The organism is Nocardia sp. NPDC056100, from assembly GCF_042266325.1.
Taxonomy (GTDB): domain Bacteria; phylum Actinomycetota; class Actinomycetes; order Mycobacteriales; family Mycobacteriaceae; genus Nocardia.
The window spans coordinates 1-55,805 of the sequence record NZ_JBHJVY010000002.1 but is presented as its reverse complement, the minus strand read 5'-3'; the positions used below and the strand labels follow the sequence as shown (position 1 = coordinate 55,805).

Here is a 55,805-nt window from a genome sequence, read left to right as displayed (position 1 = left end):
TCCGGCAGCGTGACGGGCTGGCGGTACGCCCTCTCGGGCCTGCGGAACCTGGTGCGGACCCGCGAGGCGACGCGCGGTGAGGTGCTCGGCTTCCTCGCCAAAGCGGCGGTGGGCCATACCTTTCCACACAGGTCGGCATTGAAGGTCGAGGTGACGGGCCTGCGAAACGGTCTGCCCGCGGTGGTCGAGCGTCGTACTCCGGTCAGCGGACCGGGCACCTATCTGTTCACCGATATGGCCGCCGCGACGGGAACGGCTTGCGCCGCGTTCATGGTGGTGGCCCTCGACGACGAATCCGTGAGCCGCGCGGGTGTTTTCACGCCTGAGGAGTGGGCGGAGCCGGAGCGCTTCTACAAGGCCCTCGAACGTGTCGGTACTCCGCGCGACGAGATTTTCGCGATCTCGCACTAGGGGGGTTTGGCTATGGCTATCACAACAGCGCTCTACGCACTCGCCGATCTGTTCATGATCGTCGCCGGATTCACCTACGGGTGGAAGTTCATTCGGAACTACGGCAACTACCTGCTCGGCCTCGAATGGATCATCGTCGCGAGCTCCGGCACCAACTTCCTGATTTTCGGGCTGGTCGGCGCCACCGAGACCAGCCCGATGTACCACATCGCGTTCTTCTTCGACGCGTTCTCCCGATCGGCCGGAATCACCGTGATTCTCGTGCTGGGTTTGCTGCAGGCGACTCACGGATTCAAACCGTCGCTCGCCACCGATGTGGGCGTTTTCGGGCTGGCCATCGCGGGTGGGCTGGTCATGTCGCTCTTCGCCGACGATCTCGGCGTGGCCGGTGCCGTCTTCTATGTCGTGATGAATGCGCTGACCACACTTTTCCTGTTCTATTTCGCCTGGCGCCTCTGGCACATCGGCGAGCGAGGTCACGCTGTTGCCGTGGCGGGAGTTTCGGTGGCGGCCGCCGCGATTGCCGGGATTTACGATTTCTACCGCATACCCGGCGACGACGACCACCACACGATCTTCTACATCCTGGCCCTCAGCACGTGGGCCTGCCAGATGGTCGTGTACTACTACGGTTTTCGTGCACTACAGAAAGGCACCGACCGGGTTCAGGCTTCTGTGGCGAAGCTCGCCAGGTAGACCGATACCAGTCGGCGCGCCTGCGCGATCGTGTCGTCGTCGCCGGTCGGAGTCTTCCGAAAGGCGACGTCGAAGAGCCGGTCACCGGCCTCGAACGCCAGCTCGACGGCAAGCATGGGAGTATCGGATCGGATCAGCTCCCGGTCCACCAGATACCGCCACAACCGCGCCGCCTGCGTTACGTCGAAGGTGCTCGCCAACTCACCGAGCGTCGAATTGCGCCCGGCGTACCAGAGCGCGGCGAAACTCGGATGCTCGCGAAAATAGGCGAGATACAGGTCGATGACGGCATCGCAGACGCCCGCCAACGTGCCCGGGGCGGATTCGAGCACCGCGCCGATGCGGGCGTCGAGTTCACGCAGATGCTGTTGCGCGAGTTCGGCTTCGACTTGACTGCGGTCACCGAAGTAGTGGTAGACCGAGGCAAGTGGGATGCCGGCGCGCTCACCCATGGCCTTGAGTGTGGCTGCGGCATAACCCTGTTCGGCGAGTAGAGCCTCGGCGGCATCGAGAATCGCCTGTACCCGCTCCACACCGCGGCGTTGCACCGGAGCGGGACGAGTGGACGCCCGTGAAGTCGGCCGATTTTCGAACACGATTCGAGATCGTAACAGCGCCGACACCTGGCCCGGGACTCGGACCGTGTGCCGCACCGCTAGGCGTCCGCGCGATTCAGCGCACGACTACCGAGCCGATGGGCGATCTCCAGCGCGAGTTCGACGGCCAACCTCCGCTCGCCGGGCCGGTGACCGAGCAAGTCGGTGGCGCGGGCCACTCGTTGCAGCACCGTGTTGCGGTGGGTGTGCAGCCGCGCCGCAGAGCGCGGAGCGTTCTCGCCTTCCTCCAGGAACACTCGCAGCGTTTCGCGCAGCCGCGCGGCCGTTGCCGTGTCCCGCGCCAGCGGACCCAAGGTGTCGGCAACGAATTCAGCTGCGCGAGAAGGGTTTTGCACAGCCAGCGCAGTGACCGCGAGATCGCGATAAAAGGTTACCGGGGCAGCGTCGATCTGCCCGGCGAGTAGGTTGTGCATCCCCAGCGCAGCCTCGTGCGAGCGCCGGAACCCCTCGATACCCGAACGCGGCGGGCCGACCGCCACCCGGATCGCCGGATGAGCCGCGCGCAGCGCCCCACGCAACACCTCGACGGCGGGCAGGGTGTCACCACTCATCCACGCCCAGAGCACCGAGCTACCCGCGGCGAGGGTCAGCGGCGGCCGCTGACCGGCCGCCCGGGTCAGCATGGTGGCCGTCGACTCGAGCGCGCCCTGCACCTCACCGCCCGGAGGCGACCACAGCACCACCGCGATATGCATTCGTTCCAGGTCGTATCCAAGTCGCTCACCAGCCCGGTGGCCGTCGATCGGCGCGCCGTCGAGGATCAGGCGGATGGTCTCCGCGCGCCGCGCCAGCGCCCCGCCGAGAACCTCTTCCCGCTCCCGCTGCGCCTCCGAGATGACCTGCGCGACAACATGATCGACGTAGGCGAACATGCGTTGCGCGGACAGCTCGAGCAGCGGCACCAGCAGCGGACCGGTGCCCGCGATACGCGTGGCATGGGCCAGATAGTGCCGCCACGCGATGTTCTGGCCACGCCGATAGGACTGGAAGATCACGGCCAGGTCCAGCCCGCGCCGCGCGACCGTTCGGGCCACATCCAGCGCTTCGGGCGGCACATCGACCTCGGCGGGCTGGGCTTCCCGTCGTGCGAAGGCGCTCAGCAGCCGGGCCGCGTTGGCCCGGTTGCTGGCCGACATGTCCGCGACCAAGGCCGCGTCCGTCCCGACCAGGGGCGTCAGCTCGATCTCCGCGGCGTCCATCTCGGCGACCAGTTGGTCGAGATCGCCGAGCATGGTCTCGGCCACCCGGCCCATGAGCTCGGTCAGTTCGGGCGCGGGAGCGGGACTGTTCATTCCCCCAGTGTGCCGCAGCACATATTCGGAGGAAAAGTGCAGACGTACGGACATACCCGAGCGGCGGACACCTACCTAGGGTGAACCAGATCACAGCCCGCTCGCGGCCAGGAGAACTCCCGTGACAAACGAATCCAGCCATACCAACGACGTCGACGTCCTGATCATCGGTGCCGGAATATCCGGCATCAGCGCCGCCTACCACCTGGCGACCCGTCGCCCCGACACCACCTTCACTATCCTCGAGGCCCGCGACTCGGTCGGTGGCACCTGGAGCCTGTTCCGGTATCCAGGCATTCGATCGGACTCGGACATGCCCACCTACGGCTTCGGCTTCAAGCCGTGGCCGCATCGCCGGTCGATCGCCGACGGGCAGCTGATCCTGGACTACCTGCGGGACACGGTTACCGAAAACAGCCTGTCGGAACACATTCGACTCGGATACCGCGTACTCGAGGCGCGTTTCTCGACCTCGACCGGTCGCTGGAGCGTGCTGGCCGAGCGCACCGGCGGCGAGCAGACGCGATTGAGCGCGCGGTTTCTGTACCTGGGCACCGGGATGTACGACCACCAGGTTGGTTACACCCCCGAATTCGCGGGCATCGACGATTTCGAGGGCACGATCGTGCATCCGCAGCAGTGGCCGGACACCTTGGACTACACCGACCGGCGGGTCGTCGTCATCGGCAGCGGCGCGACCGCGGTCACGCTGATTCCCGCGATGGCGGGCACCGCCGCCCATGTCACCATGCTGCAGCGCTCACCGAGCTACGTCGTCTCGATGCCCGTCGAGGATGCCATCGCAAACGCGCTGAACAAGGCGCTCGGCCACGAGCGCGCGGCCGGGCTGATCCGGCGCAAGAACATCGCGACGACACGCGCGATCTACAAGGCGTGCAAGCGCTTTCCACGCCTCACCCGCCGCCTGCTGATCGGCGGGGTGCGGTGGCAGTTGCCCGCGCATTTCGATGTCGACACGCATTTCACGCCCCGCTACGCCCCGTGGGACCAGCGGTTGTGCGTGGTGCCCGGCGGTGATCTTTTCCGAGCCATTTCGAGTGGTCGCGCCTCGGTCGTCACCGATCGGATCGCGCGGTTCACCCGGACCGGGATCGAACTCCGGTCCGGTCAGCACCTGACCGCCGACATCGTCATAACCGCAACGGGTTTCGCCATGTCACCGCTGGGCAGAGTTCTCCTCGAGGTCGACGGCCGACCGATCGACCTGCCCTCCACGACTGTCTACAAGTCAATGATGCTGTCGGAGGTGCCGAACCTGGCGTTCGTGGTCGGCTACACCAATATCTCCTGGACGCTCAAGGCGGATTTGGTCAGCGAGCATTTCTGTCGTCTGCTGGATTACATGGACGCCAACGGTTTTCACACCGTCGCGCCGGTCGCCGCCGATCCGGAGATGACGCGCGTACCACTGGTGGGCGATCTGAACTCCGGCTATGTCCAACGCGGTATCGAGGACTTCCCGCACGCGGGCTCGACCGGACCGTGGACGGTGGAGATGGCCTACGAGCACGACGCCCGGCGCCTGCGCGAAGGACCGGTTCCCGACGCGGCTCTCCGCTTCACATCCGGTACATCCGCCGTGTCCACTGCCCCCGCGCTCGCGATCGGGACGGATGGGCGACCATGAGGAACATCAGCTTCACCAGTCACGGAACCCGCTGCGAAGCCTGGCATTTCACCGGTGTAGCAGCCGAGCCCGGACGGCCGTGCGTGGTCATGGCGCACGGCTTCGGGGGCACCCGGGACACCGGACTGCTGGGTTACGCCGGACCCTTCGCCGCGGCCGGATACGACGTGCTGGTCTTCGACTATCGCAGCTGGGGCGACTCCGAAGGCACTCCGCGCCAGAATGTTTCGTGTCGGCGACAGCGCGAGGACTATCACGCCGCCATCGACGCGGCCCGGCGACTGCCCGGTGTCGATCCCGAGCGCATCGCGTTGTGGGGAACCTCCTATTCCGGCGGTCACGCCGTCGCGGTCGCGGCCCAGGACCGGCGAATCGCGGCGGTCACGGCCATCACACCGGCCATGGACGGGGCCGCCACACTCGCGCACGTCGTGCGCCGCGCCGGTCCCGGCACACTGGCTCGATTGGCCGGGCACGGTGCGATCGATCTCACCCGCGCCGCCCTCGGCCTCGCACCGCATCACCTGCCGATCGTCGGCCCGCCCGGATCTGCGGCCATGATGACCAGCCCCGGCGCGCTGGAAGCCGTTGTCCCGGTGGCGGGGCCGACCTGGCGCAACGAGGTGTGCGCTCGCGCGGCGCTGGCGGTCGGGCTGAACCGGCCCACAACTTTCGCGGGGCGGCTGCCGTGCCCGATCCTGTTCCAGATCGGCACCCGCGACAGCGTCGCGCCGCCGTCCGCGGCACGCCGGGCCGCCGCGAAGGCCGGGCGGCTGGCCACGATTCGCGAATATCCTGTAGACCATTTCGACGTCTACGACGGTCCGTGGCAGCGCCGGGCAGTGACCGACCAGCTGCACTTTCTCGCCCGCGTGCTGCGCTGATCTCCCGTCGGCTCTTCCACGATCGATCGCCAAGGCATACACTCGCCCGTAAAGTCGAATTCGATTCGAGTTTCACTTCAGGAGTTCCCATGACATCGCACGAAGTACACGAAGAAACCGCCGAAGTAGTCGTCGTCGGCGCCGGAATCGCGGGTTTGACCGCGGCGACCACGCTGGTGAGCGATACCGAGGTGGTCGTGCTCGAGGCGAGCGATCGCGCGGGCGGTCGGGTCGACACCGTCCGGCAGGGCGACTACTGGATCAACGTCGGCACCCAGTTCACCGAGGGCACGGGTCCACTGATCGACGCTCTCGACCGGCACGGCATCGAAAGAGGCTCGCTCGCGGGCAAAAGCGTCGCGCTATACCTCAACGGCGGGCTGGTGGACACCGCCAATCCCCTCGCCCTCATGTTCCGGACGCGGATGTCCTTTACCGACCGGATCGCCATGGCCGTCATCGGTGCACGCATCTTCGCGGTCGCGCCGTTCCTGGAATCCCAGAGCCGCCTGGCCCGAAAGGTTCGCGCCAAGCTCGACACCATGCCGGCGGCGTATCTACTGAAGGGCATTCGGTCCGAGCTGGCCGCGCAGATCGTCGGGTCCTGGTCGGCGCAGTGGATGGGTTGCGAGGTGCGCGAAACCGCCGCCACCCAGTTCGTGACATCGGTGGGCATCGCATTGACCGACCCGGAGAAGGTCCCGAATTTCTCACTGCCGGTTGGCGGCAATCAGACCTTGACCGATGTGCTGGCAGCCGATCTCGGCGACCGAATTCGGTTGAATTCCGTGGTGCGCTCGGTCCGGCAGGACGGTGAAGGCGTGGTCGTCGACTACCTCGACGGCGATCGCCCAGCACGGGTTCGGGCCCGGCGCGCGATCGTGACCGCACCCGCCGACATCGCGCAGCGAATCATCCCGGACCTCCCCCAGCCGTACCGGAACGCCTTCGCTGACATCGCCTACGGCCGCTACCTGGTCGTCGGATTCTTCACTGACGAGGTCGGCCCGCAACGCTGGGATAGGTACTTCGGAGTCTCGACCCCACAGCTGTCCTTCCAGGCGATGTTCAACCACGCCGCGGCCATGCGCACCGGCGACGACCGCAAACCCGGTGGCGCACTTGCCTGTTTCGCGGGCGGCGCACACGCAGACGCCCTGTTCGCCTTGTCCGACGAGGAAGTCGTCTCCCGCTTCACAAACGACCTGCTCTCGCTGTTCCCCGAACTCGACGGCAAGCTCGGCGAGGGCATCGTGCGCCGCCACCATCGGGTAGTGCCCTTCTGGGCAGCCGGGCGAAAGGCATCCCTACCCGCGCTGCGCGCCCCACTCGGGAACATCTACCTCGCCGGCGACTACCAGCTCGAACTACCTTCCCTCGCCGACGCCGCCGAATCCGGCGAGCAGGCAGGCAAAGCCGTCCGCGCGAGCCTGCACGGGCCGCTTGAGCCTAAGTAACGGGGCTCAGCATTGGCCGCGCTGCAGTTGGTGGGTGCACGAGTCAGGCACCCGCGCGCCGGGACCAATGTTGATCGTCATGGATCAACGGTAACTCTGTACCTAGGTACCGAAGGCAAGCCCTGAATGGCGCACTTCGAACGCACGCCATTCGGCATGTGCGTGCGTCCGAACATGCTCGCTGGTGACTTCGGATTCCTCGCACGACCATCTGGTGGGCTTCGTGGCTGCACATGCGATGTGCCTGTGAAATTGGACCTCGGGACGGCCAGCATCCCTTTGCCCGATACTCGGCACAGCTCCGGAATATCCCAGCGCCCCTTCGTTCGGCGGGTTCACGCCACGCCCTTCTCTGACATCCGCATTCCAGATCGCGAAGTGGAACTCAGTACCCGGGCGTCGTTGATACCGTTGTGGCATAGGGATTTTGGGTTGTGCCCGATGTTGTGTCGACTCGATCCTCGGGACGACGATGGGGAATCTCATGAAGCGCAGCAGAGCTGGCGAAGGAGATGGGCCGCGCAAGACTCGGCGCGTCGAAGACGAAGCGCCGGAAGACGACGCACCAGCGGGCGAACCACTGGCAGAACCGGCGCCGCCGCAACCGCTGCAGGTCGGTGTCCTGGCTGTGGATCCGGAACCCGCCCTTGCTCCCATCGACGCGCTCCACGCGGAGGACCCACCTGCTGCGGTGCTGGAAGAGGCCCACCCTCCGCTCGAGGACGGGCAAGCGCCTGCCCCCGTTCCGGACGGCGCAGCGCCCGCGCCCGCACAGGTGCAAGACCCGCCGCCGGATCCGGAGGGCGAGGTGGCAGCGGCACCGGCCGCCGTGGCAAACCTGCAGGATAACGACTATCCGCAGCTCAACATGCCGCATGCCGGATCGGAGCGGGCAACGGAAGTCGACTTTGTGCGGTATGCGGAGGGCGAGCGAATACTGGTCGTAGATCCAACCGGAACCAAGCCCGTCTACTTCGAAGGCGCCATCTTCGACGCGGAGGACGAGGAGTACCTCGGTTTCCAAAGGCCGAGGCAGGTGCTCGCGGATATGCGGCAGTGGGCCACCCCGTATCAGGCCGACACCTATTACTACGGGCGTCCGGCCGATGTCGACAACATCCTGCTCCTCAACGTCGCGACGCTGATCACCGGGCTCAGGCAGGATCTGCAGGGTCTCGCCGGCCGAATCAGAACGGCGAGAGATCAACAGCAGGGCCTGGACACCGTGGCGACGGTTGGCCAGGCTGAGGCGGGCCTGCTGACCCGCATCACGAGCCTGGTCGAGGGGATCGACAAAGCGTCGGTGCTCAAACCCATTGAAGTAACCGTCGAAGGCGACGGGCATGCGATTTCCGATGGAAACCACCGTGTAATCGCGTCTATGTACCGCGGCTTGCTGAGGATCCCGGCCCGCGTGGCAACCGACTGAATTGTCTTGGACTCCGGCAGGAGGGAGGCCGGGCGACCGACTCGACCCGAGACTGCAAACAAGGGGCTCTTTTCGACGACCTGATCGCCCAAGATGAGTTCAGGCTCGCCCCATGGCCGGGCCGCCAGTTCCGCTGACTTGCCCTAGTTGAGATGCTCTGTATTCGGCAGTTCAGCGCACACGACAAGCCCGGGATCATCACGGCCAGTTGAACTTCCATCGCATCGCACTGGCCGGTACCGCCCGCGCCGCAAACAGCGGAAGCGGCCGCCTGCGGTTATGGTCTGCCGAGCTCGATCCACCGCTCCTCCAGCAGATCCATACACTCGTGGATCCCGGGACCTGGGTCGGACAAGTTCTCGCGCACGGTCGCGATCGCGTGCACCTTCCGACCGCTCTGGAGCAATTCATCGAAGCGCGATCGCAATTCGGTTGGCATGCGCTGCCACAGGGTGTGTTCCATCGTCGGACTCTCCTCATCGACTGCCGTCTCGATCATCGTGCGGCAACCTCCGCGACGGTACCGACGAGCATGCCGCGCAGACCATTCTGATGGTGTCCGCGCGCCACGCGGCGTTACCGTGTGTTCGATGTGGGTCGAACCCGCGCTCTCAGTCGGCCTGGCCTGGCGAAACTACGGCTCGGAGAATTCTGTCCCGCGCCCGGTGCGCGCCCCGCACAGTCCGTCAAAGGAGGGCGCCACCGGAAACCTCGATGCGCTGGGCGGTCATCCAGCGCAGGCCCCGCGACGCCAGCGTAGCGATGGCGTCGCCGATCTCCTCGGGTTCGCCGACGCGGCCCAGCGCGGTCCGCCCGCCCAGCCCGTGGCGCATCTGGGCGTCATCGCGCATAGCGCCGCCGTTGAAGTCGGTGGCGGTCGGCCCCGGGGCAATGGAGTTGACCCGGATGCCGCGGGGGCCGAGTTCTGCGGCCAGAGTGCGGGTCAGGGCCTCGACGGCGGCCTTCGAAGCGGAGTAGACCGAGGTCGCGGGACTGGTGTGGCGAGTCAACGACGACGAGACGTTGATGACGTGGGCATCCTGTGCCAGCAGCGGCATCAGCGACTGGATGAGAAAGAACGTGCCCCGCACGTTCGTGTCGAACACCGTGTCGAAGTCGTCGGCCGTGACAGCTTCCAGCGGGCCGAAGACACCCACCCCCGCGTTGTTGACCACGATGTCGAGCCGCGAAGCCCCCCAGCGCTCGAGCGGTCCGCTCAGCTCGGACGTGAAGGCTCCGAAAGAGGTGACGTCGCGGATGTCGAGACGCACGACAGCGGCAGCCCCGCCCGCGGCGTGCACCTGCCGCGCCGTCTCCTCGGCCCCGGCCGCATCACCGCGATGGGTAACCACGACCCGCATCCCGCACGCCGCCAGGGCAAGAGCCGTACTCCTCCCCAGGCCACGGTTCGCACCGGTCACCAAGGCGATCCTGTCGACTGTCATCGGTTTGCTCCCTCATCGCACGGCATCCAAGAGACGGCAGGCGCCGCAATCAGATGCGAGTCATTCGACTCGCCTTTCCATCGCAGCGTAGGCATGCCGAAGGAGGCGAGTCAAGTGACTCGCCTCGGAGCTGGGGCATACTGCACGCATGGCAGCCGAGCTCTCCACCCATCACCGCCGCCTCGCCCAGCAAAAGCGGGAGGCGATCATCTCCGCAGCCACGGACCTATTCCTGAACCACGGTTACGACGGCACATCCCTGGCCCGCATTGCCGAACAGGCGACAGTCTCGAAGTCCACCCTTTTCAAGCAATTCCCCACCAAGGCAGCCCTTTTCGAGGCCATCGTCACCGAGTCCTGGCAGCGCGACGCCGCAGGCACTGTCACCCGACCTCAGACCGGAGACCTGCGCTCCGGCCTGACCTCCATCGGTCACCGCTACGCCGACCTAATCGGCCGGCCCGGCATGACAGCCCTGTTCCGCATCGTCATCGCCGAGCTGCCTCGCTTCCCCGAACTGGGACGGATGCAGTTCCAGCTCGGCAAGCTGCCCTACTTCACCTCGGTCCAGCACTACCTCGAGTCCGAACACGAGGCCGGTAACGCCGACGTCCCGGACGCCGAGAGCGCCGCCAACCAGTTCCTCGGGATGATCGCCAACTACGTCCTGTGGCCCCGCATGCTGCTGACCGACTGGAACCCCACAGCCTCCGACATCCACAACGCCGTCGACCAGGCCGTCGAGACCATGCTCGCCCGCTACACGACCGATCGACCAGCCTGATCCGACACCGGAATTCGTACGCTGGCGCCGGTGCTAGAGGCCCCGAGCCGGTTACCGGTAGCCACTGCCCTTTGATGACGAACGCACGCTCGTCGGCAGTAGCGTACGTTCCGCGGCCTCGAATCGCCACGGCCAGTTGATCTTCCGCTGCACCGCGCTGGCCGGTTCGGGCAGCCCGCAGCCAGAGGCGGACGTTCGGCGAATCGGTTCTCGTTGGGTGTTGTCGGGTAGTGCTGGCACGATCGTTGCCGTGACCGAGCCCGACCTGCGCGCCTTGATGCGAGCGCACGTTCCCGAACAATTCCACCCCGAGATCGAGCTCACTGTCCGTGAAGGATTACGGCTGCGCCATGCTCGCGAGGAGGACACGATCATCGGCTATTTCGGTGGCCTGCCACAGTTGCCGGACGGATTCGCCTGGCCCGGAGCCGATCACGGACACTACGAGCACGTCGCCACCATCGATCTCGCCACCCTACCGAAACTGGATCTGAATCTGCCTGCCTCCGGAAAGATCTCGGTCTTCGGAGATACCAATGGCTGGGCCGGGGCTTGCCTGTTCTTCCCCGACGACGTCGCCCTGCATGAGGCGCCCTTGCCGCCGGACCTCGCCGAACGCAACGGCCTCATCAGTCGTGTCGACATGGGCTACGCGGTGGTCGACACCATTCCCGATGCACAGTGGTTCGAGGAGAACCTCCTCGATGGCAACGACCACGACGATGAGGTGTACGAGGGATTCGAAGCGTTCGCCGAGGCATTCTTCACCCATTCCTGGGCCTGGCACCAACTCGGTGGCTGGGCCAACGAGATCCAAGGACAACGCGACCGCGGCCTGCTGCCAGGCACAGCCGCCGCACAACACTTCTACTCTGACTTCGAGCCGTCGGGTCCGCTGCTACTCGTCCAGTTCGACACCGATCCCGACATCAACATGGGATGGGGAGACTTCGGCACGCTTTACTGCTTCATCACCCCACAGGATCTGGCCGCTCACGACTTCACCAAAGTCAGTGTCCACTGGGAAAGCTACTGAGCAGCCGAGTCCGTCACCGAAGGCTCAACCTCGGCGCTACAGCCCATCTCACTCAATTCGGCAATATGGCGCGTTCGGCCGGCGCCATATCGGCTCGGCCCGTTGACCTTCGCCCCGCCTGCGCTGACCGGTTCGGTCAGCGAGCGATGCCGAGATGACGCACACTCATCACCCGACTCGGGCACATGAGGTACACGAGACCACGTCTGTGCAGCGCGCGGTCACCATAGCTGCGCGGGTCCACCGTTACACGGGATGACCTGAACCACTCCCGTGAGGGCTCTGCCGTCGAGGGTTTGGCCGTCCAGACACATGGCTCCGTCGAGGCCATTGTGGAGAGTGTTGCCGGGGCCGGTGAACCACTCCTGCACGAGACCGCCGTTGCACGGGATGACTTGAGCGACTCCGTTCAGGGAGATGCCATCCATTGTCTGCGCGTCGAGGCACAGACCTGGGTTGAGGCCGTTTCGCAGACTGTTGGCAGATCCGTTGATCCACTGCTGCGCGGGGCCGCTATTGCAGGTAATGACCTGAGCGACCCCCGTGAGCGTGACGCCGTCCATCGTCTGCGCATCCAGACACGTGCCCTGAACGAGCCCGTTGACCAGCGTCGTGCTCGCCGCCGACGCCGACGGCGCGCAGATCACCATTGCCGTGACGGCCAGCGCGGCTCCTACCCCCAGCCAACGCACCGGCTGCCGACTTCCCCGCTGCACCGACTGACCCACATGAGTAACAAGCGACCTGTTCATATCGTTCCCTCCGCATCGCAACCAACAAATGGAGCGACTTCCGTTGTAGCCGAACATCTTCCGTCCGATGCGGAGCAAAGTATCCAGGGCAAATTTCAAGATCCTTAACAACCTCATGCGCTCGGCTGCACGGCATTTGAAGCAACTGGCCGTATCTGCTCCGCTCAGCGCGGGAACCCTCACCGAGCACGATCATCGACAGTTCAGTGCGGTCGGCAGGGCTGAGATCGCCTCGGCGCGTTGATGTTCGGCGCTGCCGCGTGACTCCTGCGAACCGCGCGCCAACGCGGCAGATGAGTGCGCTGGGGAGGTTCACCGACCAGCCGTCGGGTGATCGAGTGCGGAGGACTCGAAGCCTGTGGCTCGGGCTGGGCGATCAGGATGGTCCCGCTTGCGGCTCGGGCGGGAGCCGTTCGTTATCGGGAGGGTAGATCGGCTCGGCGCGATCGCCGAACAAGTAGTCGTGAAAGGCCTGCAGGTAGGTATCCAGCTCCTGCTGATCGAAAAACCATATGTGGGTGCGGACGAACCATTCCTTCGGTGTAGGCCGTCGCGCGATCACGTAGTCAAGAGCTTCGCGCACCATATCCCGGTAAGAAGGGTCGGCGGCGATGTGCTCGCGCAGTTTCGGTGCGTAACACCACATCTCGTCACCGAACTCGACGGAGTGCATGTAGATGAGCGGCCACAGTCGTCGGTCGATGTGCGGGATTTCGTCATGCCATCGAGTCATCGATGTTGCTTCTGCCGCGAGCTTCCGATCATGGACGGAATTCTGCCTGATCTTTCGAGCGCGACCCATGGGCGGCTTGGCCGCTTCTGCCCGCGCGCCAGGCGGCAATACCGCTCGCCGACCACAGGAGGAGGCAGTGCTGCGCCGCGGCCCTGGTTCTTGCTAGTAGCTGACAGAGTGCTGACTGCCGTTGTTAGCCACCCATACGGCCGATCATGCGATCGAGTCGATAGTTCGGAACGCAGATCTGCGGCGAGTGATTCAGGGCACACACGAGGCAGCTCGTCTACCAGACCATAGAAGCATTGCCCCATCCCACGAACACTTATTACAGTGAGACTGCAATAAGCTCTGAACAGAAGGCGATCACCATGAATTTCCCGATCATCAACCTCGGCTCCGCGACGCTCGATCTTGCCGCCACGGTCACACAGCTGGCAGCGAACTTCACCTACCTGATGCAGTCCTGGGGCTCGATGTGAGGCCGAATCGATATCGCGAGTCGTCCACTTCGGCGACCCGTTCCATGACAGCCTTCATAGCTAGAAAATAGCTATGACTTTGGTGACTGGGGTGACCATGCACGACACCGAACAGCGATCCACAGCGGCCGAGATGTGGGGCAAGTTCCGGGCGCTGGGTGGCCCGCAGCATCTGCTCGATGGGGCGGCACCCGCGATCGGCTTCCTACTCGGGTACGCCGCGGCCAATGCCAAGATCGGGGTGCTGGTCGCGCTCGGGGTCGCCGGACTGATCTCGCTCTACCGGCTGGTGAAGGGGGACTCGGTCAAGGTCGTGTCGGCCTCGCTTGCCGTGGTCGTGGTGTTCTCGCTGTTCGTGGGGATCACGGGCGAGGGCCGCGGGTTCTATCTGCCCGACCTCATCGTCTGCGCGGTCGCCACGCTGGCCTTCGGTCTCAGCATGCTCACCGGCCGCCCGCTCAGCCATTGGGCATGCCGCAAGCTCGGGTTGGAACGTGCCTTCGAACACGACCCCGCCGACCGAGTCCGGCTGCACCGCAAGGTGTCTGCGGTCTGGTTCGCGTTCTGGGCTGTGCATCTGCTGATCATGGTGCCGCTGTATGTGGCGAACAAGGTCGTGGTGCTGGGCACCGTGGCCCTGGTGCTCGGAAAACCCGCGCTGGTGGTCATGCTCGCGGTCACGTGGCTGTGGGTGCGCCACCGCCCGCGCGACCGAGTTCTGTCACCTCCGGGCGCGATGACGGACGATCGGGTGATCTCGTGACCTCCGAAGCGGCGCACGCGCCGGCCGTTCCGGTCGACTACCGCTTCACCCTCGCCAATGAGCGCACCTTCCTGGCGTGGATCCGCACGGCGCTGGGGTTGCTGGCCGGTGGTGTCGCGGTGCACACGCTCGTGCAGCCGTTTCACCACGCCGGTGTGCGACGGGCGCTGGCGACCAGTTGCATAGCGCTCGCGATCGTCGTCTCGCTCGGTGCCCTCCGGCATTGGAAGGGGATCCGGGACGCGATGAATCGCGGTGCGCCACTGCGTGAGACGCGCATGGTGCCCATCCTGGCCTTCGGCATCGCGGCGGTATCGGTATTCGCCGCAGTAGCGGTGTTGTGACCGTGACCGCACCCACCTTCGCCGAGGAGCGGACCGCGCTGTCGTGGCGGCGGACCGCGGTGGCGGCGATGGGCACCGCGGCCCTGTTCGTCCATCAGACGGTCGCCACCAGCTGGCACGGTGCGAGCGCGGCACCGCTGGGCGCGGCCGTCACCCTGATGGCCTTGACGCTCATCGCAATCCAGCGCAGCCGGGCGCTCACGGGCGGCAGCGACAGCGACGGCGCACGGCACGTAGCCCTCGCCACAGCGGCGGTCACGGGAGTGGGACTCGTCGCCCTCGTGATCGCCCTGACCTACCCGTCGATTCGATAGGCCCGTTGCCCAGTAGACCCGTTGGCCCAGTACGGAAGTGACGATCGCCGGGAAGCTCTCGGCGGGACAGGAGACACGTAGTGAGCACCTCGACCGACCCGAGTCAGTACATCCTCGACCAGCAGCAACGCGCGAGCGCGGAGCTACCCTTCGCCGACACCACCGATCAGCAGGACGCCGATCGCGGATTCCTGGCCGCGCTCGAACCCGGGGTCGTACAGGACGCCGACGGGAATGTGGTGTGGGACAACGACTCCTACGCGTTCCTCAACGGGTCGTGCCCGGCATCGGTGCACCCGAGCCTGTGGCGACAGTCCGGGCTCAACATCCGCCAGGGCCTCTACGAGGTCACCGAGGGGATCTATCAGATCCGAGGACTCGACCTGTCGAACATGACCCTGATCGAAGGCACGACCGGGGTGATCGTCATCGACCCGCTCATCTCCGCCGAGACCGCCGCAGCCGGACTCGACCTCTACCGCGCGCACCGCGGCGACAAGCCGGTGACCGGATTGATCTACACCCATTCCCATGTCGATCATTTCGGTGGGGCTCTGGGTGTGACCACACAGGAGGACGTGGACGCGGGCCGCTGCCCGGTCATCGCGCCCGCCGGATTCCTCGAACACGCTGTCGCCGAAAACGTCTACGCCGGAACCGCTATGGCGCGCCGCGCCGCCTACATGTACGGCGCGGCCCTGCCCCGCGGCCCCAAAGGACAGGTCGGCGCGGGCCTGGGTCAGACGACCTCCACCGGCACCGTCACTCTCATCGCTCCGACACTCGACATCACCGCCACCGGCCAGCAGGAGACGGTCGACGGCGTGCGCATCGTCTTCCAGATCACCCCCGGCACCGAAGCGCCCTCGGAGATGAATTTCTACTTCCCCGACCACCGGGCACTGTGCATGGCCGAGAACGCCACTCACACACTGCACAATCTGCTGACCCTGCGCGGCGCGCTGGTGCGCGACCCACACGTGTGGTCGCAGTATCTGACCGAGTCGATCAACCTGTTCGGCTACGACTCCGATGTCGTGTTCGCCTCACACCACTGGCCGACCTGGGGCACCGAACGGTTGGTGGAATACCTTGCCCAGCAGCGAGATCTGTACGCATACCTGCACGATCAGACACTGCGCAAACTCAATCAGGGTTATGTCGGTTCCGAGATCGCCGAGACCATCGAACTACCGCCCGCTATCGCCGGGGCATGGCATACGCACGGCTACTACGGGTCGGTCAGCCACAACGTGAAAGCCATCTACCAGCGCTATATGGGCTGGTTCGACGGCAACCCCGCGCACCTGTGGGAGCATCCGCCGGTCGAATCCGCCACGCGGCATGTGGAATTCATGGGCGGCGCCGAGGACGTGCTGCGCAAAGCACGTATCGCGTTCGACAACGGCGACTACCGCTGGGTCGCCCAGGTGGTCAACTACGTCGTCTTCGCCGACCCGACCAACCAGGCGGCGAAAACCTTGCTGGCCAGCACCTACGACCAGCTCGGCTACGGCGCGGAGAACGCCACCTGGCGCAACTTCTTCCTCATGGGCGCCTACGAGCTGCGCAACGGCAGTGTCGGCACTCCCACCAAAGCCAGCTCACCGACCATGATGGCCGCGCTGACCGTCGAGCAGGTCTTCGACGCTCTGTCGCTGCGCCTGGACGGGCCGAAGGCGTGGCACGAAAAGGCGCTCAGCGACTGGACTTTCACCGACGAGAACCGCACCCGCCGCCTGGAACTACGCAACGGGGTACTCATCCACTTCGACCACCCGGGAGGCGACAAGCTGCCGCCCGCCGAGGTGACCTTCACCCTCACTCGCGCCACTCTCATCGGTGTCCTGCTCGGCGGCCGAGACCTCGGCGACGCCGTGCGGTCCGGTGCGATCACCATCGCCGGCGACGCCCAGAGCTTCGTCAAACTGGCGGGCCTGTTCGATCAACCCGATCCGGGTTTCGCCATCGTCACCCCGGAGTAGCCCCGCAATGACGCTTCATCCCGCCTCAGGCCTTGGGAGCCGATGGCGCGGTGGCCGGATCCTGGCAGTACAGGGCCGGCCCCGTGCACGGCGAGAGAATGGTCGAGAAGTATTGGAACGCAGACCAAGCCAGGATCGGACCACCGACGGTGATCAGGCCACCGACCGCACCGATCGGCCCCAAGGTGCCCATACCCACCAGGCAGCCGATCGCCGCACCCGGCAGCAGGCCGGTGAGCAGGGTGGCGACACCGACCGCGGTCGCACCGACGGCCGCGCCGAGCAGGCATCCCGCGCCGCCGCCGACGATCGCACCCAGCACCGCGCTGGTCACGCTGCCGATGCCCGCCCGCTGACCCAGTGCGAGCAACGCCTGCTGGTCACGGATATTGAAGGATTCGGCCACAGAGTCCAACTTCGAGGCCGGCACCACGTCCGCGGGCCGCACCCCATCGATCACCGCGACACCGTTCGCGCGGGCCGGTGTGAGAGTGGCGGTGTCACCGTCGATGCGCAGATCGATCGGGTACGCGGTCGCGTCCATCCGGTACGACAACGGAATCGAGGCCGCCACGGCACCGCCGGCATCCGTGATCAGCAGTTGACCGTCTGCGGCCGACAACCGGGCTCCGGGCGCGCTCAGCACAGCGGAATCCCCGGCCCTGTTCACCGTGTAGTGGATCGCTGCCGCGTCGACCGAATCCGGTGTGGCAGTGGCAGATCCGGCGCCCAGGCCGACAGCGGCGATGACCGGCAATGCGACAACGGTGAGAGTCCGAGACCTCATGCGATGACCTTCCTGTGTGCTGCCGGTCACCTTCGTTCCGACCGGCTGCGACTATGGTGCGCATCACATCGACGCCGGTCCGCAATCTGCAGCAAAGAGAAAAACGACGCCAGTGATATGCGGGAATTGAGATGCGAGAACCACACAACCAGCTAGACGAACTCGATTACCTGCTGATCACCGCGCTGCAAGTCGCGCCCCGAGCGGACTGGCAGGCTATCGGCGACGCTCTCGGCATCGACGCCACCACCGCCGCGCGGCGCTGGAGCCGCCTCGAACAAGCGGGCAACGCCTGGATGGCTTGTCGCGCGACGCGACTCGAGGACCGCGGTGTGCAGGCGGCCTTGATCGAGGTCGACTGCGCACCCCACCGCGTCCACGAGATCGCCCGGATCATCGGCAACGACTCACATGTGCTCAACCTCGAACACGTCTCCGGTCGCCGCAGCATGCTGGTGACCGCGATCGTGGCAGACCTGGCACAACTGGCCCGCTACCGAGACCTACGACTGGCCCGAATCCCCGGGGTGGTCGGCCTCAGCGCAGACATTCTGGTGGTCGTCCACTCCTCCCCCGGTCAATGGCGGTTGGACCGAGTCGACGAATCCAAGCTGAAACGGGCGAACCAGCCGGATCGGACCCGACCCGATCACCTGCCGACCCGCGCTATCCAGCCGCGCGATATGGAGTTGGCGCGCGCGATTTCCGACGATCCCCGCGCCTCGCTGTCCCGCCTCGCCGCGCGCACCGGGCTGTCCACGCCCACCGTGCGACGACGACTGGCGGCCATCGAAGCGGACGGCGCGCTCACCTACCGGATCGAAGTCGCGCGCGTGGTATCAGGCTGGCCGATCGGCGCCCACCTATGGTGCGCGACCGGCCCAGCAGACACCGCACGGACAGCACGAGAACTCGCACAGCTCAGGGAAACTCGCCTCTGCGCCGAACTGACCGGCACCCACAACCTACTGCTGCAGGTGTGGCTGCGCTCGGTCGCCGACCTCGCCGACTTCGAAAAACGCCTCGCCGACCGATTCCCCGCACTCACCATCGCCGACCGCGCCGTCACCATGTGGCCGGTCAAACTCGGCGGCCACCTGCTCGACCCCCAGGGCCGCCACTTGCGCGGTGTACCCCTGCGGCTCTGGGAAGACACCGAATTCAACGCACACGAACTCGACACGGTCACACGCTTGGCCAGCCGATCACTCGGCTGACCGATCCCAACACACATGACGACTCGAATTACGACCATCGAACCTCGGAGGGATCTCGCTCCCGCCAGCCCTTGTGAGGAGGTAACACCAGCCTTGGCCCTGTACAGGATCCATTCCGAAGTCCCGGCCGACGACGCCGTCAAGACCTGGGACAACACCACTGACCCCCGCACGCTGGTCAGCGCGGTCTTCACCTTCCGGGTCCCCGTGGACACCGAGCTGTTCGATTCCGGACTCGGTGGACTGCTCGGTGTCACCGAACCATTAGCCGCGGCATTGGCCGCCACCGACCTCACTGGTTACCGGCTGGTCCCGGCCACCGGCGAACCGTCGGCGTATGCCGCAGGCGCCAGCTCGTGGGACATTCCCACCCTCTACGTGCTCGACGTCTTCGGCACACCCAACGTTGACGACTTCGCCATCCGCCGTGGACTCGTCGTATCCGAACGTGCCGCTGACTTTCTGTGCAAGCGCGATCCAGCATTTGCTGAAAGGGCGGTGGGAGGTCGACCCGGACGGTAGAAACCTCCGCCGTAGCGTCTCCGACTGAGCTTCCTCAACGTGATATTCGTGGCTGTTGGGGTACAACCCCAACACCACGACGCGACTGGCCAAGCAGGGTGGAGCATCTGCGATCGGGGCAGGCGGGTGGATCGGCGGCCGCACGTACGTCGGCACCAAACTCATTGGTCGAGCATCAGCGGCGCACTTCTGGGACGACCGGAGTAATCAAGTGCCTTAATTCTGGCCGTTTCGAACCGCGCCTGCACCTCCCTCGACATCCACTCGGATGGTCGATTCGAGGGAGGTGCGACCGGAGACCTAAACCAGCAGCACCCGGCCCTGCCGCTCGCGGTGTCGAGCCGTTAGGCCTGCACCGAGGTCCATTGTTCGACGGGTGTGCGCCCGGGTATCGGCTTGCCGATAAGTGCCAGCGGCACAAAGAAGTTCACCTGACCGATGACCATCGCCAATGTGGCCAGGGCCGTGTGGTCGTAGTGCTCGGCGGCGTGGGCGTACAGCTGTTCGGGAACCCGCTCCCCCTGCGCCGCCGGTTGCAGAACCGCCTCGACCAAGGCGAGCGCGACTCGCTCGGGTTCGGTGAAGTACGGAGCATCACGCCACGTCGCGACCGCGGCGATGCGTTCTTCGGTGTCGCCGGCTGAACGCAGCGTGCCCGTGTGCAGGATGGCCAGGTAGGTACTGCCGACGATTTGACCGGCTCGCAGCTGGACCAAACCGATCGTGGTGCGCGGGATCGCTCCGTTGCCGGTGGCCTTGAACAGCGCGGCGCCGACCTCACCGAGCGCGGGGACGAGCTGTTGCGGGTTGGGCAGTCGCGAGCCGATTTCCGGGGACGTTGTGGTTGTCATGATGAATTTCCTTCTCTTGTAGTGAATTTCGGGAGTCAGCAGTACCGGAGGCGCTCATCCGCGTATGTCGCGCGCACGGCGGATCCGCGGGAGATCGCTTGCGGCAGCCAGGCGCGGGCGGCGAAGGTCGAGGCCGCGAAGAGCACCGGCATCGCCCATCTGTCGGGGCCGTCACCGGCCGCCAGATGTGAGACGGCGGCGCCGCCGTAGACGAAAACCAGTCCGGCGTAAGCCCATTCCTTCGCCGGGGAATGCCCCGGGGTCAAGATGGTGGCCAATGCGGCGGTTTTCGCGGCACCGAGGATGGTGGCGAAGTACATCGGATAGCCCAAGTGGTCGAAAGTCTCACGGACATAAGGGATTCGGGCCAAGTCCCAGTAGGCGCCGACCGCGGTTTCGGCCAGCACGGCGGTCACTGGGACCCAGCGCGCGAGCCGTACTCCGCGTGAACGCGCCAATGAGGAAATGAGAGTGGGCATGGAGTGCTCCTGGAGTGTGGAAGGGATATCAGGCAGACACGGCGATGCGGGCGGCGGTCGCAGCGCGGTGCAACGCGGCGGCCAGGCGAGCGTTCTCCGGGGCGTTGAACGCGAATGCCGCACGGCGGCGGGTATATCCGTAGGTCAGTCCGCTGTGCGGGTCGGCGAATCCGTCCGAACCGGCCGAACCGGTGTGGCCGAACGCGTGCGCGCCGAGAAACGGATACAGCAGAGCTTTGGCCTCGAACCCCAGCGCGTAGGGGGCGCGATCACCGCGCACCAGATCAGCACCGCTGGAGTGGATGGCCGAGATGATGGCGATGGTGTCCAGTGACAGCAAGGGCTCCCGGTCATCGATACCGGTGATGGCCGCGGCGTACATCGCCGCGATGCCGTGGGCGCTGCCGACACCACCGACCGACCCCTGGCCCAGTCGGCGTACCGCGGTGTCGTTCGGCAAGGCCATCACATCGGCGGCGGTGAAACCGCGAGCGTTCAGGTTGTAGGAGATCCCCGCGACGCTGTGCGAACTGGGGGAATTCGCGGCGAACGCGGCATCCATCTCCGGGGTCGCCCGCCACGGCAGGATCGGCCGGTAACGATGGTCGAACTCAGCCGGCAGCCCGAGATAGATGTCGAGATCGTAGGGAATTCGGATGCGCTGCTCGAACAGTTGCTGGATTCCGGTGCCGGTGATCGCGCGCACTACCTCCCCCACGATGGCGTGGGTGACGAAACCGCCGTAGCCGTGCACGGTGCCCGGTTCGAAATACGGTCGTTGCCCGATCAACCGCTCGGCGATGACGCGTTCATCGGCGAGTTCGGCGACGGTGAATCCGCCGTCGACGCCGACGATCCCGGAGCGATGAACCAGTACGTCCCGCACCGTGATGCGCTCTTTGCCCGCGGCGGCGAAGCGCGGCCAATAGTGTGCGACCGGCTGGTCGACATCGAGTGCACCGTCCTGAATCAGCAGAGCCGCCACCAGTGCCCCGGCACCCTTGGTCGTGGAATGCAGCCCGGTCAGGGTGGTGCCCGAAATCTCCTGTCCCGCCCACAGATCCACCACTTTGCGGCCGCAGACGAAGGCAGCGAGTTGCGCGCCCGATTCGCCATCCTCTTCGGCGACCACGGCAGCGAACTCCGCGCGCACGTCCTCGAATCCGGCGGCGACGGTGCCGCCGACCTCGATCGTGTTCACAATGACTTCCTCTCGACAAGCAGTACCCGCGGACTCGCACCGATCCGGTGCTCATCGGCTGCGACAGCCGCGGAATGTGTTCTGCTGCCTTGACGTACGGCACGAACAGAACGTGACTCTCGGCCTAGATCCCTGCCGACGATGCGGTGCGAGGTCACATTTTCCAGCGCCGCGTCGTCAGGGAGGTGGGACACGATCGAGGAGGAACCGTGCGCGATGTACAGCTGCTGGCCGAACAGTTCGAGGAAGACCGCACTCATCTGCGAGCGGTCGCCTATCGAATGCTGGGATCGGCGACCGACGCCGAAGACGCGGTGCAGGAAGCATGGCTGCGCTTGGCGCGCACCGACACCGCCGCGATCGACAACCTCGGCGGCTGGCTCACCACCGTCGTCGGACGGGTCTGCCTGGACATGCTGCGCTCGCGCAAGACCCGCAACGAGGAACCGCTCGACACCGACCGGCTGCCCGATCCGGTGATCACGAGCGACACCACACCCGATCCCGAACACGAAGCGCTACTTGCTGATTCGGTAGGTACGGCACTACTTGTCGTGCTCGAATCACTGAGCCCGGCCGAGCGACTCGCGTTCGTTCTGCATGACATGTTCGCCCTGCCGTATGAACAGATCGCCCCCATCGTCGACCGCACGCCGCAGACCGCCAAGAAACTGGCCAGCCAAGCCCGCCGCCGCGTCCAGGGCGCCACACCCGGCCCGGACGCGGACCTACCGCGGGGGCGCCGGGTCGTCGACGCTTTCCTCACCGCCGCACGCGGCGGCGATTTCGATGAACTCCTGCGCCTGCTCGACCCGGACGTGGTGCTGCGCGCCGACGCCGGCGAGGCGATGCGAGTGATTCGCGGCGTAGCCGCGGTCAGCGCACAAGCGGAAACCTTCCAGCGCATGGCAACGCTGTGCGTGGTCCATCCCGTGCTGGTCAACGGTCACGCCGGACTCGTCAACACCCTGAACGGCAACCTTTTCTCGATTATCGGTTTCACCATCACCGACGATCGCATCGTCGGCATCGATATTCTGTCCGACCGCGAGCGACTCAGCGCGATGGATCTCAGCGCCATTCTCGGATGACACTCGACATTGATAGCCCCGTTGCCAGGCGGCTTACCGCGCGGACGAACTCGAGGCGCCGGTTCGACGACACACCTGCATACGGCTAGCCGTAGAGCCGCGTGAAGTCCTGCCCCGGATCGACATTGGGGACCGTGTAATCCGACGAGCTCCCCTGGACAGGGGCCACCTCGACCGTCGGCTCGGGTTCGGGAGGCAGCGTGCGCCACTTGGCGCGTGGATCATCGTCCTTCGTGTGATCATCGCTCGTCGACATGATGCTCCCCCTCAACCGTGTCGTCGCTCGTCGGCGACGAAATCTCCTGCTGCCGTGCAGTTTACGCCATGCGCAATGCGAGGACATCGAGTGACAACAGCCATGAACCCTGGAACCTGGTACCGCAGAAGCGGTACCAGCCCCAATATCGTTTTCGGGTTACGACCAATGCCCGGGCTGAACCACGTCCATCCAGTGAGTCGGCCAGGTGGCGAGAGCGACGATCGACAGTACGACCAGGTGCACCGGCGCCGCGACGCTCTCCTTGGGTCCGTGGTGGTTGATGATGTGGGTGACCACGGCGCCGGTCAGCACGAGTATCAGTACCGTGGCGCCGAGGAATCGCGCCTGGTGGTACGGAATCACCAGCAGCAGCGCACACACGCCCTCGATCGCGCCGACGACGAAGCGGAACCACGCGGGCCAACCCCAGTCCGCGAACTTGATCGAGTACGCGGGCCCGAAAAACGTAGGCCCAGGCCAAAACTTGGTCACCGCTCCCATCATGAACTCGAGGGCGAGGAACCAGAGCAAGCCGGTCGCGACCCATCCGGGCCAGGTATGCGCAATAGTCATACCGCCATGACCACCCCGAAAGCCGAAGTGTGACACGTCCCGCGACGGCACCGGACGCACCGTGAATTCCGTTGTCACGGTTGCAGCAATCCCACTGGATTGCCGTCCGCGTCGGCCAGCGTGGCGATCAACCGGCCGCCGCCGACATCACGCGGCTCGGTCCGCACCACGGCGCCCGCGGCCACCATGGCAGCGATCTGCTTGTCGATGTCCTCGACATGCCAGTAGCCGATCGGGCCGGTCATCCCCTGCTTCGCGCCATTGGGATCGAGGGCGATGTCCTGTCCGGCAGCCCGGTAACCCACGTAATAGGGAGTGTCCGTGGTGGGTTCGCCGAGCAGCGCTCCGTAGAACGCCCTCGCCTTGACCAGATCGGTGACGGGGTAGACGATGGTCTGCAGTCCTGCGGTCATGATTCGCTCCCTGGTTCGCGGTGCTGTTCGGGTTGTTCGCTCCGTTCATCTACCTGACCGGCGAAATCGGGAGAGTGTGACAGATGGACGAGATTTTTCTCGCGCGACGCTTCGAGGAGTACCGAACGCACCTGCTCGCGGTCGCCTACCGGATACTCGGGTCCGGCAGCGAGGCCGACGACGCGTTACAGGAAGCCTGGTTGCGGTTGAGTCGCTCGGATGCCGAGGAGATCGAAAACCTTGGCGCCTGGTTGACCACGGTGGTGGCACGGGTCTGCCTGACGATGCTGCACTCGCGCAAGACTCGTCGTGAGGAGCCTCTGGACGACCACGAGCCCGAAGAGCTCGTGGCCGGCCCGGAACACGAAGCGGTGCTTGGTGATTCGATCGGGCTGGCGTTGCTCGTGGTGCTGGACGAGCTTTCGCCGCCGGAGCGGCTCTCCTTCGTGTTGCACGACATGTTCGCCGTCCCGTTCGACGAGATAGCCCCGATCGTCGGCAAAACTCCCACCGCGGCAAGACAATTGGCCAGTCGCGCGCGCCGAAAAGTGCAAGGCGCACGAGCTGTCGCAGATCGCGATCGCCAACGCGAGGTGGTGCACGCCTTCCTGGCCGCTTCGCGCGGCGGCGATTTCGCGGCGCTGCTCACCCTGCTCGATCCGGAGGTGGTACTGCGGGTCGACGCCGCCGCGGTGGCCACCGGCGCTTCGACCGCGTTCGGTGCACGCGCCGTCGCCGAAACCTTCTCCGGCCGAGCCAAAGCCGCCGAACTCGCGCTCGTCGACGGTCGCGCCGGACTGGTCTGGGTGGTCGGTGGCACACCGCGGGTGGTCTTCGATTTCACCGTGTCCAACGGCCGCATCGTCGCCATCGACCTACTCGCAGACACAAACACCATCGACTTGATGGAGCTGCAGCTCCAGCCGTGATCCCCCGCGTCGTCACACTTCGACCGCCGCGCCGGTCATGGGAGATGACGGCGCGGCCATCCCGGTCGCGCCGCAGACGCAGGGAGAACTGTCATGCCGATGAACAAAGCCCGCCGGATCGGATACTGGGCCACCACTGTGGTGCTGGGCTTCGTATGGATATCGGGCGGCGTCGCCGACCTGATCCACCGCGGCGGCACCGAGGGCGGCATGGTCGCTCTCGGCTACCCCACCTACGTGATGACGATCCTGGGCTTCTGGAAGATCATGGGCGCACTGGCCATTCTGGCCCCCGGATTCCGTTTGGTGAAGGAATGGGCCTATGCCGGAACGTTTTTCGAGCTGACCGGTGCTTTCGCCTCCCATCTCGCCATGGGATCACCGGTGAACCACCTGATCTACACCGGCGCCTTCGCCCTGTGCGCGGTAGCCTCGTGGGCCCTTCGCCCCGCCGACCGCATGCTCGACATTCCTGGACTACGCCGCCTGCGCCCCAACGATGATCACGCATCAGTGCCCACATCGGGTGAGTTCGTCGGGGTCGGGACCGAGCAGGAAGGGCCCACGGCGTCGAGGTTCAGTCTGGAGAACTGACGTCTAGGTCGCGTTGGCCGCAGCGGACCGCCTGAGCCGCAGGCATCGACGGATATTCAGCGCATGAAGAGCCGGATTACTCTGGCCACCGTCGTGCGAAAGATCAACGGAATGAACACAATACGATGTCTGAACTCTGGAGGTCGAGGTGTTCTAGCGGGCGGCTTCCAGGAGTAGTTCGCCGAGTTCGGCGGGCATGGTGATCATGCAATCGTGCCCGGTCGGTAACTCCCGGACCCGTGCGGGAGCACCGTTGGGCTGGATCGCCGCGATCGGGCGGCGGGCGATGCCCTGCGGTTTCGCGCCGACGCAGTGGATGTGCGTGCGCGCCACGGCATCTGCCGCGGGGTTGTCGAGGTGGACCGGTTGTTGCAGGCAGCGCACGGGATGATCGGACAGCATCGTGCGCAGCCATGTGATGTCGGCCGGGTCGGTGACTCCGAACAGGCCCAGCGGCGCCGGGAGTTCGGGCAGCGGCGGGATGCGCCAGCTGATGCCGGTGTCGGCGGCGGCATCGATCAGCTGCTGGGTGATGGGTTGGACATCGACGGCGGTCTCGCCGTCGCGCGGGACCATCGCGTCGAGATAGACCAGGTGCGCGATCCGTTGCGGAATCTCGTTGGCCACCACCGAGATGACCAGGCCCGCATAGCTGTGTCCCACCAGGATGATGTCGGAGAGGTCCTCGTCCTTGATCAGCTCGACGATGTCCGCGACGTGGATGTCCAGGCCCACCCCGGGTGCGAGCAGATGCGCCTTGTCGCCGTAGCCGCTCAGCGAGGGCGCGTACACGCGATGCTCGGCCGCCTCCAGTAGCGGGACCACTCGATCCCAGCATCGGCCACTGTGCCACGCGCCGTGGACCAGCAGAAATACAGACATGTTCACCCCTTGTCGGTCGGTGCCGAGGCGCCCCAGCCGAGCTGGTTACTTTTGATCCCTCGGTACACTTCAGGAACCACAGCCAGTGTGGTGCGCTCGATCCGAATCGGGCAATACGGCACATTCATGTGCCTCGGTTCCCAGGAGGTAACCATGAACGTCGAGCCCGGCGAGCTTCCGCCGAGTGCGGCCGACGCGTGCCGGACACGAGAAGTCCTCGACATCGTGGGCGACAAATGGTCGCTGCTGGTCGTACGCCACCTCAGCCAGGGATCGCGCCGCTTCAGCGAACTCAAACGCGATATCGACGGCATCAGTCAACGCATGCTCACCGTCACCTTGCGCGCCCTCGAACGCGACGGCATCCTGACCCGCACCGTGCGCAATGTCATGCCGCCCCACGTCAGCTACGCACTCACCCCGATGGGGATGAGCCTGCGCACCGCGACATTGCCGCTGCTGGAGTGGAGCATCACGCACGTGCCCGACATCGATACCGCCCGTGCACAATTCGACACCCGCACCCAACCCGACACCTAGCCTCACGGCGGATACCTGGATGAAGAACACGTCCTTCGCAACCTCGTTCTATCAGGGATTCCACGAACACTGGGCCGAAGACATCCACGACCGCGGCGTGGTGAGCGGCGTCACGCACAGCTTGGGCAATACGTTCTCCAACACCGGCCACGACATGGCCGATCTCGGCGGCAGCACCTGGAACGCAACGAAGAGCGCGACAACCAGCCTGTGGCACAAGGCATTCGGATGAGCGTGAACGATCAGACGTGGAGCGTGCCACAGGTCGAGTCGATCAAGGGGCTCGGGACCTCGTGGTATCGCCGCGGACCGAGTTACTGGGCCAGGCGGGTACTCGCCTCGGTTCTGTGGGCAATCGTCCTGTGCATCGGAGCCCTCCTCGTCGGCGGCCTGGTCATGGCAATCAACAAGGACGCGAACTCGATTGGGCGGATCATCCTGTGGGTCGTGGTGGTCGTGGTGGTCGCAGCCAGCCACTACCTCGGCTTCCGTGACATGAACCCCACACGAGAGCAAAGCCCTCCTCGGGATCGGCATCCCGGTGTCACTGGCACCGGGCTGGGTGCCGGGGTTGCCGCGTTCGGTGGTTCCGCGCTGGGGGCCGGGCTGCTGGCGATCGGCATGTTCGTCGGGGTGGGCTGGTTCACGGCCATGTTCGTGTTCTCGCTGGCTCGCTACACCTCCGCCCCCGAACACCAAGCCGCACAGAAGATGCGGGAATGGTATTCACAGCACCCGGCGATCCCCGACAGCCAGCGACCACGCCAATTCCGGCGCAAAGCGCTCGGCGCAACGGCCTGACGACGTGACCTGACCGCTGTCCGTTGGCGGGAACCCGAGGCGGGCGACAGCGAGAAGCGTGCATCTTGCAGGCAAAGGACAGTGCAGCGGAGCGGAGTCGACCGCCCCGCTGCGTGTGTCAGCGCACCTGATGGCTGCTAACCGTCAGCGATGTAGACGTTGCTTCGCGACCTACGATGTCCTGACCGGACCGCTGGCAAAATGCGGCGAGACGATCTGTTGCAAAGTTCTTCGTGGCGACCCCGATTTTGGCGACTCTCAACGACGAGGTCTTGTCGTTGAAGTCATCCGTCCCAACTGATGTGGGATCCGTGCGACGTGCGTCTAGTGGCCAATATCTTGCGTGGATTTGATGAGTAGGTCTGCGGCTGTGGCGATTTGGGCGTCGGTGATGGCGAGTGTGTCAGTCTCGTTGATGATGGTGAGTCCGCTGACCCAGGGGTCGATGCGGGTTGCGAGATCCACGACGCCTTTGGTTTGGATCGGACTTTGTTTGATGCGCGCGTCGCTGATCCAGATCTGGGTGCTGTGCCCCGGCAGGGGCACGAGGTTCATCTCTTTGACGTAGGCGGGTAGCCCGCTCTGGTCTTCATCAGGTTTCGTTCGCCGCAACGAGGCGTGCGCCGTGATGTGTTTGGCAGGCTGGGAGAACACACAGGTAGCACCGCCATCGGCGTCTGGCGTGATGGCAGAGTCCGCCGTACCGCGGATGTACGACAGAGTGACGCCGTCGATGAGGAAGGCCGTGCGAAAGAAGTCCAGCAACGGCGCGCAAAAATCCTTCTGCGTATGTACCGCAAGGGTATTGGTGCCCGAGGTTGTTCCACACGCCGTGGTCGCCGCGGCGACGATCAGCATCGATGCGGCGAGCAGGCGTCGAGCGTGGTGCTGATCAGGGTGGCGGCGGGTCATCGAACGTGGCTCCTGCCTGTCTGGATGGTGGCGCGTTCGGCCTGCCGCAACCTGGCCGGTCCGAACGACGCTGAAACCAGCGTGAGTACGTGATGTATCGATGTAGTAGCAGCCACCGAGTTGCCTTACCGCCGATGACGTTTGCCCCGCCGCGTCTGTACCGTCTCGCCATTCTGGACAAATGGTGTGCCGCAGCCCCGAGGGCTGCGTTTATGCTCAGAGCATATGGCCAGTTCAGCGATATTCACCGTAGACAGAGTTCTCGGCGAGGAACCCTTCGCTGAGCTGGGGATGCTGGGGCAGGTGGTTACTCGGGGCGAAATCACTGTGGCAGCCGGAGATGTCGGCCGACTGCGATTCGATATCGGCAGCCAGGCAGGAGACTGGTCGGCCGGGTGGCAGCTCGGCGTTTACGGGCCAGACGGTCGCTGCAGGCATGTGATGTCCACGGGGTATCCGGTCCATTCGATCGATTTCCATCCGACATTGCCACTCATCGCGATCGGCGTCGGGGATTATGACGGCGGCTATTTGTTTAAAGGTGAACTCCTGCTGCTCAATCCCGAGTCGGGGCACCTTACCCGCGCACTCCATGACGAACGCGAGGTTCGGAAGGTGCAATGGCACGGAGAGCACATGCTCCGGATGACCCTCGGGCCGGTCAGCGACCGTGACATCGAGCAGCCGTGGACCCGAGGAATCGACGTGACAATAGAACGCAGCGACTGGTCTGCGGTCTCCGAACACTCGATCGATCGGGCCGAACTGACCGGGCCGGAGATCGACTGCGAGCAAGTGACCAGGCTGGCGAAAGTCGATCAGACCTCGCGCCGCCAAGTGTGGGACATGGCTCGGCTGGCCGACGGCCGCGTGCTGGCAGCCTTGGGTGGCGTTCAACTGGAGTCGTGGCTGCCTTCCGGCGAGCGCGAGTGGGTGCTCACCTCTGAGTCGGTCGGCAGGCAGATCGCAGTGTGCGCCGATCAGCAATCGGCATGGACCAATACCGCATCGGATCAGGTCTGGACCAGCTCAGGGTTGATCGACCCTTCCTCCTCAGTGGCCAGGGTCTCGCTGGCTGACGGACAAGTCATCGAAACGCTGGCCCCGGGCTTCCCGGTGATCGCCACGCTGGATACCAAAAGGTGGCTCGCTCTACGCAATTCGACGTACGCGGCGAATCCCACCGAGGTGGTCCTGATTGGACCGGACAATCAAAACGTCCAGTCGGTGACGCTCGGCCGCCTCGACGCTCTCAACTACTCATTCCAGGTCCGCCACGCATCCACGCTCCACTTCGTCAGCGGTTCCGGCGACAGTATCTGGAACGGCACCACCCAAGTCGTGTCGGTCGACGCGACATCGGGGACCGTGACGTCCCTGTTCCCGCTGGCATGGGGGGACCAGCCCGACGGCTACGCATGCAGCGCCGGTCCCGCTATCGAGGTGCGCGACGCCATGATTCATGCAGGCGCTATTTCGAGCAATCGTGCAGCGCTGCCAGGGAACCGGTTCGTGGTCCGGCGACACCTAGACGATGGCACACCCGAGTGGGTCTTCACCGCCGACCACCCGATTACCGCGCTCGACGGCAACGACGAGACGGTATTCATCACGCTCCACTCCGGCGAACTGCTCGCTCTCGACGCCGCGACCGGAGAACTGCGATGGCGTCAACCACTAGCGATACGTGAAATACCTGTGGTGCCAATGTCATTGGTCGTCGAGCCGAGCCGCCTGCTGATCGGAACTCTCGATGGCCGAATCCTGGACTGCTCCGTCCGGGCATGGGATGCCGAATAGCGAGCCTCGCCTAGCAGGGCCCGCTTCGGGGTTGCTCTCCATTCGGAGATTCGGCGGTGCGGAAGGCTCATCAGCCACGGCGACCGGCCGCTACTGCGAATTAGACTGTCTTGCACCAGAATTCAGCGATTCATTCGCCTACAACACGCAAGGTCAGCACGGTCCGTCAAGGATCTTCGACGAGATCGGTAGGAGGTAGTCGTAGATGCTGGGGACTCGGCCGCCGCCGTCGAGGAAGAGCTTGAACTGGACCGGGCCCGTGGCGGTGACGACGAGGCAGTAGTGGGTCGCATGCGCAGCCGACACGTTGAACGAGTAGACGTTGTCGGCGCTTTGCAACTCATCGACCGAAAGGTCGGCCGCCGGGTAGCCATGGGTGTTGACGTCGCGAACATAGTCCGTGACAGCGGAGTTCAGCCTGTCCGAGACATGCTTCATGTCCACAGGCTCTATCTTGCCGCCCGTGCCGACTTCGACCGAGCTGCCCAATTTCCGTGCGACAGCCTCTAACGCCGGGCGAGAGTTGGTCAGGCCCAACAGGTTTCCGCTCGCAATATGGTTGGCCCCGAACCCGAAGCACACCAGGACGACACCGCCGATGACCAGGAGTGCTCGCCGTGAGGTGAACTCGGCGTCACTGGGCTCATTCGCGTCGGGGTTGTTGTACTTCCAGGATGCCGTTGCCTCCCATAGGGATCGGGGGTCCACGAAGATGCCGAGCAGAAAGAAGAGGGCTCCGGAGCAGATCAGAAACCAACCGATGAACCATGCCATGCAACCGGTCCTTCGTCGTTAAGGCGGGAGGCAAATACGTTTTCAGTGTGGTCGCTACGCGTGTGGCGTAATCGAAAGGGTAACCTGCCCCTCGTTCGAGTGGACCACGGTGCCGACCGGTGAGCGGATCGCGACCGCGTTGCGGAGCGCCTCCACCGCCAGGGCGGCGGACATGCGTTCGTCGATCGAGTAGCCGACGAACCGGTTGGAGAAACAGTCCCTGATCGCGCAGAGATAAGGCTTTCCTTCGCCGGTCCGATGTTCGGTGATACCAGTGAGCCACATCCGATTTGGTACAGCTGCTGCGATGGGGCTGCTGCGGGATCGGGTGACAGTGTCACATATCGCTGCAGCAGCGCCATCGCCATCGCCATCGCGGGCTGTGCTTGTTCGGCGCGTTCCCGGGAACCCCGTGATGAAATGCGATACACGGTCACGTGAGCTGATCGAGCTTGGGACTGCCGAGCTGACACGTCATCGTTCGTCTGGTCCGGTCCAGGGTTCGATGATCCTCGGAGTGCCCTCGGGTTGTTCCTCGTTGTCGAGGTAAATCGTGTACAGGCGTTGTTCGGCGAGCAGATAGACGTCCGGGCACCCGTCGATATCGACGGGATCGATGTCGCCGAGATGCGCCAGATCAGGTACGAAGACATACGAAGGGTCGTCGGTCCGCACAAGGGTTTCCAGACGTTCGATCTTGCCTGTCGTTGGTGCTTCGGCGTAGGCGATCATCGTCAACTCGATGCCGAATCGTGTTGCGGTGTCCCACATCTGGTGTTCGATCTCCGAGCGCCGGTCACCGGCGAGGGTTTTGCTCACGTATCCGATTGCGCGCATGGTTTTCGCTCTCCACAATGTCAGGGGCTGCAAGACCCCCGGGGCAAGTACTGGTCGAATAGGTGTTGCGGTTGCCTGTATCAACCGAACCCCGGGGATCATCGAGTTCTCAGTCCTGGATGCTGCCCCTAGGCCACCTCCGTTTCCTCCCGAGCATCGTGCGGTGGCCTATCGTGGTTGGGCCTGTTGGGCCTGGGGGCGACGTGAGTCCAACGCGTCCTGAAGTTCCTTCTCCGACAACCGCAATCGCCACCGGTACCGCATCGCCGGGTCGGCGGTCTGAAGCTCGGCGAACGCGGTGACATCCACCGAATCCCCGCCCAGGTGGCCAAGATTCGGCGTAATCACGATCCCCGCATCCACCTTGCGGACAGTGGTGTACAGGGTCCGCAGGTGCGCACCGTCCGAGTTGCCCAAGACAATCACGTCCGCGACCCGTAACCCGAGGTCATGCGCCCGTTGGCGAGAGTGGTACTCCGCCCAGTCCCGGTCGGCTTTGGTGGTCAACACACCCAGATTGATGTAGATCACGGCCTTCTCGGCGCGGTTCATCTCCACCCCTCTCGCCGCTGGTTGACAGTCTGAGGTGCCTGAGATTTTCGCCTCGTGTTCGGTCAGAGCCATCGATGCTCCTTCGCCGTTGTCGCCGTCTTTTCACCATGGGTGGCTGCTTGGGGCGGGACGGCGAAGACCGGCCCCAAGCGCCTACAGGAACCGTACGAACCAGGTGTGTTGCGCTGCTATCGAATTGCGCCAAGTTGCGCAGATCATTGACGAAAATTGCTCTGAACAGGGAGGATTGACATCGTCATCAGCAACGATTCGAGCTAGGTGTCATCATGCATGTTGAATTTCTCGGCGGCGACTCCGGCGGCCAGGGCTCACCGCGCCTGTATGTGACCGATCGCAGCACCTTCGCTGTTCAGGGTTGGAAAACACCACACACCAACCAGATTGAGATCCCGCATCGTCTACTTCGCTACGCGCAGCCCGGCACCTGCCTGGCAGGTCTGCAGGACACCGGACACGGGACGTTTCTGTTGTCCGGGACACCTGTGACAGATCCGGAGGCGCTGGAAATCATGAGAATTCCCGGACACGAGGCCGCGGTCGAGGTCCCTATTTCGCAGGTGGTGACACCAGATGCGCCAAGTCCTCGGGGGTGAGGAGTTCGATCGGCTGCTCGATCAAGCGAAGGCACGCGCGTTTCATCTTGAGACGCGCGACGACTACACAGCAGAGTCCGAAACCGATTCGCTGAGAGCCTTTCTGGCTGACGAGTCGATCGATCCTGGCGGTAACTGGTTCGAGCCCTGGGTCGGCCAGGTTCGCCGAATGCGTGGACGCGGTGTCGCTGTTCAAAGGGCTCGGATCGTGTCGGTTCCACACACTGGGTACACCAGGTACCTGCTGGCACTCGCACGCAGCAATGAAGAGGCCGGCGAGGAGATTCGATACCTCGCTCGCTCCGAGGCAGACTCGGCCGACGCGGTCAGCGATGACTTCTGGCTGCTCGATGACCAGTTGGTGTCGTTCAGCCTGTTCGACGACCGCGGCTTGTGGGTCGGAGGAGCCGTCACCGAGGATCCGGTGATCGTGGCGTACGCCGCCAGTATCCGAGACCGGGTGTGGGCCACCGCGATCCCCTATGGAAAGTATCTGGTACGTAGTTCGACGTGACCGAAGTTCTGCGTGCACGAGCTGCTCTGGGTGCCCGGCTGCGTGAGCTCCGAAAGGATGCTCGCTTGGACGGCGCCCAGTTCAGCGTGCTCGCAGGGTGGAACAAGTCCAAGACCAGCCGAATCGAACTCGGCAGGCAAACTCCGAACGAGTCCGACCTCGAGATTTGGTGTCAGACGTGTCAGGCACCGTTGGCGTTGCCTGACCTGCTTGCGTCCCTGCGGAATGTGGAAGCTCAATGGGCTGAGTGGAAGCGGATAGCCGCGGCGGGGCATAGTCGACGCCAACGTCGGCAGGTGGACCTTGAAGGACGGGCAGCTCTTCAGCGGACCTACGCGCCGATCGTTCTCCCGGGCCTGCTGCAGTCCGAGAACTACGCTCGCGCGGTTCTCTCGCAATGCATCCGGTTTCTCGGCACACCGGATGACTTGGAGGACGCAGTCGCTGCGCGCATGCGTCGCAAGGAGGTCTTGCGGCGGCCTCGGCACAAATTCGTTCTGCTAGCGGACGAGGCTGCCCTCTACAAGACCGTCGGTGACTCATCAGTGATGGCAGCACAGCTGCAGGATCTGCTCGACTCGGCGTTCGAGCTCCCTCGGGTCTTGTTCGGGATCGTGCCGCTCAAGGCCGAGTTCACCTATCTCACTACATCATTCGACCTGTTTGACAACCGCTTGGCGCTAGTGGAAACGGTCAGCGCAGAGCTCACTGTCGTCACTGCGTCCGAACTCGCACTGTATGAACGAGTGTGGAGGTCGTTGCAGGGGCAGGCGGTCTACGGTGAACGGGCTAAGGCAATCGTCGCCGCCGCGCTCAGCAGTCATCGAGCCGACGGGTGACGAGTCCGAAACACGTACCCAACGCTCACCGCGCGGTTCTGTCGCGCAGGATCGCGGTCAGCAAGGCCGCGGATGCGGCGATGGCCGCGGTGACGCTCTGGCGGGCCTGTCTCAGGCTGAGCCGGCGGCACAACGCCCAGCCAATGCTTGCGCCCACATGCCATGGCAGACCAGCAGGTCGCTCACCCGCTGCTCAGATGCTGGACCAGCTGAACGCATCCACACATCCCTCGCCCTCGCCCGCGACCGCGACCGTACCAACAACTCCCACTGAACACGCGGCAATGTCGAGCGCGACGCCCACATGTGGCCTGCCAGCGCCATCAGAAGGTTGCGAGCGTCGACGGCACGTAAGATCAGCTGACCGTCGTTTTCAGGGGGCTGAGGTGGGTTTGTTGCAATCAGGGTCGGCTGGATACACCGAATCGTTGGCTACGAAGATGGACCGGTTGGCCGATGTTTTGACTAACAGCCGGGCCGAACTGCGCGCCGAGGGCGTTTATGTCGATGTGTATGCCACCGGTCAGGTCAGGGCGATAGTGATCGACGAGGACATCGCTCCGGACATCGGTCACCTCGGGGCGGTGATCACCGATTTGATCAACCGAGCGCGTGAACAGGCACAAATACAAGCGGCGGAGCTCGTGCACGAAGTGCAGTCCGATCCGCGGGTGGCTGTGGTGGTCGAGCGGCTCGGTGACGCACCCGAGCGTGCCCTGGCGCAGCCTACGGCCAGTGAAAATGTGTGGGACTTCGATGACGACCCTTATCGGCGAAAGTCTCGAATCGCCGACTGACCGGCGGCAACGACCGATGGTTGTGATTGGCCAGAGCTGACCGATACTCAGCATGCGCCACGCTTGTTCTTTTATGGAGAACGGTTTTGGGCATGTTCAGTAGAGTGTCGATGAGCAGCTCAAGATCGACACTGACTTAGCGGGGGGACTACCAGTGAGCGACGACGAATACCTATATGTGGATCGCGAGCGGGTTCGCGCGCTGATCACCACGTTGAACACCAGTGCCGATACCCTCGGCGCCGTACACGTGGATCAGCAGGTCGGCGCGGTCTCGAACGCGGTCGCGGGCACCGGGGTCGGGGCGGCGTGCTCGGCAGGTGCGTCATCTGCGGCTACTTCAGTCGAGTCCTGCGTTCAGCGGGTTCGCACCCTCGGGGCCAGTACGGCCTCGGGTTTGGCGACGGTGGAAGCCACAGACCAGCACAACGCGGGACAGTTCCCGCCCGGGAACTGAGCTGATGGGCGAGACCGCGGTTCCGACGGTGTCCCAGGTGAGCAGTTGGCAGCTCGACACTCTCGATACTCAAGCCACCACCTGGAAACAGCAGTCCACAACACTGAAGACCGAGCTCGACGGCATGTACTCCAACGTCGGCAATTCGGTGGACTATCTGGTCGGCAAGTTCGGCAACGGCATGCGCGACAAGGGTTTGGTGGTGCGTGATGACGGCTACAAAACCGTCGGAGCGCTCGAGGCCGCCGGCTCCGCGATCGCGGTGGGCTCGCCTGGCATGAGGTTCGCGCAGCAAACGGTGAAGCAGACCATCGCCACGCTCACCGCCGAGGGATACAAGTGGGGCGAGGACGGCACAGTGGCGCTCTCGCTATCCCAAACGGCAAATGCGTTGTCGGACAAGGACAGTAGCAGCGCGACAGTCAAACTCGCTGCGCTGCAACGCCAAGCCGACCTCTACACGACCACTCTCAAAGGCGCGCTACACGCCGCCGCGGTAGCGGCGCAAGGTGTGGCCGATGGGGTGAGCAACGCCTTCAGCCAGCTACCCCAAGCCGCGCAAGGGGCCAAGCCTGGCTCGTTGACCGATTTCGGACTGGCTACCCAGCAAGGCGGCGATGACGGCAAGCTCGTGGCAGGCGGCAAGGCCACTGACGCTCAGCTGCAAGCGATCTCAGCACGCTTGTCCGCAGCGGGAATCACCCCGGCTGACGTGGAGGCGATCAACGCCGGTCAGCAGGTCACGCTGTCGGAGGCGCAATGGAACTATCTGCACTCGTTCTACAACACCGCCGGGCTCAATGGCCTGAGTTCGATGACCGACCGTCTCACCACGATCGGGGACACGACCGCGGCGGCGACCGTACCGAATCAGCTCAACACCCTCGCCAATCCGAATGTGCACTCGGCGGGCACCGAGAAGGTGATGGGCATCCCGTTCCATCCTCAGGGTGGGATGGATCAGCTGCCCTCGGATGTCCGCAATGCGTTGAACAAGGACTATGAAGTCCACCAGGGCAAACCGTCGAAGAACCTGGGTGCCGGGGATCTGGTCCAGGTCACTCATTTGATGGAGAAGGCCGACGCGCGATCAGCGCCGGGCAGCGACATCAACAAGGCGTTGCTGGTCCAGGCAGGCAAGCTCTCGGCGCAGTTCCAGCCCAGCGATTTCGTCAACGCCGATGTCGATTCCCGTAATGGCAGCGCCGAAAGCCTTCTGCAGGAAATGGTTTCGGTCGGGGGCAACGACAAGATCGCCGTACACGACATCCTCACCGGCGCCGGTCTGCCCGAGGGCACCAGCAACGAAAAGCTCCTCGACGGGCTCATGCACCACCACTGGGTCGATGACGGTAAACAGGTCAACAAGATGTTGTCGTGGATCGGGACCGACGCCACCAACCCCGACATTCACATCGCCGAACGCGCGGGCCAGGCCGCCACACCACTGGCGGCGTACGTGGGCTCACACGGATCGAGCCTGCTGAACCTGGACGGGGCCAAGACGCACTCACTGGGTGATGTCAATCCTGAGATCGTCAAGGGACTCAACACCGCCCTGAACCCTTACATCCCCGAACTCGTCGGTGTCCCCGACAAGTATCTGGACACCAAGGGATTCATCTCACCGGACGGCATCACCGCCACGGAAATGGACAAGAGCAACCTGCCCAACGCGCAGAAGATCTTCGCGGTGATGGACACCAACACCGAAGCCGCCACCGATTTCAATAGCAAAGCTCTCCTGGCTGCCGACCAACTCGACCGACTGTGGGTCCACTCGGTGCTGACCGATCCCGCCCACGTCGACGGGGCTCTAGCGACCCGGTCGGGCAATCTGTTCGGGCTCGTGGACAAGGGACTCGATCTCGAGATCACCGCCCGCAAGGACGCCGACATCGGTGATGCGATCCACGGGTTCTCCGAAAAGGGAAGCGCCTACGACTCGTTCAAGACCGCTGTCGGGACCGGCGTCAAGTACATACCGATCGCGAAGGATATTCTCGGCCCGATGATCGACGCGTCGAACGGCTACTCCAAAGCCAACATCATCGGCTACTCATATGAAACGCCACACGCGCCGAGCAAGCCCTTCGAGGCTGTGGACTACACCTCGGCGCGGCAGTTCTATCAGGTCGCCCAGGCACTGCAGGGCCAGGACGGAACCCTCGCGCATGACCCGCAGTACAGCAGTCTCTTCGATTCCGACGGCCATCTGAAAAGCTACGAAGACTCAGCCCGATCCGCGGGCGACCAGAAAGAACTCCACAGCTGGCTACAGAACATCCTGAACTCCTACCGAGGAGGAGCTCTGCGAGATTCACTGCAAGACATGGCAACCAATGTCCAAGTCGGCCGTTCGGACATCAAATGAGCACACACACCCCGCACCAACGCGCCCTACGAGCGACGGTCCTCGCCGTGAGCGCGATGTCGATCGCCAGTGCCCTCGGGTGCGGCTCGTCCAATACAGCCGAACCACCCACGCATACCCTCAGCCAATTCTGCGACCCACTGCTGCGGTTCTTCGACCAGGACCTCAAAATTCAGAACGTCAAGCTGACCACGCTCGGCATCGCCGAGCAGAAAGTCCTCAACGACTCCACCACGAGCGAGAACTGCGGCTTCGCAGGTAGCTCCGGCACCGTGAATGGCGCGGGCTGGATCAACAGGCTCTCGGACGGCACCACGCTCACAGACTCACCCCAATGGTTCAAGGACAACGGGTACACACCCCTTCCGGGGAAGAGCACCGCTGTGTGGATCAATGACTCCCGCACGATCTCCCAGCCAGTCCAGAAGAAGGGCACCGTCGACCTGATCACCCAAGTCGGTGCGTGGCAGGGACACATCGAGATCGTCGACGACGCCGGCCCTTTGGTCATCACCGATGAACAAGTCGGAAAGGCCGCTGACAGCATCATTGAGGCCACAGCGGCAGTCGCTCGGTAGTTGACGTAGAGAGCGCTGATCGGTTGGAAGTTTGATGCTCGTACTGGCCGGGCTGGTCAACGCTGTATGCGGCCAGTAGCGGACACCGGAACGGCCCGAGTCGCCTCGGGCCGTTGATCTTTCGAGGGTCCGCGATGGCCGTTTCGGTCCGCCCGCCTCGCGGCAGAAGCGGACGTTCAGGTGCTACTCGACAGGCCGGTAAGCCCACTCGTTCTCAATCGCTTCGTCGTGGCGCTCGATCCAGTGAGCCCACCAACTTCTGAGTGATTCAGGATGCCGCGCATGGTCATAGTCCGGTTCCTGAACTGTGCCGCCGGAACGTTCCAGCAGGATCCATGCGGTCAGGACGTATCCCGGCATGAGGTTGCGCCAAAACCAGCTGTGGTCGTGACAGTCGCGTTCGAGGAGTGCCTGGACGAAGGTCTCGAACACTGCGCCGTCGATGCGGCATTCGTCGTTGAACATCTCGCTGACTCCACTGGGAACCTTCAGCTGAGCCGACAGGACCTCGGCCATGGCGGCGAACAATGCCCCGTCCAGCACTCCAGGTGAGTTCCAGATCATTCGTTCACCTGCGTAGAAGTACTGGCTCATACCCGAGATTATGGGTCGACGCGGCCCCGAAGCTAGGTCTCCACGCCGTCTGCCGGTTCGTCAGCGCGGTATGCGGCATGTGCGGGTGATGCTCCCGTTCCAATGGAGGTCAAAAACTGAGTGATACTTCTCGAATGGGGAACCTCACGATCCGGGCAACTGGCCTCGGAGATCTGTTGGCCGTCTTGGCAATCCACAATCAGGGCGGATCGGCTGAGGCCGTTACCGATCTTCAGCAGCGCACCTGGTCACGCATGCAACGGTCCGAAGATCTCACGGTCTACCTCGCCGAGGTCGACGGCGAGGCCGTTGGGACGGCAACCCTGATGCTCATGCCGAACGTGACCTATCACTGTGCGCCAACAGCGTTCATCGAGGCTGTCGTGGTGGCTGCAAAGCATCGCCGTAAGGGCATCGCCAGCGCGATCATGCGGCGGCTTCTCGATGATGCGCGTACAGCCGGGTGTAACAAAGTGCAGTTGCTGTCCCACAAACGCCATTCCACCGACGGCGCACACCAGCTCTACACTTCGCTGGGATTCGAAGCCGAGGCAGAGGGATTTCGGCTGTACCTCGGGCCAGTGCCAGCAGCAGTTCAAGCCGCCCGCACAACAGCGTGACGGTCGTACGCCACAGCCAAATTGAGCGACGCACTGAATTCGGCATGTCAGTGCGTTCCGTGCACCAAGATGACCTCAGCCCATTGATCTTCGGCTCCACCGTACCGACGGCTTCGAACCGCCCGCATCGCGGCATGTGCGTGTCGGCCGATTCGCGGAAGGCGGACCGGCTCCGGCCACGCGGACGAGGTGAGGGACTCCGTGGTTACACTGCGGCAGGAGCTGCACGGCTGACAAGCGGGATGCTCATCGGGCCCGGCACCACCCCGCGTGGCACCACCCGCTGTCGAAGATCTGGCCGAGGGGGTCGAGACGATGAGGCCGTCCGTGTTGACACGTGAGGCGGTGTTGGCAGCAATCGCAGAGTGCGATCAGGTCGGCCGCTCGGCGTTTCTAGCGCGATACGGACTGAAATCAGCGCGTGAATACTTTCTGCTGTATAACGGCCGAGCGTACGATACGAAGGCAATTGTTGGCGTCGCTCATTCGCTGGTTGCGGAAAGTAGAGTACGTCCTCCGGGTGCTCCTAGTGGGATTGTTGCTGCCAGCCGACTTCGAGGACTCGGTTTCGAGGTCAGTGCAAAGATGGAATGGCGGACCGAGGAACTAATCCTGGCTTGTGATCTCCTGTACCAGAACAATTGGCGTGAGATTCCCTTATGGGAATCCTTTGGACTGGTGAAACCGTTATCACGATTGCTTCGATCGCAGTGGGCATATTCCTCGAGCATCCCGGAGTATCGGGACTCTCAGAGGATTTCCGAAAAGCTCGTCCACCTTAGGAGCGCGTATTTTGATCCACCCAGCGCCATTCCACGTGGCCGTGAGCGGACGGTGCAGGTTTCCGTTGCCTTCGCGGAGAATCCTGAGGGTATGCATGCGCTTGCTGGCAAGCTTTGGTCAGATCTGCAGCTAGATCTGAGGATCCATGATGAGATAGATGGTGGCCTCGACAATGTACTCGACTCAGAGATGATGTCGGCTGATGTGTTGATCGCCTCAGTGGAGGGCGAGGCGACGCACAGGAGGATCCGTGTTTACGAGCGAGACCCTAAATTGCGTAGACGAAAGATTGATCGGTCCAGAGATTTGCGAGGTAATATTGCATGCGAGGCTTGCGGATTTGACTTCGAAACTGCATACCCCGAGATCGGCGAGGGCTATATCCATGTTCATCACGCCGTACCGCTGCATATAACCGGTCGAGTCGAAACGACCTTGGATGACCTTGTGCTGTTGTGTGCAAATTGTCACCAGATGATTCATCGCCCGGCGAAATGGCTGACGGTCAACGAGCTTCGAGCAATAGTTGCGTCGACTGTGTATACAACGCTGTCGACGTCGAGGGCCCCGTGAATCTCGCGACTTACCACAACTGCACGGACTGGCGCGTCATCGGGACCTGGACCCATGTGTACGCCAACTGAAGGGCCTGGTGTTCCCGGCCGACGTCGCAAAATCGGCATGATGGTGCGTTGGGAAGCTGCTGCCGGCCAGCCGGTTTGGACAGCCGACCGACGCGCGGGTCGCGGCAGTTCAGTGCGTGGGCCGGTCCGGACATACCAGTCGCCGCGAGGTGCCTGCGTTCAGTGCGATGAGCCCGAGCTGTTGAAGGGCCAGGGCGGAATCGGTCCGTTGTCGACCACTACGTTCTCGTACCGCATTGCGAAGATCGGATTGTCCTTGCTACACCGGCGCTCACGGTCATACACACAGCGCTCGTCGTGAGAACCACAGTTACCACCCACGGCCGTGGTCAGATGCGGGGGAAGGTAAGCACGGGCTATCTGCTGTTTTCCCAGACCGCAGTCGAAGATCACGTCCACGCGGTAGGTGTCGTCAGTTTCGTTGCGGCACCAGCGGTCAGTGCACGAGACCCAGGGAGCCAGCACCACCGGAGTACCGGCGGCGGCCTGCGGTGCGGCCACACTGACGGCAATAGCGAACAACGAGCTGGTGGTGCTCAACAGGGCTGTCAATCGGTGCGGCATACGGCTAGAAGCTACAAGCCGTCCCGGACGGGGCGGTATAGGACATATGCCCCAATTCGATTCGGGCAGTGACCCGTTGCCAATCGCGGCGCCACCAAATACTCCGGGGGCAGTCCCTGGGGCGCTGGTCCCCCGGTTTCCCTGGAACAGTAGGACTTTACCGGGCGTCGGTTGACGAGCCACGTTAATAGTCGGGTGCTCTGTCCTTGAGCGACAGTCTCTTTCATCTCGCCGGCGGCAGGTACTTCTCCAACCCGGTCGCTGCGCGGGTGGCGAAGGAACAGGGATCCTCATCCCGGTAGTTCGTGTTGGTCGCCGCCAACACGACATTGGCGTTCTTGGTTTCCAACTGGAGCGCGCACATGAACGGGTGACTGTTGCCTTTGACGTGGTAGGTGTGCCCGGAATAGCTGCCGATCGTGACCTCGGACGGATCGTCGGGCTCGGTCCAGTCCGAGAACTGACTGTTGGTCCGGTAGTGCACGTCAAGGTTGTAGCCGGATGCGAGGTTCGCCCATGCACAGCTTTGACCGTGGAATTCGGTGTGAGCCTTGTAGTTCAGTCCTAGATCGTGGACTGCCGAGTCGGGGAAGGCGGTGCAGGGATCCCAGGCAGGAGCATCGCCGCTTTTCGCGGTACGGGCACCGCATGCGCCGACGAGGAGCGCGGTTGCCGTTGCCGCAGTGAGGATCACCGCAGTTCGCAAGAACTGACTGCTCATCGGGCCACTCCATCCCAGCTGTTGATGTTGGGCGGTGCCGCTCCGGCACGCAGGACATCGACGTAGATCTTGCTTCCCGGTTCGACTTCTTTACCGCCGAAGACGACGGCGTCGACGGTCTGGTGTGATTTTTGAGAATCGGTAATGTACCGATCTAGCGGCCAAAGTCGGTCAGTGAATTCGCCAAGGCAACAACATCATCCGGCACCAAGGCATCCACAATCGCGTCCGGCGAATGCTGTTCCAGCTCCTCACGACTCGCTCGATGAGTCACAACGATCACATGAAATCCCGCGTGCCGGGCGCAGGCGATATCGTTCGGCGCATCACCAATGACGACAGTCCGGGCAGGGTCCAACAGCTCGCCGTACTTCGCCAGAAACCGCTCGGCAATCACTGCAGGAAGGTCGAATCTTGCGCGCGCGTCGGACCCGAAGCCGCCGATGTCGAGATCCAAGTGGCGATCCAGCCCATTGACACGGAGCTTCACCTCGGCGGCCGAACGCAAGTTCCCCGTCAGCACCGTCTGGACAAACCCGTGCTCGTCCAGGCCGGCAATCGTGTCCGGCACTCCCTGATACGCGGGCTGGTCACGTGCCAACTCTGCCTCACCTTCGGCCATGACCTCGTCAAGCTCCCGATGGAAGCGCTGCACCCCTCGCTCCGCGGCGTCAGCCGGAATGCCGGACGCGAGAGCTGTGTCCACAACGATGGACTCATCGGTGTAGCCGTGCACACGCGCCGCCCGGAAGACGACGTCTGCTTCTTCGATGGCGTAGGTGCGAGCCACTGCCCTGCGGAGCCACCGCAAATCAGCCGGAATGAGAGTGCCATCGACATCCCAAACGATGAGCCCCGCGCGCTGCACACCCATACTGCGCATTCTGGCAGAGGCGCGGACTCCGCGCCCAGCTCATGCGTGACACGGCTCGGTCTCCTTACCTTGAGATATCGGAAGGATCTGGTCAATGGGGGCTGAGTTGCGCCCCAACCCGCGGCTCGGTCGTGCGAACGTCCTCTTCGAGCCGAGGACCGCGGCTTCATGCCTCTCCTCCGGCGGTCGCCCGATCGTTGCGCCGATCCTCCACGCGACCTCCCGACGTCGGCTCGCGAGCAACAATCGGAGTGATGTTGTCCCACAACCAGATACGGCAGTCCGGCCGCCGCAACGAGCAGATAGCCGTCATCTGAGCCTCATGTGCGTTCCGGTAGTGTCCCCTCGGACTGAGATATGCATTCGGCGACAGGTGCAGGGGCCAGCCGACGCCTCCACCCTGCGGGAGTGGGTGCGGAACGGGAGCGGGCGTGGAATTGGACCTCGGCGCTATCCGCGCCTTCATCACCGTTGCCGATCACCTGCATTTCGGTGAGGCCGCAGACAGCCTGGGGCTGACACAACAAGCCGTTTCCAAACGCATCGCCAAGCTCGAGGAGAGCCTCGATACGCGATTGCTGTCGCGGACACGGGGCGGAACGCGACTCACCGACGAGGGGTCCGCCTTCCTTCCGCATGCTCGCGCTCTGATCGCACTCGCGGATCAGGCTGTCGAGTCGCTTTGCGGCGGCGTACGCCCTCTGCGGGTCGATGTCCTCGGTACCCGTTTGGCCGCAACGGATTTGATCCGAACCTTCCACGAGACCTATGACGGCGTGGAGATCGATGTGGTGACCTCGAGCGGGCTCCGCAGCGGCCGTGCCGCGCTGACCGAGGGCACAATCGATGTCGCGTTCGCGCGCGTCATCGGTGCACTAGATGCCGCCATCGAGCACATTCCGGCTTACCTCGAGCCGCTATACGTGTTGGTGGGGCGCAACCATCGGTTCGCGCATCAGCGGACCGTCCGGCCCACCGACCTGGCGGGCGCGATCGCGCGGATGCCCGGCAATGAACCGGGAAGTGAATGGGCGCAGTTCTACGACGACCTCGCCGCGGAATTCGGATTGACCATCGACACCTCAGGCCCCGACTTCGGCCTGGACCACCTCCTCGACGAGATCGCGCATTCGGAGCAGAGTTTCGTGTTCTCGGGCGAACGCTTGCGCGTCCCGTGGCATCGCGACATCGTGCAGATTCCGATCGTCGATCCGACGCCGACCTATCCGCACTCGATGCTCTGGCACCGTCGTAACCCCCATCCCGCGCTGCCGGAGTTGATCAACCACGTCACGAAAGCCTTTCGCCCCTTCGATCCCGACCGTCATTGGCTTCCGGCCAGTGACATCGAAGCGGGACTGTTCGAGGCATTCCGCGGCAGCGTGGGCTGACCCCGCTATCGCCGTATCGCCGAAAAGGGCACTCCTCATTCGACAGTCGGGCAGATGATTGGGTGCAGGGATCGCGGCGCGCCGCCTGGCCGTCAGTTCGTCATCATCGACATCGGCCGCTCCATCATCAATCAGCTAGTCCTGCAACAGGATTGCCCTACGGGTAGTTCGACCGGCGACTGCGAACACAACACCCATACCAGTGAAAGAGCGCATGCGAGGACGGACTGTCCTATTCACAGGTGACGAGTTCGATTGTCAGGTAAGGATCTTGACGCCTCGGATCGCCCGGAGCTCGCCGAACAACGCCGAGCTGACTGTCACCGGATAGTTGTCGACTGCCAGCGGCGTGCGGCGCTCGCGGTAACACAGCACCAGACGCACCGGGGTCTCGCCGGGGTGCGACTGCAGTGCGGACCGGAGCTCGATCACGCTGTCGCGGTCGGTGCTTTCGGCATTGATCTCGAGGGTGAGCGGTGGGATGTGGTCACCGCGTTCGATGGAGCCGATATCGATCGGGGCCAGATGGACCCCAAAAACACCCAGCTTGTCTTCCCGCCAATTGACCCGCCCCTCAACAACTACGACCGCGTCCACGGCGAGATCGGCGGCGAACACGTTGTAGCTCTTGGGAAAGAACAGAACCTCGACCGAAGCATCCAGATCCTCGATCACGGCGATCGCCCAACTCTCGCCCTTCTTGTTCACTCGACGCTCGAGCGCGGAGATCATGCCCGCGATGGTGATTGTTCCTTCCCGAGGAGCATTGGCCAGAACAGCCGCGATCGGCTTGGGCGCGGCTTTGCGCAGCAGATGACTCGCCCCGTCGAGCGGATGGCCGGACACGTACAGGCCCAACATCTCTCGTTCCAACCCCAGCCGGATCTTTCGAGGCCATTCCTCGCCATCGAAGCTCAGGTGGCTCAGCGGAGACGAGTCCGAAGCGACCTCCTCGGTCGCGTTCTCGATCCCGAACAGATCGAATTGCCCCATCGCCTGGTGACGTTTGAGCCTGGTCACCGCGTCGACAGCCTGCTCGTGAACCTCGATCAGCGCCTTGCGCGGATGACCGAACGAGTCGAAAGCGCCTGCCTTGATAAGGGATTCGAGTACCCGCTTGTTGCAGCAGACCAGCTCGGACTTCTCGACGAAATCGGCGAAGGAGGTGTATTTCCCCTTCCTGCTGCGGGTGTCGATGATCGACTCCACAACATTGCCCCCGACGTTGCGAATCCCTCCGAGCCCGAACCGAATATCGTTGCCGACAGCAGAGAACCGCAGCGAGGACTCGTTGACGTCCGGTGCCAGCACCTTGAGACCGAGCTGCCTGCACTCGGCGAGGTAGATGGCCGACTTGTCCTTGTTGTCCGCTACCGAGGTCAGCAGAGCCGCCATGTATTCGGCCTGATAGTTCGCCTTGAGGTAGGCGGTCCAATAGCCCACGAGCGCATATCCCGCGGCATGGGACTTGTTGAACGCGTATCCCGCGAACGGCAGCACCGTATCCCACAGTGCCTGCACCGAGTCATCGGAGAAACCGTTCTCGCGCATCCCCGCGCGGAAACCCTCGAACTCCTTCTCGAGAACATCGAGCTTCTTCTTGCCCATCGCCCGCCGCAGCACGTCGGCGCGGCCCATCGAGAAGCCCGCCACCCGCTGGGCGATCTGCATGATCTGTTCCTGATAGACCACCAGGCCGTAAGTTTCGGCGAGAATATCGCGCAGCGGCTCAGCGAGCTCGGGATGAATCGGCTCGATCGCCTGCCGATCGTTCTTGCGGTCGGCATAGTTGTTGTGGGTGTTCATCGCCATCGGGCCCGGCCGATAGAGTGCGTTGACGGCGATGATGTCCTCGAAACCGGTAGGCCCCAAACGGCGCAGCAGCTCGCGCATCGCGTTCCCGTCGAGCTGGAAGACTCCGAGGCTGTCGCCGCGGCCCAGCAGCTCATAGGTTTTCGGGTCGTCGGTCTCGAGCAAGTCGAGATCCACCGTTTCGCCGCGATTGGCCTCGATGTTGTCGATCGCATCGCCGATCACCGTCAGGTTGCGCAACCCCAGGAAATCCATCTTCAGCAGTCCGATGGCCTCGCACGAGGGATAGTCCCACCCTGTGATCATCGCGCCGTCCTCGCGCCGCCACAGTGGGATCACCTCCGCCAGCGGTTGCGAGGACATGATCACCGCGCAGGCGTGCACACCTGCATTGCGTATCAAACCCTCAAGGCCCCTTGCGGTTTCGAAGATGGTGGACACGTCCCTGTCGGTCTCGACGAGTGCCCGAACCTCTGCTGCTTCGGGGTAGCGCTCATGCGTGGGATCGACGATGCCCGACAGCGGGATGTCCTTTGCGGCGACCGGCGGCGGAAGGGCCTTGGAAATCCGGTCAGCGATGGCAAAACCCGGTTGGCCGAAATGAACTCGTGCCGAATCCTTGATCGCGGCCTTGGTTTTGATCTTGCCGAAGGTGATCACCTGGGCGACACGATCGGAGCCATACTTCTCGGTGGCGTACCGAACCATCTCGCCACGGCGGCGATCGTCGAAGTCCATGTCGATATCGGGCATGGACACCCGTTCGGGATTGAGGAACCGTTCGAACAGCAGGCCATGGCGAATGGGATCGAGGTCGGTGATGCGCAATGCGTAGGACACCAGGGATCCGGCGGCCGACCCGCGGCCGGGACCGACCCGAATACCTTCCTGCCGTGCGTAATTCATCAAGTCGGCAGTGATGAGAAAGTACGCGGGGAATCCCTTGTCGACGATGATGTCGATCTCGAACTCGGCGCGGTGGAGATATTCCTCCGGCACACCGTTGGGCAGACGGCGAGCCAGGCCGCGCATGACCTGCTCCCGGAACCACGAATTCTGGTCGTAGCCCTCGGGGGCTTCGTAGATCGGCATGCGATCGGTGTGCTCCCACACCTCGGCATAGGACTCGACGCGTTCGGCGATCAGCAGGGTGTTATCGGCGGCACCGGGGACCTGGAGGTCCCAATAGGCTCGCATCTCCTGCGCCGATTGCAGGTAGTAGCCATCACCGTCGAACTTGAACCTCGTGGGATCGTTGAGAGTCTTGCCTGCCTGCACACACAGCAACGCCGCGTGGGCTTCGGATTGGCCTTTGGTGACATAGTGAGAGTCGTTCGTGGCCAACGGAGGTAGGTCGAGTTTCGTACTGATCTCGAGCAAACCCTCGCGTACCGATCGTTCGATCGGCAGGCCGTGGTCCATCAACTCGACAAAGAAATTGTCCCTGCCGAAGATGTCTCGGTAATCCGAGGCCGCCTGCAGCGCTTCGGCATACTGCCCCAGGCGCAGCCGCGTCTGCACCTCGCCCGACGGGCACCCGGTGGTCGCAATGATCCCCTCGGAGTTCTCGGCGATCAGCTCACGATCCATCCGGGGCTTGCGGTAGTAACCCTCCATACTCGCCAGCGACGACAGCTTGAACAGATTGCGCAGTCCGCGACCGTTCTGCGCCAGCATGGTCATGTGTGTGTAGGCACCACCGCCGGACACGTCACCACCGACGCCCTCCCCGTTCGGGCCCCGCTGGTTGGACTGCCCCCAGAACACCGGCTTCTTATGCCACCGGCTACCGGGAGCCAGATAGGCCTCGATCCCGATGATCGGCTTGATCCCCATTTTCGTCGCGACCTGATAGAACTCGTCCGCGCCGAACATGTTTCCGTGATCGGTCATACCGACCGCGGACATCCCCAGGCGCGCGGCTTCCTCGAACAGCGGCTTGATCTTCGCCGCCCCGTCCAGCATGGAGTATTCGGTGTGAACGTGCAGGTGAACGAATGAGGACAACGGACCCTCCAGCAGCGATTCGAGCTCGGATCGACCTATTCGAGCCGAGCCGTGGAAGGGGGGTCAAACAATCGACACGCACTGGGAGCCAACCGATGGTTGTCGCCGCTGGTTGGGCGCTCCATGATCGGTCACCTGCGAACGACATTCGCGAACATCACTCCGAACACCGAGCGAGCGCTGCCAGAGATGAGTGGTTCGCTGTCGTCAGAGAGGACGGGTAACGCTAACCCTTGTCGATGAATAGTTAATAGACACAACACTTCTCAGGAACGTCCGGTGGCCCGACGTCAGGTACCGCATTTTGCCCGCCAACGTGGACCGTCAGCGGGCGGACCGTCGGCACTCGTTCGCGCGGACCCATCGCACGCACCGTGTAAACGTTCTCGAGCGTCTCTGTTGTCCATAGGGCCTACCGAACGTCACCGTGCGACGCCTGAATTCTTGGAACCATGGGTTAGTGTCCACACCAGTGTCCTCTCGCACCCGGGGTGGCGTCGGGCAGATCTGGCGCAGCCCGCTCGGCGGAATCCCGCACGCCCACAAGGTCGCTGAATGTAAGGCGGCACCACAGCACGCTTTGTCAGGCACCTCGATACGTGCTGCGGTAGTAAGGCAGGTGTGATCTCCTCGCCGATCGTTGCTGCCGTGACCCCCTTCGATGAGCGTGGGGTGGTGGACTATGCGGCCCTCGGGGACTATCTGGACCTTTTGATCGAGGCGGGTGTGCAGAGTCTGCTGGTGAATGGGACGACCGGGGAATTTCCCAGCATGAGCTTGGTCGAGCGGCGAGAGGTAGTGGACTTTTGCCGCCAGCGGTGGCCGCGACGATTGATCGCGCATGTCGGTGCGAGCGCAGTCGGTGACACCGAGACGTTGATACAAGCGGCGAACGATTGCGCCGATGCCCTGGCGGTGATCACGCCCTACTTCTTCGCGGACGCACCAGAGGCCGGCATCGGGGAGTTCTTCGAGTGTGCGCTCGCGAGCGCACGAAAGCCGGTGCTGCTGTACAACTTTCCCCGACACACCCAGAACAGCCTCGCCCCTGCTCTGGTGACGCGCCTGAGTGCGAAGCTTCCTCTGTTGTGGGGTGTGAAGGACTCCGGGAAGGACCTGTCGATCACGCAGGAGTTTAAAGCCCGGTGCCCGAGGCTGCGGGTGTTCGTGGGTGACGATCGGATCGGCATCAGGGTGGCCGAGCTGGGAATCGACGGAGTCGTGACCGGCGCGGGTGGACCGGTCCCGGAGCTTCCGCTGGGAATCGCTGCCGCCGTGGGTCGCGGTGACGTGGTCGCGGCTCGCCATCTGCAGGCCACGTTCGATTGCTACAGCGACGCCCGAAAGGCAATGCCGTTGACTGACATCGCCTTTGTGAAGGCCGCACTGGCTGCCCGACTTCCAGGGTTTCCACCGCATGTACGACCACCGTTGGTCACCGCCTCGGCCGAACAATGTCAGAGCATCCGAACCTTCATGCGGGACAACATGATCAACAAACTGAGCCCATTCTGACTGGAAGTAACGAGGAGGTGCCTTGGTCGGTCGAAGTACGACCTCAGAATCCGAGGGACAATCCTTACTACAGACCTGGGCGAGTCAGTTCTCGATGACCAGATCGACTACGGAGTGGGCGATTTCGCGGAGACCGCTATCCAGCACAGCCGTCTGATAGACCTCCCAGTCGGCGAGTTTGGGTGCGTCTCGCTCCTCGCCGCGTGCGGTCATTCGCGAGTGGATCTCCGCTGCCGAGGAGTCCACCCATATCGTTGTAACGGGCAATGGTGCCGATGCGCTGGCCAAGGTCCGCAAGTATTCACTCAGCGACATGCCCGCGTTCGCGGCTTGGGTGATGGCGGCCAGGAAAGGCGCATCGAGTACGACTGGGTGTTTCATCGCGACGGTGAAACCTGTCCGGACCAGCCCTTCGTAGATGTGTGGAGCGACAACGGTTTTGTAGCTGTCACTGTCCCGGTCGTACGGGTCGCCGGTCAGTTGAGCCATCACTGCCTTTTCCAGGTTCGGCGCGAAGCTGTCCTTGTCCAGCACGCTGGCACCGGCAGCTGCGGCTACAAACCACGCAGCCGTGGATTTCCCTGATCCGGGAAATCCGCACACTGCCAGCACACCGTGTCCGTCGAGTTCTTTCGCGCAATCCCGCAGCACTGCTTTGACCTTCGCTGAGAGCACCTCGACGTGTACTATCACGCTCCCGAGCATATCCCTTGGCGCACAATAGAAATGGGACAACGTGACGGCACCAGACTCCTCCGCAGCGACAGTTGACTACCGTACAGACCCGATCGGCGCAGCCCGGCAGGGCACCAACCCGAACGTGTTGGGCCGAATGCGCACCGGCTGGGCGGTTATCGGCAACACCCAACACCTGCCCGGCTATTGCCTGCTCCTGCACGACGGCACCGCCGATCAGCTCACCGAGCTTTCACGCCCGGATCGCGTCGCGTTCATGCACGACCTCGTCTTGCTCGGTGAAGCCGTCGAAAAGGCCTGCCGCGCCGCAGATCCCGCTTTCTGGCGGATCAATTACGAGGTGCTCGGCAACTTCTGGCCGCACCTGCACGGGCACATCCACCCCCGCTACCAGTGGGAACCTGAACATCGGCGCACCGCACCGGTCTCCCTCTACGGACCCGAGCGCGAAACGCCAGAGCACGCATTAGACAGCAGACACGATTCCCTGCGTAAGGAGATCGCCGCGGTTCTACAAGAAATCGTTGATGAGGACACGCGCCAGTGACGCCCAACAAGGCAAGTGGGGTGCCAGTGCACTTGTAACGATCGGGGACAACAGTCTGCTGAGGCCGGTTCGGCATTGGTGAGCTGTAGTCGGGTTATTTCCGGTAACCGTCGGCGACGGCTACGACGACGCGGGGGATCGTTCTGGTCAAGCATGCAGATCGAGCTACTGAGCCGGAAAGGTGGCGAACGCGAGTTGATCTGGCGAACGCGATCTTCGACTACATCGAGATCTTCGACAACCGGCAACGACGCCGCTCCCAGCTTGACTAAGTGTCGCCGACCAAGCACGAGTTACGTTGCGAACGCCAATCCGCCCCGACTGAAATTCGGATCCGGGCAGGTAACGAATCCTAGGGAAGACCAGCGGTCAACCGACTGGGCAGTCTCCATGAGGGTAGCCAACAGCTGAAGCGCTTCTTCACCAACAGAAATAGACCAGAGCCAGAGTATCCACGTGGAGAACCTACGCCGACGAACGGCAACTGTTGTTGTCCGGGTTGCGAAAACCCTCGGCGTGGTTGCGGTTGGCCGAGGGTTCATCGCGAAGTGCATTGTCCCCGTGGAGCAAAGCCATCGGGTTGTCCTGAAGTCGGCTCTATAGATCACCCCCTCCCAGCTCCCGAGCCATCGGAATGGTCTACGCGCCGTCCGACTTGGCGGCGGGCAAGTCTCGAAGCGGAGGCATTGCCCGGCGGGCATAGGTCTCCTCGGGATCCACGGTGATCACGTCGAGTTGCTGGACGAGCGTTGCCGGCACCTCACCGCCCGGGAAGTGCTTGGGGCTAGGGACAATCACTGCTTCAGCGTCCAAGCGGGTCGCCTGGGCCTTCAGTCGTGCCAACGGCGGCCGACCGAACCGAGGATCGAAAATTACGAGGTCGGCAAAGTCGTACCCGAGACGTGTTGCAAGCCTGCGGATTTGGATTTGGTCCCATAGCCGAGCCATACCGGATATGCCGGTGCGGAGGTAGCCGACAGCGGTCGGCTTGTACTTCATGACTGCCCCTCTCTCATCCGGACTGGTGAACGCGCCATCTGCCGGAAATTCCAGGTAGAACCCTGCGCGGTCGTCGGATTCGCCTCCGGCGCTTCGCAGTTCAAACACACCACCGGGAAACTCGAAGAGTCTGGTACGCCACGTCATCTCGGCCCCTGTTCCATCGCTGGTGAGAGCCATCGTGGCTGCGAGGGAAGGGATCTTGTAACCGCGTTTGGAGCTGGGCCGTAGACGTCCTGGGACGTTTCCGGCGTCCTGGAGCGATTTCCTTGCCGAGAATCGCCACGTCGGTTTCCATGGGAGCTGTGAACATCCGCCTTCAGAGCGTGCTGCTCCAACGGGGCATTCGGCCCGAGACATTGGCCGACGCGTGCGAGGTGGACCCCAAGACGGTCACTCGATGGCTTGGCGGCAGGGTGCCCCATCCGAAGCACCGCCGAAGTGTCGCTGAGCATCTGCGTATCGAGGAGGACTTCCTCTGGCCGCCGGTTCTGGAAGCAAGTCCGGTTCCCAAGAAGTACGCGCTCCTGCCGCTGACCGCGCGACCGAACTGGTAGGGGAGTCGGTCGTCGTACGGACAGAATCAGACCAGCAAGCGGGTACCACGAGGCCAGTTCTGACACCGCCCCGGAGATCGGGCCCGGATGATGGCGCCGCTCGGCGCTCAAACGATGGGCCGGACTGCCGGGTGGCCGCATACGGTATCGAATCGGACTGCGCAGTGGGCGGATTGAGACAAAAGTAAACGCACGCACTGTGGCAGCTAGCGTATTTACCAGTTCAGAGGGGTACGACGCGCACATTGCACAGTCGTGTGTGTATCGCGAGCTCGGTAGTAAACTGGACCGCGTCGGGAAGCTTTACAAGCCTCGCGGCTCCCCGCTGCGAACGAGGAGCCGCGAATCGGTTGGTTTGTCAGAACCAACCTGCCTGATGCACGGCACTTGCAAGACGGTAAACAGCAGTGACGAGGTTTACCACGGAGGCCGCCGCAGTTGTTATCACTACGGCGGTCTTCGTTCTGTTCAGGCCCTGCGCGTTTCCCAGAACGTTTCGGCGTGAGTGTCTGCCCACAAATGATCAGTCTCCCTTCTACCGGCCGTGTCTCGCCGATTGAGAGACATCCGCGGCCAGCTGAAGGGGGACCGATCCTCTTGCCGCGTACGAGTTTACGTGCTCACAGAGAGCAAATGCTCACCTGACAGTGAGCAGAAACCACCCCAATATGGGTAATTTCGCAGCTCGAAGAGGCGCGCGGCCCCTATGTCGTACTGAGCACGTGCTCGAACTGGGCCTGTCGTGCCCGCGACAGCCAGGCAGTCGGGCATAGCCTCGGCGACGTCTGATAGGAGTCGACCAGTGTCAGCTGCGCGCTCAGCGCCCAAGCCGCCGTAATCGTCGAATCCGGGGCACGAGCCAGGCGGCGAGGGTCTGCGCCTCGGAACAGGTTGCTGCCGTGTGAGTTTCGGTCAGCTCGGGCAGGTATCGTAGATCGTGGACCGGGAGACCCCCAACAGCCGAGCGATCGAGGACACCGGTTCGACTGGGCGAGTGATCATCGCGCGGGCCTGACGGATCTGCTCGGCGTTCATGGTCGGCGGGTGCCCGGGGCGTTGGCCGCGGGCGCGCGGAGGCCAGTCCTTCGTTGATACCCTCGACGATCAGTTCGCGGATGAACTCGGCCAGGGCGGCGAAGACGTGGAACACCAGGCGCTCGCCGGGGGTGGCGGTGTCGATGGCCTCGTGCAGGGACCGGAATCCGATGCCGTGCTTGCGAAGTCTGCCAACGATCGAGATCAGGTCTTGCAGTGAGCGGCTGAGCCGATCAAGCGACGGCACCACCAGGGTGTCCCCGGCGCGCATGTATTCCAGGCAATTCCAGAGCTCGTCGCATTCGACGTTCTTGCCGGACTTCTTGTCCGCGAACACTTTCTGGCATCCCGCCTCGGTGAGAGCGTGCAGTTGGCAGTCGAGCAGCTGCCCGATGGTGGAGACGCGGGCGTACCCGATGAGCGCGCCGCCGCCACCGATCGGATCAAACGCATCCCCGTCCAGGACAAGCGGTTCGGACAGATCGACGGTGCGCGTGCGGCGGGCCATGCCCCGGAGTGTTTGAGAAAGGTCCGACACGACCTGTTGGATACTCCGACTTTACAACAGGTTTTTCCACACCTGATCGGGGTGGGAATCGGCAGGAATCCGTTCCGCGGCAGCTAATACTGATTGGACGATCGATTCTCAACAACGGACCGTGCTAGCTGGTGCCGCGAGCGCGTTCGAACCATGACTCGGCTTCGGCGAGGTCGCCTCGCTGTTTGAGCATCACGCCGAGGTTGTTCATGGCGTTGGCGTTTCCGGCATCGATCGCTTTGCGGAACCACACCTCGGCGTCGGCCAAGTCGCCTCGCTGTTTGAGCATCGCGGCAAGGCTGTTCATGGCTCTGGCGCTGCCAGCGTCGATGGCTTTGCGGAACCACACCTCGGCTTCGGCCAGGTCGCCCCGCTGTTTGAGCAAGAACCCGAGCTCATCCATGGCGTTGATGTCTCCGGCGTCGACGGCCCTGCGGAACCACACCTCGGTTTCGGCGACCTTGCCACCGACTCGGAGTAGTCTTCCGAGGTTGAGCATGGCTCTGGTGTTGCCGGCGTCGGCGGCTTTGCGATACCAGCTCTCGGCTTCGTCCAGGTCGCCTCGCTGTTTGAGCATCACGCCGAGGTTGTTCATGGCGTTGGCGTTTCCGGCATCGATCGCTTTGCGGAACCACACCTCGGCTTCGGC

Annotated in this window: 60 protein-coding genes and 3 pseudogenes (1 of these 63 running past the window's edge); 34 read left to right on the top strand and 29 right to left on the bottom strand. The window is 63.7% G+C overall.

The window, feature by feature from the left end; all coding sequences use genetic code 11:
- A protein-coding gene (locus tag ACFC0O_RS11865) for a saccharopine dehydrogenase family protein (RefSeq protein WP_375956328.1) crosses the window boundary here: on the top strand, positions 1–411 show its 3' end. It extends 843 nt beyond the left edge of the window; only the last 411 of its 1,254 coding nucleotides appear in the window; its start codon lies beyond the left edge, outside the window; its stop codon occupies positions 409–411.
- A gap of 12 nt (positions 412–423) precedes the next feature.
- The gene (locus ACFC0O_RS11860; RefSeq protein ID WP_375956325.1) at positions 424–1,107 is read left to right on the top strand and encodes a transporter; all 684 of its coding nucleotides are present in this window, start codon (positions 424–426) and stop codon (positions 1,105–1,107) included.
- Here the strand turns inward: ACFC0O_RS11860 and ACFC0O_RS11855 are convergent.
- The gene (locus ACFC0O_RS11855; RefSeq protein WP_375956322.1) at positions 1,077–1,703 is read right to left on the bottom strand and encodes a TetR/AcrR family transcriptional regulator; all 627 of its coding nucleotides are present in this window, start codon (positions 1,701–1,703) and stop codon (positions 1,077–1,079) included. The genes ACFC0O_RS11860 and ACFC0O_RS11855 overlap by 31 nt on opposite strands.
- A 59-nt stretch (positions 1,704–1,762) precedes the next feature.
- Complete coding sequence (locus ACFC0O_RS11850; protein ID WP_375956319.1) at positions 1,763–3,016, bottom strand: PucR family transcriptional regulator; 1,254 nt, start codon at positions 3,014–3,016, stop codon at positions 1,763–1,765.
- A gap of 121 nt (positions 3,017–3,137) precedes the next feature.
- Here ACFC0O_RS11850 and ACFC0O_RS11845 point away from each other — a divergent pair, with 121 nt between their 5' ends.
- The 4 genes from ACFC0O_RS11845 (at position 3,138) to ACFC0O_RS11830 (ending at position 8,434) form a co-directional block, all read left to right on the top strand.
- A complete protein-coding gene (locus tag ACFC0O_RS11845) occupies positions 3,138–4,664 on the top strand; it encodes a flavin-containing monooxygenase (protein ID WP_375956316.1) in 1,527 nt (508 codons plus the stop codon).
- Positions 4,661–5,548 carry an alpha/beta hydrolase gene (locus ACFC0O_RS11840; protein WP_375956313.1) on the top strand — a complete coding sequence of 296 codons (888 nt, stop codon included), beginning with the start codon at positions 4,661–4,663 and terminating at the stop codon, positions 5,546–5,548. Before ACFC0O_RS11845 ends, ACFC0O_RS11840 begins: the two co-directional genes overlap by 4 nt.
- Positions 5,549–5,637: 89 nt before the next feature.
- Positions 5,638–7,005: a flavin monoamine oxidase family protein gene (locus tag ACFC0O_RS11835; RefSeq protein WP_375956311.1), complete on the top strand. Its 1,368-nt coding sequence runs from the start codon at positions 5,638–5,640 to the stop codon at positions 7,003–7,005.
- Between the two features lie 484 nt (positions 7,006–7,489).
- A complete protein-coding gene (locus ACFC0O_RS11830) occupies positions 7,490–8,434 on the top strand; it encodes a hypothetical protein (RefSeq protein WP_375956308.1) in 945 nt (314 codons plus the stop codon).
- A 277-nt stretch (positions 8,435–8,711) separates the two neighbouring features.
- Here ACFC0O_RS11830 and ACFC0O_RS11825 read toward each other — a convergent pair whose 3' ends face one another.
- Entirely contained in the window at positions 8,712–8,933 is a 222-nt protein-coding gene (locus ACFC0O_RS11825) for a hypothetical protein (RefSeq protein WP_375956305.1), read from the bottom strand.
- A gap of 187 nt (positions 8,934–9,120) precedes the next feature.
- Positions 9,121–9,879 carry an SDR family NAD(P)-dependent oxidoreductase gene (locus ACFC0O_RS11820; protein ID WP_375956302.1) on the bottom strand — a complete coding sequence of 253 codons (759 nt, stop codon included), beginning with the start codon at positions 9,877–9,879 and terminating at the stop codon, positions 9,121–9,123.
- Positions 9,880–10,027: 148 nt separating this feature from the next.
- Between ACFC0O_RS11820 and ACFC0O_RS11815 the strand changes: the two genes are divergently transcribed.
- Positions 10,028–10,663, top strand: a complete 636-nt coding sequence (locus ACFC0O_RS11815) for a TetR/AcrR family transcriptional regulator (RefSeq protein ID WP_375956299.1) — start codon at positions 10,028–10,030, stop codon at positions 10,661–10,663.
- Between the two features lie 250 nt (positions 10,664–10,913).
- Complete coding sequence (locus ACFC0O_RS11810; RefSeq protein WP_375956296.1) at positions 10,914–11,699, top strand: DUF1963 domain-containing protein; 786 nt, start codon at positions 10,914–10,916, stop codon at positions 11,697–11,699.
- A 221-nt stretch (positions 11,700–11,920) separates the two neighbouring features.
- Here ACFC0O_RS11810 and ACFC0O_RS11805 read toward each other — a convergent pair whose 3' ends face one another.
- Together ACFC0O_RS11805 and ACFC0O_RS11800 are read right to left on the bottom strand one after the other, a co-directional pair.
- Positions 11,921–12,451: a ricin-type beta-trefoil lectin domain protein gene (locus tag ACFC0O_RS11805; protein WP_375956293.1), complete on the bottom strand. Its 531-nt coding sequence runs from the start codon at positions 12,449–12,451 to the stop codon at positions 11,921–11,923.
- Between the two features lie 376 nt (positions 12,452–12,827).
- Complete coding sequence (locus tag ACFC0O_RS11800; RefSeq protein ID WP_375956290.1) at positions 12,828–13,124, bottom strand: hypothetical protein; 297 nt, start codon at positions 13,122–13,124, stop codon at positions 12,828–12,830.
- 615 nt (positions 13,125–13,739) lie between these two features.
- Between ACFC0O_RS11800 and ACFC0O_RS11795 the strand changes: the two genes are divergently transcribed.
- From ACFC0O_RS11795 to ACFC0O_RS11780, 4 genes are all read left to right on the top strand, one after another.
- Positions 13,740–14,429, top strand: a complete 690-nt coding sequence (locus ACFC0O_RS11795) for a DUF3159 domain-containing protein (RefSeq protein WP_375956287.1) — start codon at positions 13,740–13,742, stop codon at positions 14,427–14,429.
- A complete protein-coding gene (locus ACFC0O_RS11790; RefSeq protein WP_375956285.1) occupies positions 14,426–14,773 on the top strand; it encodes a YidH family protein in 348 nt (115 codons plus the stop codon). Before ACFC0O_RS11795 ends, ACFC0O_RS11790 begins: the two co-directional genes overlap by 4 nt.
- A 2-nt stretch (positions 14,774–14,775) precedes the next feature.
- On the top strand, positions 14,776–15,087 hold the full coding sequence (locus ACFC0O_RS11785; protein WP_375956282.1) for a DUF202 domain-containing protein: 312 nt from the start codon (positions 14,776–14,778) through the stop codon (positions 15,085–15,087).
- Between the two features lie 80 nt (positions 15,088–15,167).
- Positions 15,168–17,072, top strand: coding sequence for an alkyl/aryl-sulfatase (locus ACFC0O_RS11780; RefSeq protein WP_375956279.1), 1,905 nt, complete (start codon positions 15,168–15,170; stop codon positions 17,070–17,072).
- A gap of 25 nt (positions 17,073–17,097) precedes the next feature.
- On the opposite strand, the gene ACFC0O_RS11775 is transcribed toward ACFC0O_RS11780, so the two are convergent.
- Positions 17,098–17,859, bottom strand: a complete 762-nt coding sequence (locus ACFC0O_RS11775; protein ID WP_375956276.1) for a hypothetical protein — start codon at positions 17,857–17,859, stop codon at positions 17,098–17,100.
- Between the two features lie 131 nt (positions 17,860–17,990).
- Between ACFC0O_RS11775 and ACFC0O_RS11770 the strand changes: the two genes are divergently transcribed.
- Together ACFC0O_RS11770 and ACFC0O_RS11765 are read left to right on the top strand one after the other, a co-directional pair.
- Positions 17,991–19,076: an Lrp/AsnC family transcriptional regulator gene (locus ACFC0O_RS11770; RefSeq protein WP_375956273.1), complete on the top strand. Its 1,086-nt coding sequence runs from the start codon at positions 17,991–17,993 to the stop codon at positions 19,074–19,076.
- 93 nt (positions 19,077–19,169) lie between these two features.
- Positions 19,170–19,598, top strand: a complete 429-nt coding sequence (locus ACFC0O_RS11765; protein WP_375956270.1) for a hypothetical protein — start codon at positions 19,170–19,172, stop codon at positions 19,596–19,598.
- Between the two features lie 344 nt (positions 19,599–19,942).
- On the opposite strand, the gene ACFC0O_RS11760 is transcribed toward ACFC0O_RS11765, so the two are convergent.
- Genes ACFC0O_RS11760 through ACFC0O_RS11750 form a run of 3 tightly spaced genes read right to left on the bottom strand, consistent with a single transcriptional unit; the run spans position 19,943 to position 22,129 of the window.
- Positions 19,943–20,449, bottom strand: a complete 507-nt coding sequence (locus ACFC0O_RS11760) for a carboxymuconolactone decarboxylase family protein (protein ID WP_375956268.1) — start codon at positions 20,447–20,449, stop codon at positions 19,943–19,945.
- A gap of 35 nt (positions 20,450–20,484) precedes the next feature.
- Positions 20,485–20,928, bottom strand: coding sequence for a DoxX family protein (locus ACFC0O_RS11755; protein ID WP_375956265.1), 444 nt, complete (start codon positions 20,926–20,928; stop codon positions 20,485–20,487).
- Between the two features lie 28 nt (positions 20,929–20,956).
- The gene (locus ACFC0O_RS11750; RefSeq protein ID WP_375956263.1) at positions 20,957–22,129 is read right to left on the bottom strand and encodes a serine hydrolase domain-containing protein; all 1,173 of its coding nucleotides are present in this window, start codon (positions 22,127–22,129) and stop codon (positions 20,957–20,959) included.
- Positions 22,130–22,338: 209 nt separating this feature from the next.
- Between ACFC0O_RS11750 and ACFC0O_RS11745 the strand changes: the two genes are divergently transcribed.
- Positions 22,339–23,220, top strand: coding sequence for a sigma-70 family RNA polymerase sigma factor (locus ACFC0O_RS11745; RefSeq protein WP_375956260.1), 882 nt, complete (start codon positions 22,339–22,341; stop codon positions 23,218–23,220).
- An 85-nt stretch (positions 23,221–23,305) separates the two neighbouring features.
- Here the strand turns inward: ACFC0O_RS11745 and ACFC0O_RS11740 are convergent, their stop codons facing one another.
- From ACFC0O_RS11740 to ACFC0O_RS11730, 3 genes are all read right to left on the bottom strand, one after another.
- Entirely contained in the window at positions 23,306–23,476 is a 171-nt protein-coding gene (locus tag ACFC0O_RS11740) for a hypothetical protein (protein ID WP_375956257.1), read from the bottom strand.
- Positions 23,477–23,635: 159 nt separating this feature from the next.
- On the bottom strand, positions 23,636–24,052 hold the full coding sequence (locus tag ACFC0O_RS11735) for a DoxX family protein (RefSeq protein ID WP_375956254.1): 417 nt from the start codon (positions 24,050–24,052) through the stop codon (positions 23,636–23,638).
- Positions 24,053–24,126: 74 nt separating this feature from the next.
- Entirely contained in the window at positions 24,127–24,465 is a 339-nt protein-coding gene (locus ACFC0O_RS11730; RefSeq protein ID WP_375956252.1) for a VOC family protein, read from the bottom strand.
- Positions 24,466–24,548: 83 nt separating this feature from the next.
- Here ACFC0O_RS11730 and ACFC0O_RS11725 point away from each other — a divergent pair, with 83 nt between their 5' ends.
- Both ACFC0O_RS11725 and ACFC0O_RS11720 read left to right on the top strand, forming a co-directional pair.
- Positions 24,549–25,394, top strand: a complete 846-nt coding sequence (locus tag ACFC0O_RS11725; RefSeq protein WP_375956249.1) for a sigma-70 family RNA polymerase sigma factor — start codon at positions 24,549–24,551, stop codon at positions 25,392–25,394.
- 93 nt (positions 25,395–25,487) lie between these two features.
- Positions 25,488–25,988, top strand: a complete 501-nt coding sequence (locus tag ACFC0O_RS11720; RefSeq protein WP_375956246.1) for a DoxX family protein — start codon at positions 25,488–25,490, stop codon at positions 25,986–25,988.
- 153 nt (positions 25,989–26,141) lie between these two features.
- Here ACFC0O_RS11720 and ACFC0O_RS11715 read toward each other — a convergent pair whose 3' ends face one another.
- Entirely contained in the window at positions 26,142–26,870 is a 729-nt protein-coding gene (locus tag ACFC0O_RS11715; RefSeq protein ID WP_375956243.1) for an alpha/beta hydrolase, read from the bottom strand.
- Between the two features lie 153 nt (positions 26,871–27,023).
- On the opposite strand from ACFC0O_RS11715, the gene ACFC0O_RS11710 reads away from it, so the two are divergent.
- Genes ACFC0O_RS11710 through ACFC0O_RS11700 form a run of 3 tightly spaced genes read left to right on the top strand, consistent with a single transcriptional unit; the run spans position 27,024 to position 28,211 of the window.
- Positions 27,024–27,410 (top strand): winged helix-turn-helix transcriptional regulator, encoded by a 387-nt coding sequence (locus tag ACFC0O_RS11710; protein WP_375956240.1) that lies wholly within the window; start codon positions 27,024–27,026, stop codon positions 27,408–27,410.
- A 19-nt stretch (positions 27,411–27,429) separates the two neighbouring features.
- Positions 27,430–27,642, top strand: coding sequence for a hypothetical protein (locus tag ACFC0O_RS11705; RefSeq protein ID WP_375956237.1), 213 nt, complete (start codon positions 27,430–27,432; stop codon positions 27,640–27,642).
- Complete coding sequence (locus tag ACFC0O_RS11700) at positions 27,639–28,211, top strand: hypothetical protein (protein WP_375956234.1); 573 nt, start codon at positions 27,639–27,641, stop codon at positions 28,209–28,211. The genes ACFC0O_RS11705 and ACFC0O_RS11700 overlap by 4 nt, the downstream gene beginning before the upstream one ends.
- A gap of 324 nt (positions 28,212–28,535) precedes the next feature.
- Here the strand turns inward: ACFC0O_RS11700 and ACFC0O_RS11695 are convergent, their stop codons facing one another.
- Positions 28,536–29,123: a hypothetical protein gene (locus ACFC0O_RS11695; RefSeq protein ID WP_375956231.1), complete on the bottom strand. Its 588-nt coding sequence runs from the start codon at positions 29,121–29,123 to the stop codon at positions 28,536–28,538.
- A gap of 225 nt (positions 29,124–29,348) precedes the next feature.
- Between ACFC0O_RS11695 and ACFC0O_RS11690 the strand changes: the two genes are divergently transcribed.
- Positions 29,349–30,923: a hypothetical protein gene (locus ACFC0O_RS11690; RefSeq protein WP_375956228.1), complete on the top strand. Its 1,575-nt coding sequence runs from the start codon at positions 29,349–29,351 to the stop codon at positions 30,921–30,923.
- 153 nt (positions 30,924–31,076) lie between these two features.
- Here ACFC0O_RS11690 and ACFC0O_RS11685 read toward each other — a convergent pair whose 3' ends face one another.
- From ACFC0O_RS11685 to ACFC0O_RS11670, 4 genes and pseudogenes are all read right to left on the bottom strand, one after another.
- A complete protein-coding gene (locus ACFC0O_RS11685) occupies positions 31,077–31,697 on the bottom strand; it encodes a hypothetical protein (protein ID WP_375956226.1) in 621 nt (206 codons plus the stop codon).
- An 87-nt stretch (positions 31,698–31,784) separates the two neighbouring features.
- A pseudogene (locus tag ACFC0O_RS11680) lies at positions 31,785–31,991 on the bottom strand (DDE-type integrase/transposase/recombinase); the annotation flags it as partial.
- Positions 31,992–32,171: 180 nt separating this feature from the next.
- A complete protein-coding gene (locus tag ACFC0O_RS11675) occupies positions 32,172–32,534 on the bottom strand; it encodes a hypothetical protein (RefSeq protein WP_375956223.1) in 363 nt (120 codons plus the stop codon).
- 168 nt (positions 32,535–32,702) lie between these two features.
- Complete coding sequence (locus ACFC0O_RS11670; protein ID WP_375956220.1) at positions 32,703–33,158, bottom strand: hypothetical protein; 456 nt, start codon at positions 33,156–33,158, stop codon at positions 32,703–32,705.
- 215 nt (positions 33,159–33,373) lie between these two features.
- On the opposite strand from ACFC0O_RS11670, the gene ACFC0O_RS11665 reads away from it, so the two are divergent.
- From ACFC0O_RS11665 to ACFC0O_RS11635, 7 genes are all read left to right on the top strand, one after another.
- Positions 33,374–33,700 carry a hypothetical protein gene (locus tag ACFC0O_RS11665; protein ID WP_375956217.1) on the top strand — a complete coding sequence of 109 codons (327 nt, stop codon included), beginning with the start codon at positions 33,374–33,376 and terminating at the stop codon, positions 33,698–33,700.
- On the top strand, positions 33,678–34,214 hold the full coding sequence (locus ACFC0O_RS11660) for a DUF6879 family protein (protein WP_375956214.1): 537 nt from the start codon (positions 33,678–33,680) through the stop codon (positions 34,212–34,214). The genes ACFC0O_RS11665 and ACFC0O_RS11660 overlap by 23 nt, the downstream gene beginning before the upstream one ends.
- Entirely contained in the window at positions 34,211–35,053 is an 843-nt protein-coding gene (locus tag ACFC0O_RS11655) for a helix-turn-helix domain-containing protein (protein WP_375956211.1), read from the top strand. The genes ACFC0O_RS11660 and ACFC0O_RS11655 overlap by 4 nt, the downstream gene beginning before the upstream one ends.
- 440 nt (positions 35,054–35,493) lie before the next feature.
- Positions 35,494–35,850 (top strand): hypothetical protein, encoded by a 357-nt coding sequence (locus tag ACFC0O_RS11650; RefSeq protein WP_375956208.1) that lies wholly within the window; start codon positions 35,494–35,496, stop codon positions 35,848–35,850.
- A 154-nt stretch (positions 35,851–36,004) separates the two neighbouring features.
- Positions 36,005–36,307 (top strand): hypothetical protein, encoded by a 303-nt coding sequence (locus tag ACFC0O_RS11645; protein ID WP_375956205.1) that lies wholly within the window; start codon positions 36,005–36,007, stop codon positions 36,305–36,307.
- Positions 36,308–36,311: 4 nt separating this feature from the next.
- Positions 36,312–38,681, top strand: a complete 2,370-nt coding sequence (locus ACFC0O_RS11640; protein ID WP_375956202.1) for a hypothetical protein — start codon at positions 36,312–36,314, stop codon at positions 38,679–38,681.
- Between the two features lie 47 nt (positions 38,682–38,728).
- Positions 38,729–39,259, top strand: a complete 531-nt coding sequence (locus ACFC0O_RS11635) for a hypothetical protein (protein ID WP_375956199.1) — start codon at positions 38,729–38,731, stop codon at positions 39,257–39,259.
- A 183-nt stretch (positions 39,260–39,442) separates the two neighbouring features.
- Here the strand turns inward: ACFC0O_RS11635 and ACFC0O_RS11630 are convergent, their stop codons facing one another.
- Entirely contained in the window at positions 39,443–39,853 is a 411-nt protein-coding gene (locus tag ACFC0O_RS11630) for a DUF6086 family protein (RefSeq protein WP_375956196.1), read from the bottom strand.
- A gap of 134 nt (positions 39,854–39,987) precedes the next feature.
- On the opposite strand from ACFC0O_RS11630, the gene ACFC0O_RS11625 reads away from it, so the two are divergent.
- Positions 39,988–40,473, top strand: coding sequence for a GNAT family N-acetyltransferase (locus tag ACFC0O_RS11625; protein ID WP_375956193.1), 486 nt, complete (start codon positions 39,988–39,990; stop codon positions 40,471–40,473).
- A 327-nt stretch (positions 40,474–40,800) separates the two neighbouring features.
- Positions 40,801–41,829 carry an HNH endonuclease gene (locus tag ACFC0O_RS11620; RefSeq protein ID WP_375956190.1) on the top strand — a complete coding sequence of 343 codons (1,029 nt, stop codon included), beginning with the start codon at positions 40,801–40,803 and terminating at the stop codon, positions 41,827–41,829.
- A 230-nt stretch (positions 41,830–42,059) separates the two neighbouring features.
- Here ACFC0O_RS11620 and ACFC0O_RS11615 read toward each other — a convergent pair whose 3' ends face one another.
- From ACFC0O_RS11615 to ACFC0O_RS11605, 3 genes are all read right to left on the bottom strand, one after another.
- Positions 42,060–42,440, bottom strand: coding sequence for a hypothetical protein (locus tag ACFC0O_RS11615; RefSeq protein ID WP_375956187.1), 381 nt, complete (start codon positions 42,438–42,440; stop codon positions 42,060–42,062).
- 247 nt (positions 42,441–42,687) lie between these two features.
- The gene (locus tag ACFC0O_RS11610) at positions 42,688–43,185 is read right to left on the bottom strand and encodes a DUF3558 family protein (RefSeq protein WP_375956185.1); all 498 of its coding nucleotides are present in this window, start codon (positions 43,183–43,185) and stop codon (positions 42,688–42,690) included.
- A 154-nt stretch (positions 43,186–43,339) separates the two neighbouring features.
- Entirely contained in the window at positions 43,340–44,059 is a 720-nt protein-coding gene (locus tag ACFC0O_RS11605; protein WP_375956182.1) for an HAD family hydrolase, read from the bottom strand.
- A 431-nt stretch (positions 44,060–44,490) separates the two neighbouring features.
- Here ACFC0O_RS11605 and ACFC0O_RS11600 point away from each other — a divergent pair, with 431 nt between their 5' ends.
- Positions 44,491–45,450 (top strand): LysR family transcriptional regulator, encoded by a 960-nt coding sequence (locus ACFC0O_RS11600; RefSeq protein ID WP_375956179.1) that lies wholly within the window; start codon positions 44,491–44,493, stop codon positions 45,448–45,450.
- A gap of 258 nt (positions 45,451–45,708) precedes the next feature.
- Here the strand turns inward: ACFC0O_RS11600 and dnaE are convergent, their stop codons facing one another.
- Positions 45,709–49,227, bottom strand: a complete 3,519-nt coding sequence (dnaE, locus tag ACFC0O_RS11595; RefSeq protein WP_375956176.1) for a DNA polymerase III subunit alpha — start codon at positions 49,225–49,227, stop codon at positions 45,709–45,711.
- Between the two features lie 663 nt (positions 49,228–49,890).
- Between dnaE and ACFC0O_RS11590 the strand changes: the two genes are divergently transcribed.
- The gene (locus ACFC0O_RS11590) at positions 49,891–50,784 is read left to right on the top strand and encodes a dihydrodipicolinate synthase family protein (RefSeq protein ID WP_375956173.1); all 894 of its coding nucleotides are present in this window, start codon (positions 49,891–49,893) and stop codon (positions 50,782–50,784) included.
- A gap of 84 nt (positions 50,785–50,868) precedes the next feature.
- Here the strand turns inward: ACFC0O_RS11590 and ACFC0O_RS11585 are convergent, their stop codons facing one another.
- Complete coding sequence (locus ACFC0O_RS11585) at positions 50,869–51,477, bottom strand: AAA family ATPase (protein WP_375956170.1); 609 nt, start codon at positions 51,475–51,477, stop codon at positions 50,869–50,871.
- Between the two features lie 43 nt (positions 51,478–51,520).
- Between ACFC0O_RS11585 and ACFC0O_RS11580 the strand changes: the two genes are divergently transcribed.
- On the top strand, positions 51,521–52,027 hold the full coding sequence (locus ACFC0O_RS11580) for an HIT domain-containing protein (protein WP_375956167.1): 507 nt from the start codon (positions 51,521–51,523) through the stop codon (positions 52,025–52,027).
- 91 nt (positions 52,028–52,118) lie between these two features.
- Positions 52,119–52,296: pseudogene (locus ACFC0O_RS11575) on the top strand (IS3 family transposase); the annotation flags it as partial.
- Between the two features lie 370 nt (positions 52,297–52,666).
- Here ACFC0O_RS11575 and ACFC0O_RS11570 read toward each other — a convergent pair.
- The 4 genes and pseudogenes from ACFC0O_RS11570 to ACFC0O_RS11555 all read right to left on the bottom strand — a co-directional run.
- Positions 52,667–53,206 carry a hypothetical protein gene (locus ACFC0O_RS11570; protein ID WP_375956164.1) on the bottom strand — a complete coding sequence of 180 codons (540 nt, stop codon included), beginning with the start codon at positions 53,204–53,206 and terminating at the stop codon, positions 52,667–52,669.
- Positions 53,207–54,495: 1,289 nt separating this feature from the next.
- Complete coding sequence (locus tag ACFC0O_RS11565) at positions 54,496–54,585, bottom strand: hypothetical protein (protein WP_375960692.1); 90 nt, start codon at positions 54,583–54,585, stop codon at positions 54,496–54,498.
- A gap of 124 nt (positions 54,586–54,709) precedes the next feature.
- Positions 54,710–55,126: pseudogene (locus tag ACFC0O_RS11560) on the bottom strand (recombinase family protein); the annotation flags it as partial.
- Between the two features lie 154 nt (positions 55,127–55,280).
- On the bottom strand, positions 55,281–55,805 hold a 525-nt coding region (locus ACFC0O_RS11555), incomplete at its 5' end, for a tetratricopeptide repeat protein (RefSeq protein ID WP_375956161.1).

Coding starts and splice junctions, on each gene's coding strand:
- ACFC0O_RS11860 (WP_375956325.1), top strand. CDS start 424: ATGGCTATCACAACAGCGCTCTACGCACTCGCCGATCTGTTCATGATC.
- ACFC0O_RS11850 (WP_375956319.1), bottom strand. CDS start 3,016: ATGAACAGTCCCGCTCCCGCGCCCGAACTGACCGAGCTCATGGGCCGG.
- ACFC0O_RS11840 (WP_375956313.1), top strand. CDS start 4,661: ATGAGGAACATCAGCTTCACCAGTCACGGAACCCGCTGCGAAGCCTGG.
- ACFC0O_RS11835 (WP_375956311.1), top strand. CDS start 5,638: ATGACATCGCACGAAGTACACGAAGAAACCGCCGAAGTAGTCGTCGTC.
- ACFC0O_RS11830 (WP_375956308.1), top strand. CDS start 7,490: ATGAAGCGCAGCAGAGCTGGCGAAGGAGATGGGCCGCGCAAGACTCGG.
- ACFC0O_RS11825 (WP_375956305.1), bottom strand. CDS start 8,933: ATGATCGAGACGGCAGTCGATGAGGAGAGTCCGACGATGGAACACACC.
- ACFC0O_RS11820 (WP_375956302.1), bottom strand. CDS start 9,879: ATGACAGTCGACAGGATCGCCTTGGTGACCGGTGCGAACCGTGGCCTG.
- ACFC0O_RS11815 (WP_375956299.1), top strand. CDS start 10,028: ATGGCAGCCGAGCTCTCCACCCATCACCGCCGCCTCGCCCAGCAAAAG.
- ACFC0O_RS11805 (WP_375956293.1), bottom strand. CDS start 12,451: ATGAACAGGTCGCTTGTTACTCATGTGGGTCAGTCGGTGCAGCGGGGA.
- ACFC0O_RS11800 (WP_375956290.1), bottom strand. CDS start 13,124: ATGCACTCCGTCGAGTTCGGTGACGAGATGTGGTGTTACGCACCGAAA.
- ACFC0O_RS11795 (WP_375956287.1), top strand. CDS start 13,740: ATGACTTTGGTGACTGGGGTGACCATGCACGACACCGAACAGCGATCC.
- ACFC0O_RS11775 (WP_375956276.1), bottom strand. CDS start 17,859: ATGAGGTCTCGGACTCTCACCGTTGTCGCATTGCCGGTCATCGCCGCT.
- ACFC0O_RS11770 (WP_375956273.1), top strand. CDS start 17,991: ATGCGAGAACCACACAACCAGCTAGACGAACTCGATTACCTGCTGATC.
- ACFC0O_RS11760 (WP_375956268.1), bottom strand. CDS start 20,449: ATGACAACCACAACGTCCCCGGAAATCGGCTCGCGACTGCCCAACCCG.
- ACFC0O_RS11755 (WP_375956265.1), bottom strand. CDS start 20,928: ATGCCCACTCTCATTTCCTCATTGGCGCGTTCACGCGGAGTACGGCTC.
- ACFC0O_RS11740 (WP_375956257.1), bottom strand. CDS start 23,476: ATGTCGACGAGCGATGATCACACGAAGGACGATGATCCACGCGCCAAG.
- ACFC0O_RS11735 (WP_375956254.1), bottom strand. CDS start 24,052: ATGACTATTGCGCATACCTGGCCCGGATGGGTCGCGACCGGCTTGCTC.
- ACFC0O_RS11730 (WP_375956252.1), bottom strand. CDS start 24,465: ATGACCGCAGGACTGCAGACCATCGTCTACCCCGTCACCGATCTGGTC.
- ACFC0O_RS11725 (WP_375956249.1), top strand. CDS start 24,549: ATGGACGAGATTTTTCTCGCGCGACGCTTCGAGGAGTACCGAACGCAC.
- ACFC0O_RS11720 (WP_375956246.1), top strand. CDS start 25,488: ATGCCGATGAACAAAGCCCGCCGGATCGGATACTGGGCCACCACTGTG.
- ACFC0O_RS11715 (WP_375956243.1), bottom strand. CDS start 26,870: ATGTCTGTATTTCTGCTGGTCCACGGCGCGTGGCACAGTGGCCGATGC.
- ACFC0O_RS11710 (WP_375956240.1), top strand. CDS start 27,024: ATGAACGTCGAGCCCGGCGAGCTTCCGCCGAGTGCGGCCGACGCGTGC.
- ACFC0O_RS11705 (WP_375956237.1), top strand. CDS start 27,430: ATGAAGAACACGTCCTTCGCAACCTCGTTCTATCAGGGATTCCACGAA.
- ACFC0O_RS11700 (WP_375956234.1), top strand. CDS start 27,639: ATGAGCGTGAACGATCAGACGTGGAGCGTGCCACAGGTCGAGTCGATC.
- ACFC0O_RS11695 (WP_375956231.1), bottom strand. CDS start 29,123: ATGACCCGCCGCCACCCTGATCAGCACCACGCTCGACGCCTGCTCGCC.
- ACFC0O_RS11690 (WP_375956228.1), top strand. CDS start 29,349: ATGGCCAGTTCAGCGATATTCACCGTAGACAGAGTTCTCGGCGAGGAA.
- ACFC0O_RS11685 (WP_375956226.1), bottom strand. CDS start 31,697: ATGGCATGGTTCATCGGTTGGTTTCTGATCTGCTCCGGAGCCCTCTTC.
- ACFC0O_RS11675 (WP_375956223.1), bottom strand. CDS start 32,534: ATGCGCGCAATCGGATACGTGAGCAAAACCCTCGCCGGTGACCGGCGC.
- ACFC0O_RS11670 (WP_375956220.1), bottom strand. CDS start 33,158: ATGGCTCTGACCGAACACGAGGCGAAAATCTCAGGCACCTCAGACTGT.
- ACFC0O_RS11665 (WP_375956217.1), top strand. CDS start 33,374: ATGCATGTTGAATTTCTCGGCGGCGACTCCGGCGGCCAGGGCTCACCG.
- ACFC0O_RS11660 (WP_375956214.1), top strand. CDS start 33,678: ATGCGCCAAGTCCTCGGGGGTGAGGAGTTCGATCGGCTGCTCGATCAA.
- ACFC0O_RS11650 (WP_375956208.1), top strand. CDS start 35,494: ATGGACCGGTTGGCCGATGTTTTGACTAACAGCCGGGCCGAACTGCGC.
- ACFC0O_RS11640 (WP_375956202.1), top strand. CDS start 36,312: ATGGGCGAGACCGCGGTTCCGACGGTGTCCCAGGTGAGCAGTTGGCAG.
- ACFC0O_RS11630 (WP_375956196.1), bottom strand. CDS start 39,853: ATGAGCCAGTACTTCTACGCAGGTGAACGAATGATCTGGAACTCACCT.
- ACFC0O_RS11625 (WP_375956193.1), top strand. CDS start 39,988: ATGGGGAACCTCACGATCCGGGCAACTGGCCTCGGAGATCTGTTGGCC.
- ACFC0O_RS11610 (WP_375956185.1), bottom strand. CDS start 43,185: ATGAGCAGTCAGTTCTTGCGAACTGCGGTGATCCTCACTGCGGCAACG.
- ACFC0O_RS11605 (WP_375956182.1), bottom strand. CDS start 44,059: ATGGGTGTGCAGCGCGCGGGGCTCATCGTTTGGGATGTCGATGGCACT.
- dnaE (WP_375956176.1), bottom strand. CDS start 49,227: ATGCTGGACGGGGCGGCGAAGATCAAGCCGCTGTTCGAGGAAGCCGCG.
- ACFC0O_RS11570 (WP_375956164.1), bottom strand. CDS start 53,206: ATGGCTCTCACCAGCGATGGAACAGGGGCCGAGATGACGTGGCGTACC.
- ACFC0O_RS11565 (WP_375960692.1), bottom strand. CDS start 54,585: ATGATCACTCGCCCAGTCGAACCGGTGTCCTCGATCGCTCGGCTGTTG.